The following is a 57,671-nucleotide window of genomic DNA, read 5'->3' as shown; positions in this document are numbered from 1 at the left end:
TCACCAGGCCGATCATCTGCCGCGGCGCGCCGCCGGCCTTCTGCGCTTCCAGCACAGCGCGGCCGATGAAGTCGCGACCCTCGTCGAGGGTCACCGTCCAGGCCAGCGCGGCCTCGTAAGGCGAGACGCTGTCGTCCATGTCCTGGCCATACAGGTTCATGCCCGCCTCCAGGCGCAGCGTGTCGCGCGCGCCCAGGCCGGCCGGCTTGACCCCGGCGCCGATCAACGCCTCCCAGAACGCCGGCGCCTGCTGCTGCGGCAGCACGATCTCGAAGCCGTCTTCGCCGGTGTAGCCGGTGCGCGCGACGAACAGCGGCACGCCCGCGTCCGAGGTCGCCTCGATCGCGGCGAAGCGGCCGAGCTTCTGCGCCGCGGCACGATCCTGCTCGCGCAGCAGGCCGATCGCCTTGGCGCGCGCGTTCGGCCCCTGCACCGCGATCATCGCGAAGTCGTCGCGCTCGCGCACCTGCACGCCGAACGCCTGCGCCTGCTCGCCGATCCAGGCCAGATCCTTGGTGCGGGTGGCGGCGTTGACCACCAGGCGGAAGAACGCATCGGACATGTAATAGACGATCAGATCGTCGATCACCCCGCCCTGCGGGTTGAGCATGCAGGTGTAAAGCGCCTTGCCCGGCACCTTCAGCTTGTCCACCGAATTGGCCAGCAGATGGCGCAGGAACGCGCGGACCTGCTCGCCGTGCAGATCGACCACGGTCATGTGGCTGACGTCGAACATGCCGGCGTCGCGGCGCACCTGGTGGTGCTCGTCGATCTGCGAGCCGTAGTGGATCGGCATGTCCCAGCCGCCGAAGTCGACCATCTTGGCGCCGAGGGCGCGGTGGCTGTCGTTGAGGATGGTCTTCTGGGTCATGGCGCGGGTCCGTGAGAAAAGTGCCCCATTATCGCTGGGGCGGAGCCGGGATTGGGGAATCGGGAATGGGGATTCGTAAGAGCGGCTTTCCTGGATCCGGAGGACTGGCGCTCGATCGCGCAGTGCCGTGGGAGCGGCTTCAGCGAAGGCCGGGATCGGGGAGTTGGGATTCGGGATTAGCAAGAGCGGGCGTCCTGAGCCGAAGGACTCGCGCTTGATCGCCGCTCCTACGCGCAGGAAAATTGGGAAGGCGGAGGTACCGCACACTCGCGGCCCCAATCCCCAATCCCCAATCCCCAATCCCGGCTTTCAAACCGCCTGGACCAGCAGCGTCATCCCGTCCACGCCGACGATGCGCACCGTGCTGCCGGCCGGCAGGTCGGGGCCGCCGACGACCCAGAAGGCGTCGTCGACCTTGGCGCGGCCGCGGCCGCCGTGGATCGGCTGGTCCAGGGTCACCATGCGGCCGATCAGTTGCTCGGCGCGGCGGTTGAGCAGCGGCTGGTCGCTGGTCCGGCCGCGGTTGCGGAACCAGGTGCGGTACACCTGGATCGAGACGAAGCTCAGCACCACGAACGCGCCGACCTGCAGCAGCAGGGGGATGTCCGGGAACACCAGCACGGCGAGGAACACCGCTGCGGCGGCGAAGCCCATCCACAGCATGAAGGCGCCCGGCGCCAGCGATTCGGCCGCGAACAGCAACAAGGTCAGGGCACCCCAGGCCACTACCTCAATGCGCATGGCTCAGACTCCGTTGCGCGGCGGCACGCGCGGCATTGCCGGCGGGGTGGCCTGCTTGTTCAGCGCCTCGCGCGCCAGTTCGGCGATGCCGGCGATCGAGCCGATGATGCCGCTGGACTCCATCGGCATCAGCACGAACTTCTGGTTCGGCGCGGTGGCCAGTTCCTTGAACGCCTCCACGTACTTCTGCGCGACGAAGTAGTTGATCGCCTGCACGTCGCCCTCGGCGATCGCCTTGGACACCATCGCCGTCGCCCGCGCTTCGGCCTCGGCCAGGCGCTCGCGCGCCTCGGCGTCGCGGAACGCGGCCTCCTTGCGGCCTTCGGCCTCCAGCACAGCCGCCTGCTTCTCGCCGTCGGCACGCAGGATCTCCGACTGCCGCGAGCCCTCCGCCTCGAGGATCTGCGCGCGCTTCTCGCGCTCGGCCTTCATCTGCCGGGCCATCGCATCGACCAGGTCGCGCGGCGGCTGGATGTCGCGGATCTCGATGCGGGTGACCTTGATGCCCCACGGATTGGTGGCATGGTCGACCACGTTCAGCAGCTGCGCATTGATGGTTTCGCGCTGGCTCAGCGATTCGTCCAGGTCCATCGAGCCGATCACGGTGCGGATGTTGGTCTGCACCAGCGCGATGGTGGCAATCTCCAGGTTGGAGACTTCATACGCGGCCTTGGCGGCGTCCAGCACCTGGAAGAACACCACGCCGTCCACGCGCACGACCGCGTTGTCCTTGGTGATGACGTCCTGGCTGGGCACGTCCAGCACCTGTTCCATCATGTTGACCTTGCGGCCGACGCCATACATCCACGGAATCAGGAAGTGCAGGCCGGGCGACAGCGTGTGGGTGTAGCGGCCAAAGCGCTCCACCGTCCACTGGAATCCCTGCGGCACCATGCGCACGGTCTTGAACAGCACCACCACGCCGAAGAACAGGATCACCAGCGCAAGGAAGAAGGAAGACGGCATCAGGTCGCTCCATTAACCAGAGAAGAAATCGAATCCGCAGTATAGCCAGCGCACGCGCACGTGCCGGTCACCAGCGGATGCGGCCCAGCAGCATGTCCTTGAACATCACCCAGTCGCCGGCAAGCGAGTACAGCGGGTGCTTGAAGGTGGCGGGACGGTTCTTCTCGAACACGAAATGGCCGATCCAGGCGCAGCCGTAGCCGCAGACCGGTGCGGCCCATAACCAACGTGGCTGACCGGTGCACAGCGCCAGCAGCAGGCTCGCCAGCACGCCGAGGCTGCCGACGAAATGCAGCCGTCGCGACACCCGATGCCGGTGCTCGCTCAGATAGAACGGATAGAACTCGCGAAAACTGGAGAAGCGACGCATGCGATGGCCCTCCCGAGGCGACGCAGGCGTCCAGCATACGCCGGGAGCGCGGGCGTCGCGCGCTGCGCACGGATGCGACGCGCGGGTGTCATGCAGCCACGACGCGCACTTGGCGTGCTTTCCGATGAGCCAATGCGTCGGGACTGAAGTCCCTCCCACCGTGCACCCACCGCATTCGCCGCAAGCGCCTATGGGAGCGGCCTCCGTCGTGCCGCGGTGCGACGAGGACGTGTATCGCGACCACAAGGCACCGCCCATCGCGCCGTGACGTGTCCTGCGGAGGTCAACTGTCATGCGGCCACGACGGGCAACCTGGCGTGCTTTCCGATGATCCAATGCGACGGGACTGAAGTCCCTCCCACCGTGCACCCACCGCATTCACCGCAAGCGCCTATGGGAGCGGCCTCCGTCGTGCCGCGGTGCGACGAGGACGTGTATCGCGACCACAGGGCACCGCCCATCGCGCAGGGACGTGTCCTGGGGCGCAACGGTCATGCGGCCACGACGCGCAACGTGGCGTGCTTTCCGATGAGCCAATGCGTCGGAACTGAAGTCCCTCCCACAGTGCACCCGCCGAGTTCGTCTCAAGCTCCCGGGGGAGCGGCCTCAGCCCTGCCGCGGTGCGAACATGATCACCGCCATGCCGGCCAGGCACAGGCCGGCGCCGAGCAGGTCCCAGCGCGTGGGGCGCATGCCCTGCACCGTCCACAGCCACAGCAAGGCGACGGCGACATAGACGCCGCCGTAGGCCGCATAGACGCGGCGGCTGGCGGCGGGATGCAGGGTCAGCAGCCAGACGAAGGCCGCCAGGCTGCCCGCGGCCGGCAGCAGCAGCCAGGCGCTGCGCTGTTCGCGCAGCCACAGATAAGGCAGGTAGCAGCCGAGGATTTCCGCGACGGCGGTCAGCACGAACAGCAGCAGGGTCTTCATCCGGCCGCGGCGCGCTCTTCGTCCTTGGCGCGCTGCCAGTACGCCTCCTGCTGCACCAGCGACAGACCATCGAGCGCGCCGCCGTCCTGCTGCGCCAGCCGTTCCATCGTGCGGAAGCGACGCTCGAACTTGAGGTTGGCGTGGCGCAGCGCCGCACCGACATCGACCTTGGCATGCCGCGCCAGGTTGGCGCAGACGAACAGCAGGTCGCCGATCTCGTCCTGCAGGCGTGCCGGATCGACTGCGGCGCCATGCGCCAGTTCCGCGCGCACTTCCTCCAGCTCTTCCTGCACCTTGTCCAGCACCGGCGCGGGGCCGGGCCAGTCGAAGCCGACCCGCGCCGCGCGCGACTGCAGCTTCAGCGCGCGCTGCCATTCCGGCAGGCCGCGGGCGATGCCGGCCAGTGCCGAGGCATCGCGCTCGCCGGCGGCGGCGCGCTCGGCGCGTTTGATCTCTTCCCACTTCAGCGTCTGCTGTTCGGCATCGGCCACCTGACTGTCGCCGAACACGTGCGGGTGGCGGCGCACCATCTTGTCGCAGATCGCCGCGACCACGTCGTCGAAGCCGAACGCGCCCTGCTCGCGCGCCATCTGCGCATGGAACACCACCTGCAGCAGCAGATCGCCGAGTTCGTCCTTCAGCCCGGCCAGGTCCTGGCGGTCGATCGCGTCGGCCACTTCGTAGGCCTCTTCGATCGTGTACGCGGCGATGCTGGCGAAATCCTGCTCCAGGTCCCAGGGGCAGCCCTGCGCGGGATCGCGCAGGCGCGCCATGATGTCGAGCAGGGCAGGAAGGTCGTAGCGGGCTGGAGTCACGGGCGGGTTCCGGTGCGACGGCACCGCTGCCGCCTTCCGCCTAGTGTGGCAGAGCGCGCGCCGTGCGGCGCGTGCTCGCTGCGCGGCTCAGCCCAGCCAGTCGCGCCAGGGCAGCGCCGCATCGCCCAGCGCCACGAAGTCGCCGTTGAGCAGCGATTCGCGGCGGTTGTAGCGGAACGGCTTGCCGGTCGCGGCTGCCAGCAGCGCGCCGCCAGCGGCCTGCAGCACGCACTGCCCGGCGGCGGTGTCCCATTCGGAGGTCGGGCCGAAGCGCGGATACACGTCCAGGTCGCCATCGGCGATGCGGCAGAACTTCAGCGACGAACCCTGCGCGACCAGTTCGATCTCGCCCATGCGCTGCAGCAGCGCGTCGGTGCGTGCATCGCGGTGCGAACGGCTCGCCGCCACCCGCAGCGGCGCGGTGGCCGGACGTCGCGTATTCAGCGCGGTGTCGCGGAAGCCCTCGCGGCGGTACGCCTGCTCGCCGCGCACCGCATGCCAGACGCGGCCATCGACCGGCGCCTGGACCACGCCGAACACCGGCGCGCCCTGGTGGATCAGCGCGATGTTGACGCTGAACTCGCCGTTGCGCTTGACGAACTCGCGGGTGCCGTCGAGCGGGTCGACCAGCCAATAGGTGGTCCAGTGCTCGCGCACCTCCCACGGAATCTGCGCCGATTCCTCGGACAGCACCGGCAGGTCCGGGGTCAGCCGCTCCAGGCCTTCGACGATGATCTGATGCGCGGCCAGGTCGGCCTGGGTCAACGGGCTGGTATCGGCCTTGTGCTCCACCTCGAAGCCGGTGGCATAGACGGACATGATGGCCGCGGCGGCATCGATGGCGATGGCGATCACGGTTTCGCGCAAATCACTGGTCAGACGGATCATTCGGCGCGACCCAGCCACTCGCGGGCGATGAACAGCGCCGCCAGCGAACGCCCCTCGGAAAAATCTTCACGCAACATCAGTTGATCCAGTTCAGCCAGTTTCCAGGGCACCACTTCCAATTCCTCCGGCTCGTCGCCGGTCAGTCGTTCGGGATAGAGATCTTGTGCAAGCACCAGCCACGACTGGTGGCTCATGTAGGTCGGCGCCAGGGTCATCGCGCGCAGCACGCGCAACTGCCGCGCGCCGTAGCCGGCCTCTTCCTTGAGTTCGCGGTCGGCTGCCTGCAGCGGGGTCTCGCCGGCGTCGATGCGGCCCTTGACCAGGCCCAGTTCGTAGCGGTGCACGCCGGCGGCGTATTCGCGCACCAACAGAACGGTCTGCGCATCCAGCATCGGCACCACCACCACAGCGCCATGGCCCGGCGCCTTCAGCCGGTGGAACACGCGGCGCTCGCCGTTGCTGAACTCCAGGTCCAGCTCCTCGACCCGGCGCTCGGCGGCCGATTCGCTGCGCTCGCGCACGGCATGGATGACCGGCAATCGACGGGTCACGCCGGCACCCTGCGGCGCCGGACGGCGTCGATCGATAGAATGCGCGGAGCGAAGAACCTGTTCATGAGCGCGAAATGCTATCAGACCTGACCGCAGCACAGATGGCCGAGGCGTGGCGCACGCGTGATCTGGCCGTGCTCTGGCACCCGTGCACGCAGATGCGCGAGCACCCCGACACCCTGCCCCTGGTCCCGATCGCCCGTGGCGAAGGCGCCTGGCTGATCGACCACAGCGGCCGCCGCTACCTGGATGCGGTGAGCAGTTGGTGGACGAATCTGTTCGGCCACGGCGAGCCGCGCATCGCCGCGGCCATCGCCGCCCAGGCCACGCAACTGGAGCAGGTGATGCTGGCCGGCTTCAGCCACGAACCGGCGGTGCTGCTGGCCGAGCAGTTGCTGGCGCTGGCGCCGCGCCAGGAAGGGCGCGCGCCGCTGGCCAAGGTGTTCTATGCCGACAACGGCTCGGCCGGCGTGGAAGTGGCGCTGAAGATGGCCTTCCACTATTTCCAGAACCGCGGCGAACCGGGGCGCACCCGCTTCGTCGCGCTGGAGAACGGCTACCACGGCGAGACCATCGGCGCACTGGCGGTCGGCGACATCCCGCTGTACCGGCGGGTGTACGCGCCCCTGCTGGCCGAGGCGCTGTTCGCGCCTTCGCCCGACGCGTACCAGGCAGCACCGGGACAGAGCGCGCGCGAACGCGCCGATGCCGCCGCCGATGCGCTGGCCGACCTGTTCGACCGCCATCCCGGCGAGATCTGCGCGGTGATCCTGGAACCGCGCCTGCAGTGCGCCGGCGGCATGCGCATGCACGATCCGGCCTATTTGCGGCGGGCGCGCGAACTGTGCGACGCCAACGGCGCGTTCCTGATCGCCGACGAGATCGCCACTGGCTTCGGCCGCACCGGCACCCTGTTCGCCTGCGAGCAGGCCGGGGTGATGCCGGACCTGCTGTGCCTGTCCAAGGGCCTGACCGGCGGCTTCCTGCCGCTGTCGGCGGTGCTGGCCACCCAGCATCTGTACGACGCCTTCCTCGACGACAGCCGCGAGCGCGCCTTCCTGCATTCGCACAGCTACACCGGCAACCCGCTGGCCTGCGCCGCGGCGCTGGCGTCGCTGCGGATCCTGCAGGAGGACGACGTGATCGCGCGCAACCGCAGCACCGCCGAGACCATGCGCGCGCTGTCGGCGCCGTTCGCCGAGCATCCGCACGTGGCCGACGTGCGCCAGGCCGGCATGGTGGTGGCGTTCGAACTCACCCGCAACGGCGACAAGCGCACGCCCTTCCCCGCGTCCGCACGCGTGGGCCTGCACGCCTACCGTGCCGCGCTGCAACGCGGCGTGGTGCTGCGCCCACTGGGCGACGTGCTGTACTGGATGCCGCCGTACTGCGTGGACGCCGAGCAGTTGACGCTGCTGGCGGAGACCACGCTGGCGGCGATCGACGAGGCGGTGGCATGCGCCTGACCCGCTGCCATGTGGAGTTGCCGCTGCACGCCGGCGCCGAGCTGAGCCTGCCGGAAGACGTCGCCAACCACCTGCTGCGCGTGCTGCGGCTGCGCGAGGGCGATCCTTGCGTGCTGTTCAACGGCGACGGCTGCGATTACCCCGCCGACCTGCTGCAGGCCGGCAAGCGCAACGCCAGCGTGCGCATCGGCGCGGCGCAGCCGGTCGACAACGAGTCGCCACTGGCAATCACCCTGCTGCAGGGCGTGGCGCGCGGCGAGAAGATGGACCTGATCCTGCAGAAGGCCACCGAGCTCGGCGTCGCCGCGATCATGCCGGTGTGGGCCGAACGCACCGAAGTGAAGCTGGATGCGGCGCGGGTGGACAAGCGCGTGGCGCACTGGCGCAGCGTGGTGATCTCGGCCTGCGAACAATCCGGCCGCGCACGCGTGCCGCAGCTGAGCGCGCCGCTGGCGCTGGCCGATGCGGCGCGCGCCGCGGCGGACAGCCCGTGCCGGTTGATCCTGGATCCGCAGGGCGACCACCGCCTGCGGTCGCTGACCATCGGCGGCGCTGCGGCGACGATCGCGATCGGCCCGGAAGGCGGCTGGTCGCCGCGCGACCGCGCCACGCTGGAGGCCGCCGGCTTCGTCGGCCTGCGTCTGGGGCCGCGCATCCTGCGCACCGAAACCGCCGGCCTGGCCGCGATCGCGGCGCTGCAGGCACACCACGGCGACCTGTGAGTTCAGGCAAGCGATGACGCTGTAGACAGCGGCGCCGCAACGCAGGCGCCGCTGGCGTGGGACATATATATGTGTCGACGCGCTCCGGTACGCCAGGCGCGCCGCGCCCGCATCGCGGGACGCCGCCGCGCCGGGCCACTCAGTGGCGCTGCTGCAGGAACCAGTTCGCCGCGCCGATCACCCCGAGCTGGCCATGCTCGACCAGCTTCACCGGGATCTGCTCCAGCGCCGGACGCATCGCGCCCTTGTTCAAGTAGCGCTCGACGAAGCTGCTGGCGGACAGGAACGCGCCGATCTGCGGCAGGAAGCCGCCGGCCAGGTAGACGCCGCCCTGCACGCCGTACAGCAGGGCCATGTCGCCGACCACGCTGCCGAGCAGGCCGCAGAACGCGGAGAGCGCCTCGTGCGCGAGCGCATCGTCGCCGGCCAGTGCAGCCGCGGTGATGTCGCTCGGTGCGGCATGCGCAGGCGTGGCGCCACGCAGCTCGCACAGCACGCGATAGAGATTGAGCAGGCCCGGGCCGGACAGGAAATGCTCCATCGGCACATAGGAGCGATCGCGCAACAGCCGCTGCGCCAGCGCCAGTTCCAGATCGTTGCCGATCGGCAGCGCGGCATGGCCGGCCTCGGTGGCCAGCACCATGGCGCCGCCCTGAGTCGGAATCCACACCGCGGCGCCGAGACCGGTGCCCGGACCGATCACCAGCGCAGGCCCGCGCTGCGCCTTGCGCGGCCCGGTCAGATGCAGCACTTCGCTGGCGTCCATCGACGCGGCCGCATACGCCACCGCTTCGAAATCGTTGACCAGATGCAGTGCCTTCATGCCCAGGCGCTCGCGAATTTCCGGCGGCGACAGCGTCCACGGCAGATTGGTGGTGATGACGCGACCATCTTCGAGCGCGTAACCGGCGCTGGCGATCACCCCACGGGTCGGCTTCGGCCCCTGCACCTGGCCCAGGAACTCGCCGATGATCTCGGCCAGACCGGGGTAATCGGCGCAGCGGTATTTGCGATAGTCCAGCACATCGACGGACGGCGCCGGGCCGGCACCGGCAGCGCGTGCGACCAGGCCGATCCGGACATGGGTTCCGCCGACATCGGCAGCAATGAAGGGCTCGGCGCGCGGCACGGCCGCTGCCACTGATGAACTGCTTGCGGACACATCTTCTCCCGTTGCGCCAGAGCAGGCGCACGCCGATTCGGCAGATTGATCGATCGAGTGTCGGACCACCTTGACAACGTTGTCAAGGTGAATTTCACCCGTTTGTCGTTTTGTCTTCACCACTGCGACTTCGTCGGCCGGATCGCCCGGCCGTTCGAGTGGTCGATCGCATGGCGCGTTGCATGGGTGAACATCCGTCGCAAAATTTCGCCGCATTGCACAAATTTCTGCCACACGCCCGGCCAACCGGCAGCGCCTGCCACACCAGGGCCTCGCGGCCAACGCAGGCCCGTTGCACCCATCCGCGGGCATGTTTTCTTTTGTAGACAAGCACCTAGGAGACGCGGCGGAAGGGCCGCGAAAGCCTCCGGAAAGATGCCGCGGCGAGCCTTGCTTGCATTCGTCAAAACCACGTGAAACGGGTGTTGACAACGCTGTCAGCGCTACGACAGACTCGGCTCACACAAGTTTTACAACTTCAAGACATGCCACGTTCAGGGGATTCAGACACAGCGACGCATCGCCGCTCCTCCCGCGCCAAGTGGCAGGACGCGCGCTGACGCTGCGACCGGCATCCCCGAACCGACGAAACCACGCCCCGAGCCGGGCCGGACGCAGCGGCGTCCGGATCAGGCGACAAGGTGCACTGCTGTATTGCTGGACTTGGTTGTTACCTGCAGGAACACAGGAAGGACTGGCGCCCTCGATGCCGCCGGTTGGCTACTTCCGCGTCAGCGACCGGACGACGCGCATCGAGATGCGATCCGCGCAGCGCCACCAGGCGCGGCGCCATCCACAAGGCCGGGCAGCGGCCAGCACGCCGGAACATCGGTTGGCACCTCATGCCCAAGTACTCACCCAGAGGTTTAGCCAATGAATAGCCGCACCACTACCTTAGCCCTCAGCATCATGGCCGCGCTGTACCTGTCCGGTAACGCCGCCGCGCAGGAAGCGCCCGCTTCCGCCAACGCGGATTCCAAGAACGTCCAGCAGCTGGATGCCATCACCGTCACCGGTTACCGCGCCTCGCTGGAGAAGAGCCAGTCGGTGAAGCGCTCGGCCAACTCCATCGTCGATGCTATCAGCGCCGAGGACATCGGCAAGTTCCCGGACACCAATGCCGCCGAGTCGCTGGCGCACCTGCCGGGCATCAGCGTGGACCGCCAGTTCGGCGAAGGCGAGAAGGTCAGCATCAACGGCACCGACCCGGCGCTGAACCGCGTGCTGCTCAATGGCCAGACCATCGCCTCGGGCGACTGGGGCGGCAACCCGACCGACACCAGCGGCCGCACCTTCAACTACACCCTGCTGTCGCCGGAAATCATCGGCCTGATGGAGGTCTACAAGACCCCGGAAGCCCGCATCGACGAAGGCTCGATCGGCGGCACCGTGATCGTGCACACCCGCAAGCCGCTGGACCTGCCGAAGAACACCATCCGCGGCTCGATCGGCTACAACTACAACGACCGTTCGGAAGAAGGCAATCCGCGCGGTTCGGCGCTGTGGAGCTGGAAGAACGACGACGAGACCTTCGGCGCGTTGATCTCCGCCACCCACGACAAGCAGGATCTGTCGCGCGCCGGCATCGAGTTCTTCGGCTACAACACCGGCGCCGGCATCCCGCCGACCGCGCGCATCTCCGGCGACGGCGGTAACGTCGCGACCGCCAAGATCCCGGTGGGCATCAACAGCGCCTTCTTCCAGCAGACCCGCGAGCGCAACGGCCTGCAGGGCGCGCTGCAGTGGAAGCCGAACGATCAGAACGAGTTCAACCTGACCGGCATCTACATCAAGGGCAAGTACAACAACTTCAGCGAATCGCGCTACGTCTGCCCGGGCTGCGGCGACCAGGACAAGATCACCAGCGCGACCGTGCAGAACGGCTACGTCACCCAGGCCACGGTCACCGATGGCGCCGGCAACGGCAAGCAGCCGTATGCGCAGCTGGACACCAACTACCGCGAAAGCACCGTCACCACCAAGAGCCTGAACCTGCGCCACGACTTCTACGGCGACAAGTGGGTGTTCACCTCGCAGGTCGGCACCACCGAGGCCACCGGCGGCAAGAACCCCGAATACCTGATGAAGTTCCTGCTGAAGGACGGTGGCTACAACTTCGGTTACGACGGCAGCCACACCGACGTCAACTACGACAACGCCAGTGCCGCCAACTGGGGTCTGGTCGGTTCGCCGGCCGGCCTGGCGCCCGGTTCCACCGCCGCTTCGGCGATGCAGGCCGGCGGCATCTACTACGCCAAGAGCACGGACAAGGAGAAGTACTTCCAGTTCGACGCCGCCCGCGATCTGGACTGGGGCCCGCTGAACAAGTTGCAGCTCGGCTACAAGTACATCAACCACGACAACGGCGTCGACGCCCGCGGCAACCGCATCAACACCACCAATGCGATTTCGCTGACCGACTTCAGCCCCGGCACCACCCCGAGCGGTCTGTACGACGGCCTGGGCGCCAGCGGCGACCTGACCAACTGGCCGACCGCCAACCTCAACTCGGTGATCAGCTACCTGCGCGGGCAGCCGCAGGGTCCGTACAACCGCGACTACGGCTCCTCGTTCGACGTCAAGGAAATCACCAGCGACCTGTACGCGCAGCTGAACTTCGAGTCCGGCGCGTGGCGCGGCAACCTGGGCGTGCGTTATGTCGACACCAAGGACAAGTCGCTGTACTGGCAGAGCGCCGATGGCGGCGCCACCTACAACCAGACCCAGGTGAGCAAGCAGTACTACAAGCCGCTGCCGAGCTTCAACCTGGCCTACGATCTGGATACCGACAAGGTGCTGCGCTTCTCCGTGGCCAAGGTGATGGCGCGTCCGCGCTACGGCGACCTGGCCGGCTCGTTCACCATCAACAGCAGCAACGGCAACCTGACCGCCAGCGGCGGCAACCCGGACCTGAAGCCCTACGAGTCGACCAACTACGATCTGGCCGCCGAGTGGTACTTCGCCCCGTCCAGCATGCTGTCGGCGGAACTGTTCTATCGCGACATCAGCTCGTACATCGTCACCACCACCTCGCAGCAGCAGCTGACCGATGCGGTGAGCGGCGTGAGCGGCCTGTTCACGGTGACCTCGCCGATCAACGCCTCCGACGCCAAGGTCAAGGGCGCCTCGCTGAACTACCAGCAGGCCTTCGGCTACGGCTTCGGTCTGCAGGCGAACTACACCTACGCCACCGCCGACGCCAGCACCGGCCTGAACCTGCCGTACCTGTCGAAGAACACCTACAACGTGATCCCCTACTGGGAAAACGGTCCGTGGATGGTGCGCCTGAACTACAGCTACCGCTCCAAGTACTTCACCCAGGTCGGCCGCCTGAACTCGCAGGTGTTCACCGACGAGTACAAGCAGCTGGATCTGACCGCCTCGTACGAGATCAACGACTGGATGAGCGTGAGCTTCAGCGCGACCAACCTGCTCGACTCGACGTACTACTGGTACAACGAGGTCAAGTACGCGCCGATCGGCATGTACAAGAACGGCCGCGGCTACCAGGCGCAGCTGAACTTCAAGTTCTGATGTAGCACCAGCGCGCCACCGTCCCTCCACGGTGGCGCGCTTTTTCGTGTTCGGCGCGGCGGCGCCGGCATCGTCTTCTGCAACAAGGAGTGCCGTTCCATGACGACCGAGACCCGCCCCCGTGCGGACCGATCCCGCCACGCCGGAGCCGCACGCCAGACCCTGGCCAGCGCGCTGGCCCTCATGCTCGCGCTGACGGCCCTGCCCGCCGGCGCCGCGGATGCGCCGTCGCCGACCGCGCCCACCGCCACCACCCTCAGTCCGGAACAGATCGACCAGCAGTGGCTGCAGGCCACCGCCAAATACGCGCCCGAACGCGCGCGGCTGGTGCGCGAAGCCAACGATGGCGCGCGCGGCGGACCGTTCCGACCCGACTGGACCTCGCTCAAGCAGTACCGCTCGCCGTCCTGGTACGACAACGCCAAGTTCGGCATCTTCATCCACTGGGGCGTGTTCTCGGTGCCGGCCTTCGGCAACGAGTGGTATTCGCGCAACATGTACCAGCAGGGCAGCAAGGATTACCTGCACCATCGGGAAACCTACGGCCCGCAGTCTCGCTTCGGCTACAAGGACCTGATCCCGCTGTTCACCGCGCCCAAGTTCGATCCGCAGGCCTGGGCCACCCTGTTCCGCGATGCCGGCGCCCGCTACGTGGTGCCGGTGGCCGAACACCACGACGGCTTCGCCATGTACGACTCGCAGCTGTCGGACTGGACCGCGGTCAAGATGGGTCCCAAGCGCGACGTGCTCGGCGAGCTGTCCAAGGCGATCCGCGCACAGGGCCTGCATTTCGGCCTGTCCTCGCACCGCGCCGAGCACGACTGGTTCTTCGACGGCGGCCGCCAGTTCGACTCGGACGTCAACGACCCGCGCTACGCCGGCCTGTACGGCCCGGCGCAGATCCGCCTGCCGGGCAAGGACGACGCCGACGTCACCAACGACTGGACCCCGGTGTCGCAGGCCTGGCTGGACGACTGGCTGGCGCGCACCACCGAACTGATCGACCGCTACGACCCGGACCTGATCTATTTCGACTGGTGGATCGCGCACCCGACCTTCCGCGGCACCCTGCCGACCATGCTGTCGTACTACTACAACCACGGCGCGGCCAAGGGCGGCGTGGTGGTGAACTACAAGCTCGGCGCCTTCCCCGAAGGTGCCGGCACGCTCGATATCGAGCGCGGCCAGCTCACCGGCATCCATCCCACGCACTGGCAGACCGACACCTCGGTCAGCAACGCCTCGTGGGGCTATGTCGAGAACGACACCTACAAGACGCCGACCTTCATCATCCACATGCTGGTGGACGTGGTCAGCAAGAACGGCAACCTGATGCTCAACATCGGCCCGCGCGCCGACGGCTCGATCCCGGACACCGAACGCGCGATCCTGCTGTCGATCGGCAAGTGGCTCAAGACCAACGGCGAGGCGATCTACGACAGCACGCCGTGGCGCAGCTACGGCGAAGGCCCGACCGAAGTGGTCGGCGGCACCTTCCAGGACACCAAGACCAAGCCGTACACGCCCGAGGATTTCCGCTTCACCACCGGCCACGGCGCGCTGTATGCGATCGAGCTGGGCTGGCCGGTCGACGGCCAGGCGCTGATCCGCTCGCTGAAGCCGGCCGATGGCGTGCGTGGCGTCACCCTGCTCGCCAACGGCAAGCCGGTGCCGTTCGAGCAGCGCGCCGACGGCCTGCACCTGCGCCTGCCGGCCAAGCCGGTGGGAGAACACGCCTACGTGTTCCGCATCGACCTGTCCTCCCCCACTCCGCCAACGGATCCCTCCCGATGATGAAGCGTTTCGCAGGGCTGCTGTTCGCCCTCGCCCTCGCCCTGGCCTGCGGGCCGGCCATGGCCAAGAATCCGACTGCGCTGTTCTATCTGATGAACACGCAGAAATCGACCAATTCGTTCCTGGCCCACCTCGACAAGATCGACGTGGTGGTGCCGACCTGGTACGGCGTGGACCAGAGCGGCCTGGTCAACGGCACCCCGAACATGTACCTGTACGAGATCGCCAAGCAGCACAAGCTGCGGGTGATGCCGATCCTGTCGATGACCGCCGGCCGCGAGGGCTTCCACAAGCTGCTGCACGATGAGGACGCCAAGCAGCGCATGATCCAGGCGCTGCTGATCCACGGCCGCAAGCATGGCTACTACGGCTTCCAGTTCGATTTCGAGAGCATCGCCTGGACCGACCGCGACGCCTACTCGCTGATGGTCAAGCAGACCGCCGAGGCGCTGCACAAGGCCGGCTTCAAGCTGTCGGTGGCGGTGGTGCCGAACGCGCCCGGCTATGCCGAAGGCGGCGCGTTCGCCAAGTGGATGTGGGAGTACTGGCGCGGCGCCTACGACCTCAAGGCGCTGAGCGCCTCGGCCGACCTGATCAGCCTGATGACCTACGACCAGCACACCCGCTGGACCGCGCCCGGCCCGGTGGACGGCATGGTGTGGATGAAGAAGCACCTGGACTACGCGCTGACCCAGGTGCCGAAGGACAAGCTGTCGCTGGGCATCGCCACCTATGGCTACCGCTGGTACACCGGCAATCCGGTCAAGGCCGACGGCACCGAGGCCTCGAACATCACCGCCGACTACATCGATGCCGACGAATCGTTCCCGCTGGCGGAAGAGCAGCATGCCACCGTGCAATGGGACCCGGTGGAGCAGGAGTCGTGGTTCTACTTCTACCGCGACGACATGCGCGAATGGGTGTTCCGCCCGGATGCGCGCAGCTTCCGCGCCCGCTACGAGCTGACCAAGCAGTACGGCCTGGAAGGCTTCAGCTGCTGGGTACTGGGCGCCGAAGATCCCAAGGTCTGGGACGAACTGCCGACCGCGGCGCGCTGAGCGGCCACACGACCGGGATGCGACACGGGGGGCACGCGGCGCGCAGCGAACGCGCCGCGCTCACCTCAGGCTACCTCACAGCCTCTACGATACGCATCTCGATCGCTTGAGGTAGACCGATGACTGCAGTGGGTGCACACCCCCGATTGCCGCACCGCCCGATGCCCGCCGCCGCGCGCATCGCGGCGGCCTCCCGCAACGCCTGGCTGGGGTTGTCCCTGCTCGCCTGTGGCAGCCTGCTCGGCGGCTGCGACCGCACTCCGCCGCCAGCGCCGGCGCCCGCGGCCAAGCCTGCCGCAGCGCCGCCGCCGGCCCCGAAACACGATGACGACGACGACAAGACGCCGCTGCCGTTGATCCCGGCGCCGGCCAAGGCCGAGCGCGACGGCGGCACCCTGACCATCGGCACCGGCGCCGTGCTGTCGGTGCCTCTCGACGACGCCGGCGCGCAGCGCGTCGCGCAGCAACTGTCGCAATTGCTGAGCAAGACCCGCGGCCTGTCGCTGGAGGTGCGTGCGGAGACCATCCCCGCCGACGGCAGCATCCGCCTGCAGCTCAATCCCAATACCGAGGTCGCGCAGGCCGAGGGCTACACGCTGGACGTGGACCCGCGCACCATGCTGATCCAGGCGCGCGAGGAGCGCGGCCTGTTCTACGGCGCGATCAGCGCCTGGCAGTTGATGACCCCGGACGCCGGCAAGGGCGAGGTGGACGTGCCGCAGGTGCATATCCGCGACTGGCCGCGCTTCGGCTGGCGCGGCGTGCTGCTCGACGTGGCGCGGCACTTCCACAGCCCCGACACGGTCAAGCGCCTGCTCGACGCGATGGCCCAGCACAAGCTCAACGTGCTGCACCTGCACCTGACCGACGACCAGGGCTGGCGCATCGAGATCAAGCGCTATCCCAAGCTCACCGAGATCGGCGCCTGGCGCACCCCGCCCGGCGCGGGCACCCACGGCCTGCCCGATCGCTACGGCGGCTTCTACACCCAGGACCAGATCCGCGACCTGGTGGCCTACGCCGCCGAACGCCACATCACCATCGTGCCGGAACTGGACATGCCCGGGCACGCACAGGCGGCGGTGGCGGCCTATCCGGAACTGGTCGGGGTGACCCGGCAGCGGCCCAAGGTGTCGGTGGACTGGGGCGTCAATCCGTACCTGTTCAACACCAACGACAAGAGCATGACCTTCATCCGCGGCGTGCTGGATGAAGTGCTGCAGCTGTTCCCCTCGCCGTACATCCACATCGGCGGCGACGAAGCGGTCAAGGACCAGTGGGAACGCTCGCCGACGGTGCGCGCGCAGATGCGCAAGCTCGGCATCAAGGACGCGCACGCGTTGCAGGGCTGGTTCAACCAGCAACTGGCCGACTACCTCACCCAGCACCAGCGGCGCCTGATCGGCTGGGACGAGATCCTGGAAGGCGGGTTGCCGGCGAGCGCCTCGGTGATGTCCTGGCGCGGCGTGGACGGCGCGGTCGCCGCCGCCAAGCAAGGCCACGACGTGGTGCTGGCACCGGCCGGCTGGATGTACCTGGACAATCTGCAGAGCGCGCGCAACGACGAGCCCAACGGCCGCCTGGCCACGCTGCCGCTGCAGAAGGTCTATGGCTTCGACCCGGTGCCGGCGGCGCTCAGCGCCGAGGAGAGCAAGCACGTGCTCGGCGTGCAGACGGCGCTGTGGAGCGAGTACATCCCCTCCACCTGGCATATCGACCATGCGCTGTTCCCGCGACTGAGCGCGGTGGCCGAGGCGGGTTGGTCGCCGATGGCCGCACGCGACTGGAACGGCTTCCTGCAGCGCATGCCGACGCAGCTGGACCGCTACCGCCTGCAGGGCATCGCCTACGGCGACGGCGCCTTCGCCGCGGACATCGCCGTGCAGGGCGGCGACAACGCCGCGCTGGACAGCGGGAAGGCCACCGTGGTGCTGGGCAACCAGGCCAAGTTCGGCAACTTCCGCTACACCACCGACGGCAGCGAGCCCAAGGCCGACTCGCCGCGCTACACCGCGCCGTTCGCGGTGACCCTGCCGGTGACCGTGCGCGCGGCCACCTACGCCGACGACGGCCGCCTGCTGGCCGCGCCGCGCAGCCGCATCCTCGACCGCGCCAACCTGCTCAGCCGCGATACCCAGGGCCTGGCTTCGTGCGAAGGCGGCGAGCTGGGCCTGCGCGTGCCGCTGCTGCCGGACCTGGCCGACCAGGACACGCCGGTGTTCAACATCGACCTGTTCACCAGTTGCTGGCGCTACGCCGACGCGCGGCTGGACGGCATCGACCGCATCCGCATCGACGCCGCCCGCCTGGCGCGCAACTACGGGCTGGCGCACGACCAGGCCAAGGTCAAGCGCTACCCGGCGCACAGCCCGCGCGGCGAGTTCGAAGTGCGGCTGGGCGACTGCAAGGGCAAGCTGCTGGCGCGGCTGCCGCTGCCGGCCGGCAAGACCCTGGGCGACCAGTTCGCGCTGGAAGCGCGGCTGCCCAGGCAGACCGGCGTGCACGACCTGTGCCTGCGCTCCACCGCGCCCATCGCCGGCCCGTACTACGCCATCGGCGCCGTCCATCTGATCGACACCGCGGCGCAGGCGCCCCCCGCCGCCGCGCACTGACCACGGAGACCCTCGCATGACCCTGCCGCCCCGCCGCCCCCGTTCCGCGTCGCGCACGCGCCTTCCTGCCCGCCTCGGGCTGCTGCTGGCGCTGGCCTTGCCGGCGCTGGGCCAGGCGGCGGCGCCGGCGACACTGTCGCTGCAACAAGGCTGGCAGGTGCGGCTGGCGCCGGGCGACGCCAACGCCAAGGCGCACCCGAAGGCGGCGCAGTGGCTGCCGGCGCAGGTGCCGGGCACGGTGCAGACCGACCTGATCGCCGCCGGGGTGGTGCCCGATCCGTTCTATCGCGACAACGAAGCGCAGATCCAGTGGGCCGGGCTCAGCGACTGGCAGTACCAGACCCATTTCCAGGTCGACGCGGCCCTGCTGGCGCGCCCGCACCTGGAACTGGTGTTCGACGGGCTGGACACCTTCGCCGAGGTCTACCTCAACGGCAAGAAGCTGCTCGCCGCCGACAACATGTTCCGGCAGTGGCGGGTCGACGCAAAACCGCTGCTCAAGCGCGGCGACAACGTGCTGGAAGTGCGCATCGCCTCGCCGATCAAGAAGATCCAGCCGTGGCTGTCCAAGCAGCCGTACGCGCTGCCCGGCGCCTACGATTCGGCGTTCGGCGACGAACCGGTGGCGCGGCACAGCTCCACCTACGTGCGCAAGGCGCCTTACAACTTCGGCTGGGACTGGGGCCCGCGCATCGTCACCGCCGGCATCTGGCAGGGCGTGCGCCTGGAAGCCTGGGACGAACTGCGCGTGGACGGCCTGCGCATCGCCCAGCAGCGCGTCGACGCCGACGCGGCGCAACTGCTGGCACAGCTGCAGGTGCAGGCCGGCCGCAGCGGCGAGGTGCAACTGGACCTGGACGTGCTCGGCCCCGACGGCCAGCGTGTCGGCCAGTTCAGCCAGCGCGCGGTCGTCGACCCGGGCGCCAACACCCTGACCGTGCCGGTACGCATCGCCAAGCCGCAGCGCTGGTTCCCGGCCGGCTACGGCCGCCAGGACCTGTACACGTTCAAGGCGCAGCTGCGCGATGCCGCGGGCGAGCGCTTCGAGGCGCAGCGCGTTACCGGCCTGCGCAGCGTCGAGTTGCGCCGCGAGAAGGACCAGTGGGGCAAGAGCTTCGCCCTCGTGGTCAACGGCATCCCGGTGTTCGCCAAGGGCGCCAACCTGATTCCGTTCGACAGCTTCCCCACCCGCGTCGACGCCGCGCGCATGCGCGGCTTCCTGCAGTCCGCGCGCGACGCCAACATGAACATGCTGCGCATGTGGGGCGGCGGCCATTACCAGCCTGACAGCTTCTACGAGGATGCCGACCGCCTGGGCATCATGATCTGGCAGGACTTCATGTTCGGCGGCGCCATCCCGCCCTACGACGTCGCGTTCCGCGAGAACACCCGCGCCGAGGCCGAGGAGCAGGTGCGGCGCCTCGGCGATCACCCCAGCATCGTCATCTGGTGCGGCAACAACGAAGTGCAGACCGGCTGGGAGAACTGGGGCGACCGCATCAAGTTCAAGCAGTCGATCGACCCGGAAGAGCGCGAGCGCATCGTCCGCGGCATGACCACGCTGTTCGGCACGGTGCTGCGCGAGGCGGTACAGAAGTACGACAGCGACACCCCGTACTGGGCGACCTCGCCGGGTACCGATTTCGACGGCGCCGCCGACCAGCCCGACGACGGCGACATGCATTACTGGAAGGTCTGGGGCGGCCCGGCGCTGCCGGTCACCGAGTACCTCAACGTGACCCCGCGCTTCATGTCCGAATACGGCCTGCAGTCGTTCCCCGAGATGCGCACCATCCGCGCCTTCGCCGAACCCGGCGACCTGCAGCCGGAATCGCCGGTGATGCGCGCGCACCAGAAGTTCGACAAGGGCAACGGCAACCAGCGCCTGCTGCTGTACATCCGCCGTGCGTTCGGCGAGCCCAAGGACTTCGCCAGCTTCGTCTACCTGAGCCAGATCATGCAGGCCGAGGGCATCACCCTGGCCGCCGAACACCTGCGCGCCTCGCGGCCGCAATCGATGGGCTCGCTGTACTGGCAGCTCAACGACGTGTGGCCCGGCGCGTCGTGGTCGAGCCTGGACTACTTCGGCCGCTGGAAGGCGCTGCAGTACCATGCGCGCCGCTTCTACGCGCCGGAACTGATCGCCGCACTGCGCGACGACAAGGGCCACACCACCGTGTCGCTGGTCTCCGACCGCACCACGCCGCTGGCCGCGCGCTGGCGCATGCGGGTGATGGACCTGGCCGGCAAGGTGCTGAGCAAGACCGAGAAGCCGGTGACCCTGGCGCCGCTGTCCAGCGTGCGCGTGGGCAGTTTCAGCGATGCGCAGTTGCTGCGCCGCGCCGATCCGCGCCGCAGCGTGGCGGTGTTCGAGCTGCTCGACGGCGAGCGCGTGCTGTCGCGCACCCTGGTGTACTTCGACGCGGCCAAGCGCCTGCAGTGGCCGCAGGCCGACATCCGCAGCGAGCTGCGCGCCGATGGCGACGGCTACGCGCTGACCCTGAGCAGCGCCACGCTTGCGGCGCAGGTGTGGCTGAGCTTCGGCGACCTCGACGTGACCCTGTCCGACAACGCCTTCGACCTGCTGCCGGGCGAGCCGCTGACCGTGCGCGTGCACAGCAGCGCCACCCTGGAGCAGGTGCGCGCGGCGCTGCAGGTGCGCGATCTGGGCGGGACCCTGGCCGGTGCGCCGGCCGAGCCGGCGGAGGCGAAGTGATGGGCAAGCCGATGTCGCGGGCGGGCGTCACCTTGTGGGAGGGACTTCAGTCCCGACGGGGCGTTACCGGTAAAGCGTCGGGACGGAAGTCCCTCCCACAAAAGCGCCTCTACCTGGCGCTGTGTGCGATCGGCCTGCTCGCCGCCCCGCTCGCCCATGCCGACGAGGCCGAGGACCGTGCCGCCGCGCTGGTGGCGAAGATGACCCGCGCCGAGAAGATCGCGCAGGCGATGAACGCTGCGCCGGCGATCCCGCGCCTGGGCGTGCCGGCCTACGAGTGGTGGAGCGAGGGCCTGCACGGGATCGCCCGCAACGGCGAGGCCACGGTGTTCCCGCAGGCGATCGGCCTGGCCGCGACCTGGAACGCCGAACTGCTGCACGACGTCGGCACCGTCACCTCCACCGAGGCGCGGGCCAAGTTCAACCTCGCCGGCGGGCCCGGCAAGGACCATCCGCGCTACGCCGGGCTGACCATCTGGTCGCCCAACATCAACATCTTCCGCGACCCGCGCTGGGGCCGCGGCATGGAGACCTACGGCGAGGATCCCTACCTCACCGGGCGGCTGGCGGTCGGCTTCATCCACGGCCTGCAGGGCGACGATCCGGCGCACCCGCGCACCATCGCCACGCCCAAGCACCTGGCCGTGCACAGCGGGCCGGAACCGGGCCGCCACGGTTTCGACGTGGACGTGTCGCCGCACGATTTCGAGGCGACCTATTCGCCGGCGTTCCGCGCCGCCATCGTCGACGGCCAGGCCGGCTCGGTGATGTGCGCGTATAACTCGCTACACGGCACACCCGCTTGCGCCGCCGACTGGCTGCTCGACGGCCGCGTGCGCGGCGACTGGGGCTTCAAGGGGTTCGTCGTGTCCGATTGCGATGCGATCGACGACATGACCCAGTTCCACTACTACCGCCCCGACAACGCCGGCTCGTCCGCGGCCGCACTCAAGGCCGGGCACGATCTGAACTGCGGCTACGCCTACCGCGAGCTCGGCATCGCCTTCGACCGCGGCGAAGCCGACGAAGCCCTGCTCGACCGCTCGCTGGTGCGCCTGTTCGCCGCGCGCTACCGGCTCGGCGAATTGCAGCCGCAGCGCAACGATCCGTATGCGCGGCTGGGCGCCAGGGACATCGACAGCGCCGCGCACCGCACGCTGGCGCTGCAGGCCGCGCAGCAATCGCTGGTGCTGCTGAAGAACGCCAACGCCACCCTGCCGCTGCGCCCGGGCCTGCGCCTGGCCGTGCTCGGCCCCAACGCCGATGCGCTGGCCGCGCTGGAAGCCAACTACCAGGGCACCTCGGTGCAACCGGTGACGCCGCTGCAGGGCCTGCGCACGCGCTTCGGCGCCGCCCAGGTCGCCTATGCGCAGGGCGCGCCGCTGGCCGCCGGCGTGCCCGGCATGATCCCCGAGACCGCCCTGCGCAGCGACGGCAAGCCCGGGCTGCGCGGCGAGTACTTCGACAACCTGGACCTGGCCGGCACCCCGCGCGTGCAGCGCCAGGACCGCGTGGTCGGCTTCAACTGGGACCACGTGGCCCCGGCCAAGGGCGTGGACAAGGATCGCTACTCGGTGCGCTGGAGCGGCGAACTGCTGCCGCCCGGCGCGGGCGACTACACCCTGGCGGTGCGGGTGGCGCGCTGCTTCGACTGCGCCGGCCACGATCCCGTGCGCCTGTACATCGACGACCAACTGGTGGTGGCCGGCAACGCCGAGGACAAGCACGTGCCAGCCGGCATGCACAACGCCGACGGCCGCAACGTCGAGACCGTGCTGCATTTCGACGACGCGCGGCCGCGGCGCATCCGCCTGGAGCTGGAACACCGTGGCCAGGACCAGGGCCTGCGCCTGGAGTGGCTGGCGCCGCCGGCGCTGCAGTTGGCCGAGGCCGAACGCGCGGTGGCACAGGCCGACGCGGTGGTGGCCTTCGTCGGCCTGTCGCCGGACGTGGAAGGCGAGGAACTGCGCATCGACGTGCCCGGCTTCGACGGCGGCGACCGCAACGACCTGGCCCTGCCGGCCGCGCAGCAGGCGTTGCTGGAACGGGCCAAGGCCAGCGGCAAACCACTCGTCGTGGTGCTGATGAGCGGCAGCGCGGTGGCGTTGAACTGGGCCAAGCAGCATGCCGACGCGATCATCGCCGCCTGGTATCCGGGCCAGTCCGGCGGCACCGCGATCGCCCAGGCGCTGGCCGGCGACATCAACCCCGGCGGGCGCCTGCCGGTGACCTTCTACCGCTCGACCAAGGACCTGCCGCCCTACGTCAGCTACGACATGAAGGGCCGCACGTATCGCTACTTCAAGGGTGAGCCGCTGTTCCCGTTCGGCTACGGGCTGAGCTACACCCAGTTCGCCTACGACGCGCCGCAGCTGTCGACCGCGACGCTGCAGGCCGGCCAGCCGCTGCAGGTGAGCACCACCGTGCGCAACACCGGCGCGCGCGCCGGCGACGAGGTGGTGCAGGTCTACCTGCAATACCCGCAACGCGCGCAGTCGCCGCTGCGCAGCCTGGTCGGCTTCCAGCGCGTGCACCTGCAGCCGGGCGAGGCGCGCACGCTGCGCTTCGCGCTGGACCCGCGCCAGCTCAGCGACGTCGACCGCAGCGGCCAGCGCGCGGTGGAAGCCGGCGACTACCGGCTGTTCGTCGGTGGTGGTCAGCCGGGCACCGGCGCCCCCGGTGAGGACGCGGCGTTCTCGATCAGCGGGCGCATGGCCCTGCCGAAGTGAGCGACGGGGCCGCCCACGGCCCCTGTCTACGAAATGCGCCAGCGCATGCGGCGGTGCAGCGTAACGGCCCGGCGCGCTGCCGCCGCCGGGCGCCATCCCCGCACGTTCCAGCGTCCTGCTAATTTATTTTTCACGACCTATTGACAGTCTTCCGGGACAGAGGTATCGATAACACGTCGGTGCCGCGCATCGACGATGCCAGACGCGCCGAACGCCGCAGCACTTGCGGCGTTTTCCAGGGCAGTTCCAGGGGTGATGTGCCATGTCATGCAGTCGTCGCAGCCAGGATCGATGCCTCGCCGGAGTTCCAGCGCCCTGCCTGTCGTCCGCGTTCCGCGCGGGCACGCATGGGGGCCGCTGCGCATGACCCGTCGCTACAAGCTGAGCGCGCTGCGTTCGCGCTCCAAGTGCATCGCCGGCTACTCGCCGCCACGCCACTGATCGCCATCTAACGGTCCGCCCAGCCGGCAGACGCCTCGCGTCGGTCGCCGTTCGCTCTGTCCTGTTCGCACGCCCTCCGACGTGCGGTCCGAGCGTGCGCGCCTTCCGTCCACCGTGTCTGCCTTCCAGGAACGCAGCGGCGCGTCGCCTTCGGCGCGTGCCCGCACCGATCACGATCAGCGAGGTGTCACGTGGCAACCCATCCCCATTGCAAGCGCAAGGCGCTGTGCGCCGCCATCCTGGCCATCACCGGCCTTGCCGCCACCGCACCGGCGCTGGCCGGCACCGTGCAGGGCGAACTCAAGGAGCGCAGCAGCGGCAAGCCCGCCGCGCACGCCAAGGTGGCCATCGCCGGCACCGCGCTCAGCGCCGTCACCGACGCCCAGGGCCGCTTCGTCATCGCCGACGTGCCGGCCGGGCAGTACGCACTGCAACTGGACTACCCCGGTTTCAGCGCGCCCGAAACCACCGTGCAGGTCGCCGACAGCGGCGCCGCCACGGTGTCGATCGCGCTGGACGAGGCCAAGCAATTGCAGACCATCAGCGTGGCGGCCAACCGCTACGACGCCAGCACGCTGAAGATGAACTCCTCGAACACGGTGGACGTGCTGTCGGCCAACGATCTCGAGCACACCGCCGTGCACAACGTCGCCGAGGCGCTGGGCCTGATCGCCGGCATCAACATCACCTACAGCGGCTCGGGCTACTTCGGCGGCGTCGACGGCGCCGCGCGCGGCGAAGGCATGTTCGCCTCGGTGCGCGGCCTGCCCTCCGAGTACAACGTCAACCTGATCGACGGCGTCACCGTCGCCCAGGGCATGCCGTACAGCCGCAGCGTGCAGTTGAGCCTGTTGCCGCCTTCCGGCCTGCAGACCATCGTCGCCAACAAGACCTCCACCGCCGACATGGACGGCGACGCGATCGGCGGCACCCTGGATTTCCGCACGCCCACCGCCTACGACTACAAGGACGCCACCAGCGGCAGCGTCACCGTCAGCGGCCGCGTCGAGAGCCGGGCGCGCGACTACGGCGGCGACGGCCTCGGTGGCGGCCTGGCCGGCGAGTTCCAGCACAAGTTCGGCGACGAGCAGCAGTTCGGTTTCTACGCCAGCGCCTATTACGACTACCGCACCTCGACCAACAGCGAGGTGGCCGCGGCCACCAGCGCGCTCAACGACGGCTCATGGAAATTCCTGCACGCCAATGCCGACGGTAGCAATGCCGCCGGCTACGCGCCGCAGGACAACCTGACCAGCACCGGCATGAACGTCGGCGTGGTCGCCGGCTGGGAGCGCCGCTACGGCGGCAATGCCGCCTTCGACTGGAACGTGGACGACACCCTGTCGGTGTACGCACGCGCCACCTACGCCTACGCCAAGACCGACCAGGGCACCACCTTCGTGCAGTTGCTGCCGCAGGACGTCAGCTTCGTGCCCACCGCCACGCCCGGCGTGTATTCGCCCAACATCAACCGCATCGCCGCGCGCTTCTGGTACGAGACCAACCCGGAAATCGCCGACCTGGCCACCTTCCAGGTGGGCGCGCGCAAGACCGCCGGCAACTGGACGCTGTCGCCGAACCTGTTCTACAGCTTCGGCGACAACGACCGCCCCGACCACATCGAGATCGACGGGCGCGAGGACAAGTTCAGCCAGGCCAATTTCGCCTACTCCGGCAGCAGCCTGATGCGCTACGGCAGCGGCGCCTTCCCCTACCCGCAGCTGACCCCGGCGCTGCTGGCGCAGGTCAACAACATCCCCTCGCTGTACGCCAGCAGCTACGGCGAATCGACCAAGATCTACTCCGGGCAGAAGAAGGGCGGCGCCAAGTTCGACGCGCGCTACGACTTCGCCGACGGCGCGCTGACCGCGCTGCAGTTCGGCGTGAAGTACAGCAAGAGCAGCCGCCACTACAGCAATCGCGACTGGTGGACCGGCCCGGTGCCCGACACCAGCACGCTGGGCGACCTGGGCATCTTCAACGGCGGCTACGCGGCGATCTTCCCCGGCAAGTACCACTGGGCCACGCCGCGGGTCAGCGAGGGCGCGGTGGCGCAGGTCATCGCCAACCACCTCACCGACGACGACCTGGACACCTGTGGCAGCGCGTTCTACGTCAACAACTGGAACTGCAACACCATGCGCGGCACCGAGGCGGTCAGCGCCGCGTACGCGATGGCGACCTTCTCCTTCGGCAGCCTGGAGGTGGTGCCCGGCGTGCGCTTCGAGCACACCAGCATTCACAACACCTTCTGGACCACGCCCACCGACAGCGACGGCAACCAGCAGGTCGGTTATTTCGCCGCCAACAGCACCCACTACGACCAGCCGCTGCCGAGCGTGTTCCTGACCTGGCGCCCGGACAGCGCCACCACCTACCGCGCCGCGCTGTGGACCAGCTACACGCGGCCGGCGTTCGTGCAATTGGGCGGCGGCAGCCAGATCAACATCTCCAACGGCATCACCACCATCAGCCAGGGCAACCCGGACCTGAAGGCGATCACCTCGACCAACCTGGACCTGTCCGGCGAGTGGGCGACCGAGCATGGCGGGTTCTTCTCGGTGGCCGGTTTCTACAAGCGCCTGCATCACTACATCTACGACGCCGGTTCCGGCCAGGCCAATTCGGGCACCAGCGGCAGCGGCACGGTGTTCTACCAGATGCCGACCAACGGCGGCGACGGCCGCGTCTACGGCGTGGAGGTCAGTGCGCGGCAGCGCTTCCAGGATCTGCCGGCGCCGTTCGACGGGCTGGGCGTCAGCGCCAACGCCACGCGCCAGCATGCGCACGCGGATCTGGGCATGGTCGGCTTCGAGGACGAGCAGATGCAGTCGGCGCCGAATGCGATGGCCAATCTGGAGCTGTTCTACGAGCGCTCGAAGTTCTCGGTGAACCTGAGCTATCACTTCAGCAGTTCGTATCTGCTGAACTACGATTTCCTGCACCAGAACGCGCCGTGGGACGATCTGTGGGCGCGGCCGACGCGGCGGGTGGATCTGCACGCGGGCTATCGGTTCGACAATGGGGTGAATGTGGATCTGTCGATCTCCAATCTCACCAAGGAATACAGTTACTGGGGCCATGTGGGCCGGCACAATCTGGCGGTGTCGGACATCGTGGATGCCGGCATGATGACGTTGTTGACCGTCAAGTACGCGTTCTAGGCCGCGGCGGCGTGCGCACTGGGATGCCATCGCGGAGCGTTGCCACGCTGTCTGTGGGAGGGACTTCAGTCCCGACGGGCGTTACCGACTCCGCGTGGATCAGGCCTTTTGTGGGAGGGACTTCAGTCCCGACGGGCTTTCCCGGTACTGCTTGGGCAGACAAGCAAAAGCAACAGCTTTCGCCTGGCGGCGAGTCACTTTTCTTTGCTTGTGCAAAGAAAAGTAACCAAAAGAAAGCACACCCCGCCTTCGCGCCCGCTGCGCGGGTCCGCTCCGCTGACGGGATTTTCGGACGGGGCATCGTGCCCCGGCCGAAAACGGCGCACATCCTTGTGCGCCGCCCCCCTGCGGGGGGTTTTACCCGCCAGCTCCGCCGCTGCGGAGGGGACCCGGGAAGAGCAAAAGCTGAAAAGCAACAGCAACAACCACTGCAACTGCAACTGCAACTGCAACGATGCTCCTGGAGCGCGCAATGAAACGCCGCGCCTTCTGTCGGTTCGGCTTGCTGGCGCCATTGGGCTTGGCGGCGATGCCGATGCTGCGCGCAGCGGTGCCAACATCAGCGCCGGTGCCGGACGGGAGACCCCACACGTTCGGTTTCGCCCAGGGCCGCTTCACGCTGGACGGGCAGCCATGGCAGATCCGCAGCGGGGAACTGCATCCGCTACGGATCGCGAAGGCGGATTGGTTGCATCGGATTCGCATGGCCAAAGCGATGGGGCTGAATACCATCGCGCTGTACCTGATGTGGAATGCGCTGGAAACGGCGCCGGGGCAGTTCGATCTGGACAGCGGCGAGCGCGATTTCGTCGGCTTCATCCGGCTGTGCCAGCAGGAGGGGCTGTGGGTGTATCTGCGCCCGGGTCCGTATGTGTGCGCGGAGTGGACGCTGGGCGGGTTGCCGCCGTATCTGCTGCGCGAGGCGAACATCCGTCTGCGCGATCGCCACGATGCGCGGTACATGGCGGCGGTGGAGCGCTACATCGGGGCGATCGCGCCGCGCATCGCGCCGTTGATGGCCAGTGCCGGTGGGCCGGTGCTGATGCTGCAGATCGAGAACGAGTATTCGATGCATGGCAGCGACGTCGGCTATCTGCAGGCGCTGGCCGCGCTGTGGCGGGCGCATGGGGTCGACGGGCCTTTCTCGCTGGCCGAAGGGCTCAAGGATCTGCGGCGGCGCCAGGCCATGTTGCCCGGCGCCGCGCTAGGGCTCGATGGTCCCGATCTGCACGATCTGCAGGCGGCCACGGCCTTTGCCGGGCAGGCACCGGTGTGGGTGTCCGAGGGCTACCCCGGCTGGCTCACGCACTGGGGAGAGCCGAAGTTCGCGCGTCGCGACTATGCGCCGCTGCTGCGCCGCATCGCCGCCGCCGGTTATTCGTTCAATCTGTATGTCGTGCACGGCGGCACCAATTTCGGTCTCAGTGCCGGGGCCAATGCCGAGGACGACGGCTCGCAGTTCCAGCCGGCGCTGACCAGCTACGACTATGGCGCGCCCATCGACGAAGCCGGCCGTGCGACGCCGGCCTATTTCACGCTTCGCAGGATCATCGCCGCGCAAGCCGACACGCCACCGCCGCCGCTACCGGCCGCACCGCGGCGCGCGCAGTTCGCTACGGTGCAGGCCAGGCCCGTGGCCGCGCTGTGGGACAACCTCGGCCCTGCGCTGCAGACCGACACCCCCATCGACAACCAGCGCCTGCTGGGCCAGGACCAGGGCCTGGTGCTGTATCGGCGCCGGATCGGCGCGGGCCGGGCGCTGCACTTGGGACAGGTCCACGACTACGCGGTGGTGCATCTGGACGGCCGCGAACTCGACCACGTGTCGCGAGTGCGGCATCCGCGCTTGCACAGCGCGCTGCAGTTGCGCCTGCCCGATGCAGCGCAGGACACGCGCGAGCTGGAGGTGCTGGTCGACAGCTTCGGCCACATCAACTTCGGCCCGGCGCTGGGCGATCGCAAGGGGCTGCTCGGTCCGGTGCGGCTCGATGGCCAGGACCTGCACGGTTGGGAAGTGCGCGGGCTGGCGCTGGACGCAGACCCGACGCCGTCGCTGCGCCCGCTGCAGGCGCCGCCGCAGCGCCCGGGCCTGTTCTTCGCCACCGAATTGACTATCGACCAGCCGGGCGACGTGTACCTGGACATGCACGACTGGCGCAAGGGCTATCTGTGGGTCAACGGGCGCCTGCTCGGCCGCTACTGGGACATCGGCCCGCAGCAATGCCTGTACTGCCCCGGCGCCTGGCTGCGCGCCGGGGCCAACCAGGTGCTGATCCTCGATCTGCATCGCCTGCAACCCGGCCTGGTGCGTTGCGCCGACGGTCTCGTCCCCACGCCTGCCACGCAGCCCGTCGCATCCCTTCCCTCCCCACAGGATCGCGCATGCACATGACATCGCTCGCCGCACCCGTCGCGTCCTCCCCGTCCGCCGCCGACAAGGGCGCGCCGCCGCGCACGCTGGGATTCTGGAGCGCGCTGTCGGCCAACCTGCTCAACATGATCGGGATCGGCCCGTTCATCACCATCCCGCTGGCGCTGTCGGCGCTGGCCGGTCCGGCGGTGCTGCTGGGTTGGGTGGTCGGCGCGCTGCTGTGCCTGTGCGACGGCCTGGTGTGGGCCGAACTGGGTTCGGCGATTCCGCGCTCGGGCGGGCCGTACCACTACCTGCGCGAGGCCTATGGCCGCGACCGCGCCGGGCGCCTGTTCGGCTTCCTTTACCTGTGGCAGACGCTGCTGACCGCGCCGCTGTCGGTAGCGGCGGCGGCAGTCGGCTGCGCGCAATACCTGGCCTACCTGATGCCGGGACTGAGCCACACCGCGCTCACCGGCATCGCCATGGCGCTGTGCCTGTTCAACACCGCGCTGCTGTACCGGCAGGTACGCTCGGTGCAGCTGCTGTCGCTGCTGGTCAGCGCGGTGGTGATCGCCGCCTGCGTGTGGATCGTGCTCAGCGGCGCGCTGCATTTCGACATGGCGCTGGCGCGCGAGTTCCTGCAGGCGCGGCCGGCCTCGCCGCACGGCTTCTGGCTGGGCTTCGGCGCGGTGGCGCTAATCGCGGTGTACGACTACGGCGGCTACAACAACGTGTGCATGCTCGGCGGCGAGATCCGCAAGCCGCGCCGCACGATTCCGCGTGCGGTGCTGTGGTCGATCCCGATCGTGGCGGTGCTGTACCTGGGCTTGAACGTGACCCTGCTCGGCGTGCTGCCGTGGCAGCAGGCGGCGCAGTCCAAGGCGGTGGTGGCCGACTTCATGCAGGCCATCTACGGCCCGGTGGGCAGCACCGTGGCGGTGGCGCTGATCGTGCTCGCCAGTTGGGGCTCGGCGCTGGTGGTGCTGCTGGGCTACTCGCGGGTGCCGTATGCGGCGGCGGCGTGCGGCCAGTTCTTCGGCGTGTTCGCGCGGCTGCATCCGCGCGGGCGCTTCCCCACCGTGTCGCTGCTGTTCGTCGGCATCACCTCGGCGCTGGCCTGCCCGCTGTCGCTGGACGACCTGATCGCCACGCTGATGATCATCCAGATCCTGTTCCAGTTCCTGGCGCAATGCCTGGCGGTGGTGCTGCTGCGGCGGCAGCCGCGGCGCCGCGCGCGTTTCGCCATGCCGCTGTACCCGTGGCCGCTGCTGATCAGCGTCTGCGGCTGGCTGGCGCTGCTGGCCACCAGTCCGCTGCCGCGGTTGCTGGCGGCAGTGCTGGCGCTGTGCGCGGGCACCGCGCTCTATCTCATCCAGGCCAAACGCGAGGCAGCATGGCCCTTCCAGCAATGAAAACCCACGACGTCGCGGTGGTCGGCGAGGTCTATCTCGACCACATCTTCAGCGGCTTCAGCACCTGGCCCGGGCCGGGCGAGGAAGCGATGGCGCGGCACTACCATCGCGACCTCGGTGGCGGCACCGTCAACACCGCCTGCGGGCTGGCGCGGCTCGGACGCAAGGTCACGCTGATCGGCGCGATCGGCGCCGGCGACCGCGACTGGTTCGCGCAGCGCCTGGGCGCGTTCGGCGTCGGCACCGAAGGCCTGGTCGACCACCCCGCCGGCACCGGCGTCACCGCCAGCGTGTCGCTGCACGACGACCGCTCGTTCTTCACCTACCCCGGCGCCAACGCCGCGCTGGAACCGCTGTTGGGCAGCGCGGCCGCGCTGGAGGCGATGTGCGCCGCGCGCCATGTGCACTTCGCCCTGCCGCTGCCGGCGACGCTGGCGCGCACGCTGCTGCCGGCGTTGCGCGCGGCCGGCTGCAGCACCTCGCTGGACGTGGGCTTCAACCCGGCCTGGCTGGCCGATCCGGACAACCACGCCACCTGCCGCGCGGTCGATCACTTCCTGCCCAACCAGAAGGAGGCGGCACTGGCCGGTTGCGCCGGCGACGATGCCGCGTCCTGCGCCGCCTGGGCGCAGGCGCTGGGGCTGGCGCAGGTCACGATCAAGCTCGGCGGCGCCGGCGCCTGCGTGGTGGATGCCGCCGGCGCGCGATTGGTTGCCGCGCCCGTCGTCGCCGTGCAGGACACCACCGGCGCCGGCGACGCCTTCGATGCCGGCTTCATCGACGCGCTGCTGGATCACCTTTCCCTCGATGCCTGCGCGCAGCGCGGCTGCCTGTGCGGCGCCGCCTGCTGCACCGCGCTCGGCGCGCTCGACGGCCTTCCCGATCCCCCACGTCTCAGGAGTCTCCATGAGCAGTTCCTTTCCCAACCGTAAACTCGCCCTGATCGGCGGCGGCGGCGTGCGTGCGCCGCTGGTGGTGTACGGCGTCAACGATGCCGCCGAAGCACTCGGCGCGCGCGAGATCGTGCTCTACGATCCCGACCAGGAGCGGCTGGCGCTGATGGTCGCGCTGGGCCGCGCGGTGGTCGCCGAGTTCGGCGGCGATCTGCAGGTCAACGCGGCCAGTTCGGCGGAAGCGGCGATCGACGGCGCGCACTTCGTGCTCAACAGCATCCGCATCGGCGGCATCCGCCAGCGCGCCACCGACGAGCACACCATCATCCGCCACGGCTACGCCGGGCAGGAGACCACCGGCCCCGGCGGCGTCGCCAAGGCGTTGCGCACGGTGCCGGTGGCGATCGAGCAGGCACGCATGGTGGAGCGGCTCAGCCCCGACGCCTGGCTGGTCAGCTTCACCAACCCGGCCGGGCTGATCACCCAGGCCATCAGCCGCCACACCCGCGCGCGCGTGGTCGGCATCTGCGACACGCCGGTGGAGCTGTTCCACAACATCGCCCGCGCGCTCGGCGAGCCGCCGGCGAACGTGGACTGCGAGTACGTCGGCCTCAACCACCTGGGCTGGATCCGCGCGGTACGCGTGCGCGGCGAGGACGTGCTCGACCGCATCCTGGCCGACGACGCGATCCTGCGCCAGCTGTACCTGGCGCCGCTGTTCGACTTCGACATGCTGCGCACGCTGCGGTTGATTCCCACCGAGTACCTGTACTTCTACTACGAGCGCAGCCGCGCCCTGGAGAACCAGCGCGCCAGCGGCGCCAGCCGCGGCAGCGAGATCGAACGGCTCAACCACACCCTGATCGCCGACCTGCGCAGCCGCCTCAACGCCGGCGACGGCAGCGGCGCGGTGCAGACCTACGCCGCCTACCTGCAGCAGCGCTCCGGCTCGTACATGCGGCTGGAGGCCGAGGCCGGCTCGGCCTTCGCCGACGACCTCGCGCCGCAGCCCGACCCGTTCCGCGCCAGCACCGGCTACCACCGCATCGCCGTGGATGTGATGAGCTCACTGACCGGCGCGCTGCCCGGGCGGCACGTGGTCAACGTGCGCAACCAGGGCTGCATGCCGGAACTGGCCGACGACGACATCGTCGAGATCTCCTCCACCATCGAGCGCGACCGCATCACCCCGCTGCCGGCGCGGCCGATGCCCGAGGCGATCCAGGGCCTGGTGCGCACGGTCAAGGCCTACGAGCACGCCGCCATCGACGCCGCGCTCAGCGGCAGTCACCTGGACGCCTGCAAGGCGATGCTGATCCACCCGGCCATCGGCGAGTGGAGCCCGTCGCGGCGACTGCTGGAGGCCTTGTTCGGCCATGCCGGCAACGGCGACGACGACGGCGAGTGCGTGTGCTCGGGGCCGATGCACTGGCACGGCGCGCACCACCACCACTGAGCCGGCCGGTTGTGCGGTCGCAGGATGCATCGGACGGCCACACGTTGTAAGGTCGTCGTAAATTGGTCCGTCATAGGTACCATCAACCTGCCCTCCCGGCCGCGGCCGGCGCCTCCCCCGGTGCCGGCCCGTGCCGGGAGCGTTCGTCGATTCCACGGAGCGTTCCAGGCCATGCCCACCCGCCGCGACATCCTCCACTTCCTCGGCGCCAGCGCCGGCGCCGCGCTGCTGAGCGGGGCGCTGCCGGCCGCCGCCGCGGCATCGGCCTCCACCGCCCTGCCCAGCAAGCGGCCGCCGCCGGGCAAGCGCCGCTTCGTCAGCGCCGCGGTCGAGCGCCAGTTGCGCACGGTCAAGGCCGGCATCGCCGATCCGCGCCTGGCCTGGCTGTTCGAGAACTGCTACCCCAACACCCTCGACACCACCGTCGAGACCGGCACCCGCAACGGCAAGCCGGACACCTTCGTCATCACCGGCGACATCGAGGCGATGTGGCTGCGCGACTCCTCCGCGCAGGTGCATCCCTACGTGCCGCTGGCCAAGCGCGACCCGGCGCTGCGGCGCATGTTCCATGGGCTGATCCAGCGCCAGGCCGCCTGCATCCGACTGGATCCCTACGCCAACGCGTTCCTGCCCGACGGCACCAGCCAGCGCCTGAAGTGGTCGGTGGCCGACATCACCGAGATGAAGCCCGGCGTCGGCGAGCGCAAATGGGAAGTGGATTCGCTGTGCTACCCAATCCGCCTGGCGCACGAGTACTGGCGCGCCAGCGGCGATACCGCGCCGTTCGACGACGACTGGCGCGACGCCATGCACGTGGTGGTGCGCACCTTCCGCGAGCAGCAGCGCCTGCACGGCCGTGGGCCGTACAGTTTTCAGCGGCCCTCGCCGCTGGCCACCGAAACCCTGGTGCTGGACGGCTACGGGCAGCCGACCCGGCCCAACGGCATGATCCACTCGATGTTCCGCCCGTCCGACGACGCCTGCCTGTACCCGCTGTTCGTCCCCGCCAACCTGTTCGCGGTGACCTCGCTGCGGCAACTGGCGACGATGAGCGAGGCGCTGCATCACGACGCCGCCTTCGCCGGCGAGTGCCGCGCCCTGGCCGACGAGGTCGAGACGGCCACCCGAAAGTTCGGGCAGATGCGCGACGCCGACGGTCAGCCGTTCTGGGCCTACGAGGTGGACGGCTACGGCAACCAGTTGTTCATCGACGACGCCAACGCGCCCGGCCTGCTGAGCCTGGCCTACCTGGGCTGCTGCGATCGCCGCGATCCCGTGTTCCTGCGCACCCGGCAACTGGCCTGGAGCGAGCGCAACCCGTACTTCTATCGCGGCCGCGCCGCCGACGGCGTGGGCAGCCCGCACAGCGGCCTGGGCACGATCTGGCCGATGTCGCTGATGCAGTACGCCCTGGCCAGCGACGACGACGCGCAGATCCGCCAGTGCCTGCAGTGGCTCAAGACCACCGACGCCGGCAGCGGCTTCATGCACGAAGCCTTCGACAAGGACAACCCGAGCACCTTCACCCGCGACTGGTTCGCCTGGGCCAACACCCTGTTCGGCGAACTGATCATCGACCTGCATCAGCGCAAGCCGCAGTTGCTGAAGGCCTGACGCGATCACTGCATGTGTGGGAGGGACTTCAGTCCCGACGGGCCTGACCGACAACGCGTCGGGACGGAAGTCCTTCCCACAACAGCAAACACACCCCCACCGCACCGCCGCACACCCCGAGGACAGCACCATGGCCACACGACGCGGTTTCCTGCAGGGCGCCATCGCCCTGGCCCTGTTCGGCAGCAGCGGCATCGTGCGCCTGGCGCAGGCACGCGCCGGCAGCTACGCGCTGCCGGCCGATGCGCGCGCCAAGGCCGAGCTCACCCGCAACGTCGACGTGTTCATCGGCACCGGCGGCCACGGCCACACCTTCCCCGGCGCCACGCTGCCGTTCGGCATGGTGCAACTGAGTCCGGACACCTACAACGCCGACTGGGACGCCTGCTCCGGCTACCACGCCGACGACGGCTCGATCATGGGCTTCTCGCACACCCACCTGTCCGGCACCGGCATCGGCGACATGCTCGATTTCCTGGTGGTACCGGCCACCGGCCCGGTGAAGCTGCAGCCCGGCACGCGCGAGCATCCCGAGACCGGCTACCGCTCGCGCTTCGACCACGCCGACGAAGCCGCCTCGCCCGGCTACTACCGCGTGCGCCTGAAGGACAGCGGCGTGCATGCCGAACTCACCGCCACCGCGCGCGCCGGCCTGCACCGCTACCACTTCCCCAAGGGCAAGCCGGCGCACCTGCTGCTGGACCTGTGCCACGGCATGCAGGACAAGCCGGAGATCCCCGCCCGCGTCGAAGACGCCAGCCTGCGCCTGGTCGACGCGCAGACCGTCACCGGCGGCCGCCGCGTCTACCAGTGGGCCAAGGGCCGCTACATCTACTTCGCCATGCGCCTGTCGCGGCCGTTCGCCAGCGCGCAGCTGTATGCCGACGACCAGCCGCTGGCCGCGAGCGCGCGCAGCGCCGACGGCAACCGGCTGAAACTGGCCCTGCACTACCCCGATGCCGCCGACGCGCCGCTGCTGGTCAAGGTCGGCATCTCCGCGGTCAGCGCCGACAGCGCCCTGGCCAACCTCGACGCGGAACTGCCCGACTTCGACTTCGCCCGCGTGCATGCCGCCGCCGTGGCCGAATGGGAAAAGGAACTGGGGCGGGTGCGCATCGACAGCGACGACGAGGCGCAGCGCCGCATCTTCTACACCGCGCTGTACCACAGCCTGATCGCGCCGACCCTGTTCAGCGACACCGACGGCCGCTACCGCGGCATGGACCTGCAGGTGCACCAGGCGCCGGCCGGCTACCACAACTACAGCACCTACTCGCTGTGGGACACCTACCGCGCCCTGCACCCCTTGCTGACCCTGGTGCAGCCCGAGCGCGTGCCCGACCTGGTGCAGTGCCTGGTACGCGGCGCCCACGAATGCCCGCAAGGCGTCGCCATCTGGCCGCTGCAGGGCGTGGAGACCGACTGCATGATCGGCTACCACTCCGCCGTGGTGCTGGCCGAGGCGCACGCCAAGGGCTTCACCGGCATCGACTGGAAAGCCGCCTACCCGGCCTGGCGCAAGCGCGCGATGGACGACGACGTGCACGGCCTGGCGCTGTACCGGAAGATGGGCTACATCCCCTGCGACAAGGTCGACGAATCGGTCAGCCGCACCCTGGAATTCGCCTACGACGACTGGGCGGTGGCGCATCTGGCGCAGGCGGTCGGCGCCGACGACGATGCCAAGCACCTGCGCGAACGCTCGCGCCAGTACCGCAACGTGTTCAACCGCGAGAGTCACTTCGTGCAGCCGCGGCTGAGCGACGGCCAGTGGGCCACCCCGTTCGATCCGCGCGCGATGGGCCACAGCGCGCAGTGGCGCGACTTCACCGAGTCCAACGCCTGGCAGGCCACCTTCCTCAACCAGCACGACCTGTACGGCTACATGGACCTGTTCGGCGGCCGCGACCACTTCGTCGCCAAGCTCGACGAACTGTTCACCACCAGCTCCGAACTGCCGGCGGACGCACCGCCGGACATCGACGGCATGGTCGGCCAGTACGCGCACGGCAACGAACCCAGCCACCACGTCGCCTACCTCTACGCCTACGCCGGGCAGCCGTACAAGACCCAGGCGATGGTGCGGCGACTGCTGCGCGAGCAGTACCACGACGCGCGCAACGGTCTGTCCGGCAACGAGGACTGCGGGCAGATGAGCGCCTGGTTCGTGCTCAGCGCACTGGGCCTGTACGCGGTGGACCCGGTCAGCGCCAACTACGTGCTGGGCAGCCCGCTGTTCAAGCGTGCCGAACTCGACGTGGGCAACGGCCGCACCCTGCGCATCGTCGCCCACGGCAACAGCGCGGCCAACGTCTACATCCAGAGCGCCCGCTGGAACGGCAAGCCCTACACCCGCAGCTGGCTGCGCCACGCCGACCTCGCTGCCGGCGGCACGCTGGAGCTGGAGATGGGGCCCAAGCCCAACACCGCGTTCGGCGCGGGCAAGGACGATTTGCCGCCGTCGTTTAGCTGACGGCCGGGAATCGGGATTGGGGAATCGGGATTGGTGGTTCCCCACATCCGCGCCTGTGCGTGACCCGATGCACGACGGCGCGCGCTCCGGTCGTCCTACTGTCGCAATCGCATCGCTTTTTTCGAGAATCCCCCATGCCGCGTAAGACCCTCGCCGCTCTCGCCCTCGCCCTGGCGTTCGCCCTGCCCGCCACACACGTGCGCGCGGCCGACAGCAGCACCGCCTGGCCCGCCTTCGCCACCCAGGGCGATCACTTCGTCCGCGACGGCAAGCCGTACCAGGTCATTTCCGGCGCCATCCACTTCCAGCGCATCCCCCGCGCCTACTGGAAGGACCGCCTGCAGAAAGCGCGCGCGATGGGCCTGAACACGGTGGAGACCTACGTGTTCTGGAACCTGGTGGAACCGCGGCCGGGCCAGTTCGACTTCAGCGGCAACAACGACATCGCCGCCTTCGTCGACGAAGCCGCCGCGCAAGGCCTCAACGTGATCCTGCGCCCCGGCCCGTACGTGTGCGCCGAGTGGGAAGCCGGCGGCTATCCGGCGTGGCTGTTCGCCGAACCCGGCATGCGCGTGCGCAGCCAGGACCCGCGCTTCCTCGCCGCCAGCCAGGCCTACCTGGACGCCCTCGCCGCCCAGGTCAAGCCGCGGCTCAACGGCAACGGCGGCCCGATCGTCGCCGTGCAGGTGGAGAACGAATACGGCTCCTACGGCGACGACCACGCCTACATGCGCCGCAACCGCGCCATGTTCGTCCAGGCCGGCTTCGACAAGGCGCTGCTGTTCACCGCCGACGGCCCCGACGTGCTCGCCAACGGCACCCTGCCCGACACCCTGGCCGTGGTGAACTTCGCCCCCGGCGACGCCAAGAACGCCTTCGAGACCCTGGCCAAGTTCCGCCCCGGGCAACCGCAGATGGTCGGCGAATACTGGGCCGGCTGGTTCGACCAGTGGGGCGAGAAGCACGCGGCCACCGATGCCGCCAAGCAGGCCAGCGAATTCGAATGGATCCTGCGCCAGGGCCACTCCGCGAACCTCTACATGTTCGTCGGCGGCACCAGCTTCGGCTTCATGAATGGCGCCAACTTCCAGAAGAACCCCAGCGACCACTACGCCCCGCAGACCACCAGCTACGACTACGACGCCGTGCTCGACGAAGCCGGCCGCCCCACCCCCAAGTTCACCCTGTTCCGCGACGCCATCCAGCGCGTCACCGGCATCGCCCCGCCGGCGCTGCCCAAGCCGATCCGCTTCGCCGAGTTGCCGGCCACGCCGCTGCGCGAATCCGCCTCGCTCTGGGACAACCTGCCCGCCGCAGCCGCCACCACCGACACCCCGCAGCCGATGGAGCGCTACGGCCAGGCCTACGGCTACATCCTCTACCGCACCACCGTCACCGGCCCGCGCAAGGGCAGCCTGTACCTGGGCGAAGTGCGCGACTACGCCCGCGTCTACGTCGACCGGAAGCTGGCAGGCAGCGCCGAGCGCCGCCTGCAGCAAGTGGCGGTGGACGTGGACATCCCCGCCGGCCCCCACACCCTCGACGTGCTAGTGGAGAACACCGGCCGCATCAACTACGGCGCCCACCTGGCCGACGGCCACGCCGGCCTGGTCGACCCCGTCCTGCTCGACGGCAAGCCCCTCACCGGCTGGCAGACCTTCCCCCTACCGATGGACGATCCGAGCAAACTCACCGGCTGGACCACCGCCAAGGTCGACGGCCCCGCCTTTCACCGCGGAGCGCTGAAGATCGGCACGCCCACCGACACCTTCCTGGACATGCGCGCCTTCGGCAAAGGCTTCGCCTGGGCCAACGGCCATAACTTGGGAAGGCAATGGAAGATTGGGCCGCAGCGTGCGTTGTATTTTCCGGCACCGTGGCAGCGGAAGGGGGGGAATAGCGTGATTGTGTTTGATCTGGATAGCGCGGCGGATGCGAGTGTGCGGGGGGTTAAGGGGCAGGTTTGGAGTACGCCCAGCAACTGACTTATCCGCGGAGCGCGCCGTCAGGTAAATCCGGACGGCGCGGGATCAAACAACTTGTCTACAAATTGAGGCCGCTGCGAGCAGCTTCCCCAAGCCCCGTGATCCTTTGCCTGATCGATGACGTGGACCGTGAAGCGGACGGCGCCGTCGAAAACCGACCGTCACCCCCGCGCAGGCGGGTGCCCGGCGCCTTCCCACAGCAAAGGCGCAAGACACTGCGCTCCCTCCCCCTGGTCATTCCCGCGAAAGCGGGAAGCGCTCCACAGCGGTCCTAAGGACCGATCATCCAAGGACTTTCGAATCGAACGCGGCGGCGCCCGTTCCCGCCTTCGAGAGCACCAATCGGATGTTCCGAAGAAAACTTTGGCCTTGAGCAGGAACATTACGACGAAGAAGCCCCCTGAAACCCGCTGCGAATCAGCGCCGACCATGCAAGGCCAGTCAATCCAAGGCGAGACCTCCCTGCCCCACCCCACCTGCCTCATGGATCAGTGCAAGCGCTCGCCGCCCACGGCCTGCGACACCTGCCCCACCGCATAGACCGCCCGCTCCTCGCGCACATCGCTTTTCGGCAATGGATGGCGCAGCGGCTGGCTTTCAATCTGCGTCAGCAGCGTACGCACTTCGGCCACCGCATCGAAGATCACGTCGCCCATTTCGGGCGGCGTCTTGCCGGCGCGCTTGGTCGCATCGCCGACCGCCACCACCCGCGCGTGGGCCGAGACAGTCTCGACCAGCAGGTTGAGCCGGTCGATCTGTTCCAGCGTGACCCGGAATCCGCTGCCCACTGCTTGCGTCACCTCGGCGATGGCATCGGGCCGGGTAACACCCGTCTTGCCGGTACGTTGCGCTGGGTAGGACACCTCGTCCAGCACCAGGTCCACCTGATCGGCGAGCAGCTCCAGGCAGAACGCCAGTTCGCCCATGCGCACCTTCGGCTCGGCGGCACGCTCTTCGGCTTGCGTGCGCGGCTGCGCCATGCGGGCCAGGAACCTGACGTGGTCGCTCAGCCTCGCCAGCCGGAACTGGCTTTCCTCCGGCAGGAAATAGCCTGGCATGTCTTCGTCATCCAAACGGTCGTACGACATCGCTGCCTCCTCGTTCCATCGAAGTGACCCGTCCGCCGCGAACGGCGGACGGGAAGTCGGGAGGCTCGAAACCGCTAACAGCCGGCGGGCTTATTCCCCTTGCGGGTGTTGTATTCACCGCCCTCCCGACGCAGGCATCGCGTCGGTTGCGCCTGCAAACCATGCAGGCACAAAAAACCCACCGGTTTATCGGAGGTGGGTACCGCTGTTAGCGGAGTTTCGAGGCTCCGTGGGTCGAGAATGCTACTGGCAACCAGCCACGTCAAGACTTCCTTACGCCGACGAACGGTTGATTGCCTGGAACTGCTCAAATGGATAAATAACGACAAAAACCATTCCTTCGCCTGCCGATGGATGTAGCCAGATCGCGCGGCACGATCATCACCCTGCATCCAGGCCCGATACCCACAACACCCGGCGTGGCCTACTATTCGCATCACAAGATGCCATTGGCCGCCCTGCCCCTCAGTACGGATACGCGAGTGACTGTCGACAGCAACTTTTCCTTCCTGCAGGAACACGATCCGGTCTTCTTCAAACTGGCCTCGATGGCCGAGCAGGTCTTTGCCAGTGATCCCAACACCACGCTGATCAAGCTCCGGCAGTTCGCCGAAGCACTTGCCCAGGATCTCGCGGGACGTGCCGGCATCATCCACGACCAACGGACAACCCAGGCAGATCTGATCTACCAGCTCGCGCGCGAGCTACGCCTGGACCGGCGGATCCAGGAGCTGTTCCACGTGCTGCGGGTCGAGGGCAACAAGGCGACCCACGGCTTCACCACGCAACACCGCGAAGCGATGGATGGCCTGAAGGTCGCCCGCGACCTGGCGGTCTGGTATCACCGAGCCTTCGGCAGGAACGCCGCCGACTTCAAGGCCGGTGCTTTCGTGCCCCCGAAGGATCCAGCCGCGCCGTTGCGCGAAGTGCAGGCCGAAGTCAATCGCCTCAGAGCGGAGCTGGATACCGCCCGCCAGCAACATGACCAGAGCCAGGCGCTCGCCGAACTCAAGGACCGCGAAGCCAAGCTCAACGCCGAGCTCGCCGAAGCGATGGATGTCGAAGCGCGTGAGCAGTCGGCGCTGGCAGCTCAACGTGAACAGGAACTGCAACGGCTTCGCCAGGACTTCGAACAACGCATCGCCAACCTGCAACAGCCCGACACCGCCCGCCAGGCCGCCACCCAGCAGGTCGCCGGCGCCACCCAGCAGGCCAGCAACAACTTCGACCTCAGCGAAGACCTCACCCGCATCCTGATCGACCAACAGCTGCGCGAGGCCGGCTGGGAAGCAGACTCGCTCGACCTCACCCACGCCAAGGGCATCCGCCCGGAAAAAGGTCGCAATCTCGCCATCGCAGAGTGGCCCACCAGGGTGCCGCGCGCCAACGCCGACTATGTGCTGTTCGCCGGCCTCACCCCGGTCGCCATCGTCGAGGCCAAGCGCAAGCAGATCAACATCGCCGACCGGATTCCCCAGGCCGAGCGCTACGCGCGCGATTTCGTGATGCGTGGCGAGCTAGCCCCCGCCTACCCGGCTACCAGCTCGATCGCAGGCTGGACCGACGGCCAGGGCGGCCATTTCCAGGTGCCGCTCGCATTCGCCTGCAACGGCCGCCCTTATATCAAGCAGCTGGCCGAGCAATCTGGCATCTGGTTCCGCGACCTGCGCTCACCGGCCAACCTGCGGCGCCCGCTGCAGAAGTTCCACACGCCCGAGGACATCGCCGATCTGCTCACCCGCGATCGCGACCAGGCCGAGCGCAATCTCGCCAACGAAGGCATGGCCTACCTCAACCTGCGCGACTACCAGCAGCGCGCGATCGAGGCAGTGGAAGGCGCGCTGGCATCGGGCTCACGCAACTGCCTGCTGGCGATGGCGACCGGCACCGGCAAGACACGCACGATGATTGGCCTGATCTACCGTTTGCTCAAGGCCGAGCGCTTCCACCGGATTCTGTTCCTGGTCGACCGCTCCGCGCTCGGCACCCAGGCCACCGAGACGATGCAGGACATGCAGCTGGAGCAGAACCAGACGCTGGCGCAGATCTACAACCTCGATGGCCTGGACGATACCCGCACCGCCGATGAGACCCGCGTGCAGGTCGCCACGGTGCAGGCGATGGTCCGGCGCATTTTCCAGTCCGATGACCCGCCACCGATCGGCACCTTCGACTGTATCGTCGTCGACGAGGCCCACCGCGGTTACACGCTCGACCAGGAAATGACCGAAGGCGAGCTGGCCGTGCGCGACCACGCGCAATACCTGTCGCAATACCGCCGCGTGCTCGATTACTTCGATGCCTGCCGTATCGGCCTGACCGCCACGCCGGCCAAGCACACCACCGAAATCTTCGGCAAGCCGATCTACACCTACAGCTACCGCGAAGCAGTGGCAGATGACTGGCTGATCGACCACGAGCCGCCCATCCGCTACATCACCGCGCTCGGCAAGAACGGCATCCACTTCGATCGCGGCGAGCGCGTCAGCGTCATCAACACGCAGACCGGCGAAGTCGATACCGCAGACCTGGAAGACGAGCTCGACTTCAATATCGAGTCGTTCAACCGGCGTGTGATCACCGCGGACTTCGACCGGGTCGTCTGCGAGCAGCTCGCCATCGAACTGGACCCGGACGGCGAAGAAAAGACCCTGATCTTCTGCGTCAGCCAGCCCCACGCCGAACGCGTCAAGAACCAGCTGGACGAGGCATTCAAACAGGTCCATGGCGATTACTACAACCAGGCCAGCGTCGCGGTGATCACCGGCAAAAGCGACAAGGTCGACCAGCTGATTCGCAACTACAAGAACGAGCGTTACCCCAATATCGCCATCACCGTGGACCTGCTGACCACCGGCATCGATGTGCCGCGGATCGCCAACCTGGTGTTCATGCGCCGGGTCCGCTCGCGCATCCTCTACGAACAGATGAAGGGCCGCGCCACCCGCCGCTGCGACGACATCGGCAAGACCGTGTTCCGCATCTTCGATCCGGTCGATCTGTACGCCGCGCTCGAAGACGTCGACACCATGCGCCCGCTGGTCAAGGACCCCAACATCAGCATCGAGCAGCTGGTCCACGAGCTCGGCCAGCAGCGCAGCTTCGATGCCCCCGGCAGCAACGGCGGCAGCCATGCCGACGACGCACTCGACCAGTTGAGCCAGCGCATCATGCGCGTGCTGCGCAAGGCCCAGCATCGCGCCGAGCAGCGCCCGGACCTGCGCGACAAGCTCAGCGAGCTGGAAACCTCCTGGGGCGTGGCGCCGGCCGTGCTGCACACCCACCTGCACAAGCTCGGCGCACGCAATGCCGCCAGCTTCCTCCGCGAACACCCGCGCCTGGTGGAGCAACTGGCCGAAGTGGGTATACTGCTGGGCACGGACCGCTATCCGGTCATTTCCGAACACACTGACACCCTGCTCGAACGCGCGCAGAACTACGGGGTCAACGAAGCCCCGGCCGATTACCTGGACAGCTTCAACGCCTTCATCCGCGAGCAGATCAATCAGTCCGCCGCGCTCAGCGTCATCGTCAACCGCCCCCGCGACCTCACCCGCGCCCAGCTGCGCGAGGTGCGCCTGCTGCTCGACCAGCACGGCTACAGCGAGGCCCACCTGCGCGGCGCGTGGCGCGACAGCACTCAGCAGGAGGTCGCCGCCAGCATCATCGGCTACATCCGTCGCGCCGCGCTGGGCGAGGCATTGGTGCCGTTCGAGCAGCGCGTCGACAAGGCCATGCAGGGCATCTATGCCCAGCGCAGCTGGACGCCGGTGCAGCGGCGCTGGCTCAAGCGGCTGGCCCAGCAGCTGATACACGAGGTCGTGATGGACCGCGACACCGTACAACGCAACTTCAGCGGTGACGGCGGCGCCCTGCAGTTGGACCGCCTGCTCGATGGCCGGCTGGACCAGATCTTGGGCGATCTGGGCGAGCATCTGTGGGATCAGACCGGCTGAGTCGGTGGTTCACACTGGCATATGAGCCGATTAGCCGGGATAATCGGCTCATCCAAAGAGCCAATTAATCCAGCCAATCGGCTCACCAATGTCCAACCAAGTAACCGAACCACGGCCCCGCTGGATCTGGCAGCAGCCCGACTGGCCCCGCTTCCACTGGCAGGCCGATGCCCTGGCGGCACTGCTGCGCGACTGCCAGCACGCCCACGGCCAGCTGCTCGGCATGGCCGGCGCGGTCGCCGGCGACCAGCAGGCCGCCGAAGCACTGGACACCCTGCTCTCCAACATCGTCACCTCCTCGGCCATCGAGGGCGAGCGGCTGGATGTCGGCTCGGTACGCTCCTCGCTGGCCCGCCATCTGGGGCTGGCCGAAGACAGCCCGCGCCGCACCACTGGCCGCAGCGAGGGGCTGGCCGAGCTGATGCTGGACGCCACCGGCCGCGCCGACGCCCCGCTGGACCTGCCCCGCCTGCTGCAATGGCACCGCTGGCTGTTTGCCGAACAGGACAGCCTGCTGCCCAGTCGCATCCGCATCGGCGCGCTGCGTGGCGATGCGCCGATGCAGGTCGTCTCCGGCCGGCTCGACCGCCCCATCGTCCACTTCGAAGCCCCGCCGCGCGACGGTCTGGACGCCCAGCTCGCCGCCTTCCTCGGCTGGTTCGCCAGCTCGCGCACCGACGCCACGCTGGACCCGCTGCTGCGCGCCGGCATCGCCCATCTGTGGTTCGTCACCCTGCACCCGTTCGACGACGGCAATGGCCGCCTCACTCGCTCACTCACCGATCTCGCCCTGGCCCAGGCGCAACCGCAGGCGATCCGCCTCCATGCACTGTCGGCCAGCATCCTCGCCGACCGCAGCGGCTACTACCGCAGCCTGGAAACCACCCAGAAAGGCTCGCTGGACATCACCGGCTGGCTGCGCTGGTTCCTCACCACCCTGCACGACAGCCTGGTGCAGGCACTGCACCGCATCGATCGGGTATTGGCCAAAGCACGCTTCTGGCAGCAGCATCACGCACAGCCGCTGTCGGCCGAACAGCTCAAGGTGCTCAACCGCCTGCTCGATGGCGGCGAGCGCGGCTTCGAACACGGCATCAGCGCCTCGCAATACCAGGCCGTGGCCAAGGTCTCCAAGGCCACCGCCACCCGCCACCTGGCCGACCTGCTGGAAAAAGGCTGCCTGCGCCGCCTGCCCGGCAGCGGCCGCAGCACCCGTTACGCCATCAACACGCCGGCCTCCAGCATCGCGCTGCCGGCCCGCACCACTTCAGAACAAGGCAGCACCCCATGACCCATAACGACATCGTCCAGAAACTCTGGAACCTCTGCGACGTCCTGCGCGACGACGGCATCAACTACAGCGACTACGTCACCGAGCTGGTGCTGCTGCTGTTCGTCAAGATGGAATACGAGCAGGTGCAGAACAATCCCAACTTCGAGCACAAGCTGCCCGCCGGCAGCCGCTGGCCCGATCTCAGCGGCAAGTCCGGCCTCAACCTGCTCAACCACTACCGGCAGATGCTGCTGGACCTGGGCCAGAGCAGCGATCCGATGATCGCCGCCATCTACGCCGACGCGCAGACCCGGCTCAAGGAACCGCGCCATCTGGAAACCCTGGTCACCGCGCTCGACGGGCTGGACTGGTTCAGCGCGCGCGAGGACGGCCTGGGCGACCTTTACGAAGGCCTGCTGCAGAAGAACGCCAACGAGACCAAGTCCGGCGCCGGCCAGTACTTCACCCCGCGCCCGCTGATCGATTCCATCATCCGCTGCCTGCAGCCGCAGCCCGGCGAAACCCTGCAGGATCCGGCCGCCGGTACCGCCGGCTTCCTGATCGCCGCCGATGCCTACATCAAGGTCAACACCGACGATCTGTACACGCTCGACGACAAGGCCCGCCGCTTCCAGCAGCACAAGGCCTATACCGGCATGGAGCTGGTGCCCGGCACCCGCCGCCTGGCGCTGATGAACTGCCTGCTGCACGGCATGTCCGGCGAAGGCGCCGGCGTGGTCCAGCTCGGCAACAGCCTCGGCAATGCCGGCGCCGCCTTGCCCAAGGTGGACATCATCCTGTCCAACCCGCCGTTCGGCACCGCCAAGGGCGGCGGCGGACCCACCCGTGACGACCTCACCTACAAGACCAGCAACAAGCAGCTCGCCTTTTTGCAGCACATCTACCGTGGCCTGAAGCCCGGTGGCCGCGCCGCCGTGGTGCTGCCGGACAACGTGCTGTTCGAGGCCGGCGTCGGTACCGACATCCGCCGCGACCTGATGGACAAGTGCACCCTGCACACCCTGCTGCGCCTGCCCACCGGCATCTTCTACGCGCAGGGCGTCAAGACCAATGTGCTGTTCTTCCAGAAAGGCACCGCCGCTAACCCGCGCCAGGACACCGGCTGCACCCAGGCCACGTGGGTCTACGACCTGCGCAGCAACATGCCCAGCTTCGGCAAGCGCACCCCGTTCGGGCCGACGCATCTGAAACCGTTCGAGGAGGCCTACGGCACCGACCCCAACGGCGCCAGCCCGCGCACCGATGAAGGCGAGCAAGGCCGCTTCCGTTGCTTCACCCGCGCCCAGATCGCCGAGCGCGGCGACTCGCTGGATATCAGCTGGCTCAAGGATGCCGACAGCGTCGATGCCAATAGCCTGCCCGCGCCCGAAGTGCTGGCCGCAGAAGCCATGGCCGAACTCAGCGAAGCGCTGCGCGAACTCGACGCGCTGATGCAGGCGCTGGGCGCCGGTGATGAGGCGCTGGAACAGAAGCGGCTGCTGGCCGAGGTGATGGGGCTGGAAGTGAGCAGCGGCGAGGTGGACGGTGAGTGAGTTGCCGGTTGGGTGGGGTCCCTGCCAACTTGGGGAAATTCTGGAGTTGAAGTACGGCAAGGCACTTCTAGCGACATCACGTGATGGTGGCGCTTACCCCGTCTATGGCTCCAATGGAATTGTTGGGAATCACTCAACCTATTTGGCAGAAGGCCCGACGGTTATCGTTGGCAGAAAGGGGAGTGTCGGTGAGGTTTGCTACTCAGCTGTTCCATGCTCTCCCATCGACACCACCTACTATGTTGATGAATTTGAAGTCACCCACTCCAAATTCATATATTACCTGCTGAGAAATCTAGATCTAGCTTCGCTAAATAAATCGACTGCGATTCCCGGTCTAAACCGACAGGATGCTTACGACCTGGAGATACCACTTGCACCGCTTGCAGAGCAAAAGCGCATCGCGCAGAAGCTGGATGCGCTGCTGGCCCAGGTCGACACCCTCAAGGCCCGCATCGACGCCATCCCCGCCCTGCTAAAGCGCTTCCGGAAATCGGTGGTTCACTCCGCTGTAATTGGGCGTCTTTCAGCTGACCTACGAGTTCCCATTGGGAAATCAGAAGAACAGGAGCAGCTTGGTCCGCTTGAGTCATGGCGCGAAGTTACGCTCGCCAGCCTGGGAGAGTTGTCACGAGGCAAATCCAAGCATCGACCACGGAACGACAGTCGCCTCTACGGCTCCGCATATCCCTTCATCCAAACGGGTGATGTAGCAAACTCAGGCGGAGCACTTACATCATCAAAAGTCTTTTACAGCGAATTTGGGCTAAAGCAAAGCAGGCTTTTCCCATCCGGCACGCTATGCATCACCATCGCGGCGAACATAGCCGACACTGCCATGCTCGCGATAGACGCCTGCTTCCCTGATAGCGTTGTCGGCTTCATCCCAAACAAGGATGATTGCATAGCACAGTTCATCAAGTACGTCATCGACGACAACAAGGAGTCGCTTGAGGCACTCGCACCTGCGACCGCGCAAAAGAACATTAATTTGAAGGTCTTGAACCAAGTCAAATTGCGCATTCCACCGATCAAAGAACAAATCGAAATCGTTCGCCGCGTCGAACAGCTCTTCGCCTACGCCGACCAACTGGAAGCCAAGGTCACCGCCGCCCAGCAGCGCATCGACGCGCTGACCCAGAGCCTGCTCGCCAAGGCCTTCCGCGGCGAACTGGTACCGCAGGACCCCAGCGACGAACCGGCCAGCGCGCTGCTGGAACGCATCCGCGCCCAGCGCGCCGCCGCGCCCAAACCAAAGCGCGGCCGCAAGGCGGCGACAAGCTGACCTGATCCATCCCATCCATCACAAGGAAGCGACCCCATGACCACATTCGACAGCACCAAACTGCCATTGAAGGACCTGCTCAAGGACGTCGTCCAAGGCAAGATCCAGCTACCGGATTTCCAGCGCGGCTGGGTCTGGGATGACGAACACGTGCGCAGCCTGCTGGTCAGCCTGGGGCGCTCGTTCCCGGTGGGCGCGGTGATGCTGCTGGAAACCGGCGGCGAGGTGCGCTTCCAGGTCCGCCCGGTGGAGAACGTGCCGCTGCAAGGACTGGCCGCTCCAGAAAAGCTGATCCTCGACGGTCAGCAGCGTCTGACGACGCTGACCCAGGTGCTCAAGCTGTCCGGCCCGGTCAAGACCACCACCGACAAAGGCAAGCCGGTCGACCGCCACTACTACATCCACATCCCCACCGCCCTGGCCGGCCCGGACCGGCTGGACGAGGCCATCATCGCCACCGACGGCAGCCGCCAGCAGCGCAGCGATTTCGGCCGTAGGCTGGATCTGGACCTGTCCACCCGCGAGCTGGAATGCAAACAGCTGTACTTCCCATGCTCGGAGATCCTGGAGGCGATGGGCTGGCTGCAGGACCTGTTCAAGTTCAACGCCGCTGCGCAGGCGCAATTCTTTGAGTTCAAAGAAAAGGTGCTCGATGCATACAACGAGTACCAGATCCCGCTGATCGTGCTGAAGAAGGAGACCAGCAAGGAAGCAGTGTGCCTGGTGTTCGAGAAGGTCAACACCGGCGGCGTACCGCTATCGGTGTTCGAGCTGGTGACCGCCAGCTACGCGGCCGATGGCTACAACCTGCGCGACGACTGGTACGGCAGCGAGCTGCGTAAGGTGTCCTCGCGCTACAAGCGGCTGGCCAAGGAACCCATCCTACGCGGGGTGGAGAACACCGACTTTCTGCAGGCGGTGACCATGCTGCACACGCTGGAAAAGCGCCGTGCCGATATCGAGGCCGGCAAGACCGGCAAGCAAGTGGCCCCGGTCAGCGCCAAGCGCGCATCGGTGCTGGAACTACCGCTGGATGCCTACAGGCGCTGGGCTGACCCGGTTGAACAAGGGTTCCTGCGTGCGGCCAAGTTCCTGCGCCAGGAATGTTTCACCGCGCCACGCGACCTGCCTTACCGCACCCAGCTGGCGCCGTTGGCGGCGGTGTTGGCACTGATCGGCGCCGACGAGCACTGGCGCGAGCCGCGCATCCACCAGAAGCTGGCGCAGTGGTTCTGGTGCGGCGTGTTGGGCGAACTCTACGGCGGCGCGGTGGAGACCCGCATCGCAAATGACGTCGACGAGCTGCTGAGCTGGATCGAGCATGATGACCAACCGCCGCGCACAATTGCCGACGCCACCTTCCAGATCGACCGCCTCGCCTCGCTGACCTCGCGCCTGAGCGCCGCCTACAAGGGCATTAACGTGCTGGTACTGCGCGAAGGTGCGCAGGACCTGTTCTGGAAGTCGCGTATTCGCGACCTGGAGGCCGACGAGGTGGCATTGGACATCCACCACATCTTCCCGCGCGACTGGTGCGAGAAGCAGAACATCCCGCGCCGGCGCTACGACTCGATCATCAACAAGACGCCGATCTCCTACAAGGCAAACCGCATGATCGGCGGCTCCGCTCCCTCCAGCTATCTGGCCGCCCTGCAGGCCCACAAGCAAGTCCAGTTGGATAACAGCGGCATGGACGCGCTACTGGCCAGTCATCGCATTCCGGTGGACGCCCTACGCGCCGACGATTTCGACAGCTTCTGCGCTCAACGCCAGCAGAACCTGCTCGCGCTGATTGAAGCGGCAATGGGAAAGCGTGCGGCGCCCGCGGATATGGTGACCAACTGATAAGTCGGAACACTGACACCGAAGGCAGTTATCGAATGCCACCAGGTTATCGACTGTCACTCTGCAAAGAGCAGCGGGGCGACCAGCGCCTCGCTTTCATTTCGTCAGCCTGATGGCTCCAACACGACGCGTCACGCAAACGGATCCTGCAGCACCATCGTGTGATCCCGGTCCGGGCCGGTGGAGACGATGGAGATCGGGCAGCCGGCCAGTTCCTCCAGCGCACGCAGGTAGGCGCGGGCGGCGGGCGGCAGTTCGTCCCACACGGTGATGCCGTGGGTGTTCTCGCTCCAGCCCGGGAACTCCAGGTACACCGGGGTGCACTCTTCCCAGCCCTGCGCGTCCAGCGGCGCGTATTCGGTGCGCTTGCCGCGGTATTCGTAGGCGATGCACACCTTCAGCTTCTCCATGCCGTCGAGCACGTCGAGCTTGGTGATGCACAGGCCGGAGATGCCATTGATGGCCACCGCCCGCTTCAGCGCGACGATGTCCCTCCAGCCGCAGCGGCGCGGGCGGCCGGTGGAGGCGCCGTACTCGGCACCGCGGTCGCGGATGCCCTGGCCGATGGCGTCGTCCAGCTCGGTCGGGAACGGGCCACCGCCCACGCGCGTGGCGTAGGTCTTGGCGATGCCCAGCACGTAGTCGATGTCCTGCGCGCCCACGCCGGTGCCGGCCAGTGCGCCGCCGACGGTGGTGTTGGAACTGGTGACGTAGGGATAGGTGCCGTGGTCGATATCCAGCAGCGCACCCTGCGCGCCTTCGAACAGCACGCGCTTGCCCTGCTTGCGCAGGTCGTGAAGGATGCCGGCGACGTCGGACTTCATCGGCTGCACGTACTCGCCGAAGGCCAGGGCCTCGTCATAACGGGAAACATGGGTCGGGAAACAGGGGTCAGAGTGCACTTCCATCTTCTTCTACTACCGACCTGACCTTTGGCGGCCGCCCGATTCTTGCAGGGCCGGCTCGACGGCCAAGCTGACGTTCAATCGCCTCTCGGAAACGGTCGTTGCCCAGCGCGCATTGCCGCTGCAAGTTGACGCGGATGGCCGCTGTCTCGTCTGGGCCGATCGCATCCGGCACGAAGCGGCGATAGTGGTCTGCGCGCTGGCCGGCTGGGGCAATGGCTAGATAGCTCGCATGGGGTTGTACCAGCGCGTTAGCCTGCCCGAGGCCATTGCAGGATGGCTCGACCGCAGATGGTCCGCCGGCGCGGTGGCCACTTCGGAGGATCCCTGCGACCTACGTAGGAAAGTGCACTTCTGCGCTGGGTTGATCGGGTACCATCGGAGAACCGTGAATGGGTATGCATCCTGACTTCCTGACTCTCCTGGACTGCTTCGCGCACCGGCTTCACCGGGCAACAGAGCATTCAGATAATTCAGGAAATTGCGAAATTACATGAAAATTAAATATTCGAACCACTTTTTCGATATCGCGCTTTTCCAAATCCTCCACCAATTCTTATCGCCGATCGCACAAGTACTTTTTGCAACACTTTCGGCCGCCATATTCTATTCACGCATCCACGCAGGATTTGGCGTCGCACTTTTTTCGACACTCTTCATCTACGTGGCATTCTGGGTAGCCCAAGCACTCTTTAGCATAGTGCACCAATTCTCGACACGCAGCAAAACCGTTTTGACCGAGCACGTCATCGAGCTGGAAAACGAGCACCTGCTTGAGCAGACAAAGTTCAACAAATCTTTGTTTTACTGGCCAGGCATTGAGAAGGCCGTTTCGCGCCCCGGATTTGTTGCGATCTATGTGACGCCGCAGATGGCGCACGTTATTCCAAACCGCTTTTTCTCATCCAAGGAAGAGAGGATGCGCTTTTTGACCATAGCTCGCGATAAAATTCGTTCGGCCAGAATCTAACAAGAAGTTGGAAAACAGGGGTCAGAGTGCACTTCCATCTTCTTCTACTACCGATCTGACCTTCGGCGGCCGCCCGATTCTTGCAGGGCCGGCTCGACGGCCAAGCTGGCGCTCAATCGCACCACGGAAACGGTCGTTGCCCAGTGCGTGTTGCCGCTGAGAAGAAACGGGGTCAGGTAGGCTTCCCAATTGAAACACGTGGCAAAAGCCAAGATCGGTGCTTTGCTGGCATAGGCCCGGATGGCCACCCGCGCAAAGGATCCAACTCATTCGATTAAGTGAATCTGACCTCGTTAGTCCGATGGCATGTGCAGCAAGCAGCGTCAGATGTTAGGCTACAAGTATGGGAATAGACATTCACCTTGAAGCCGATGAGCGCCTTTCAATTATCGCCATCTCTACAACATTACGCGAATTGGGCGCACTGGGCATAGCTAGCGACGACACTACAGCCGAAGGATTCTTCGACTCCGGACTGTCCGTTTACGCCATATGTGAGTTCCACGATCGGACGCTATACACAGAGGATACCAAGGGCATGGATTTTCCTGTAGCCATTCGTTGTTACTTGCGAATCAAAGGTCCCGAGCCGGCGGGATTATCTGCAACTGGCGACCTCGAGAAGTTCATTAAGCGAATTGCAACCAGAACTGAAGCTCGATTTTTAGTTTCACTCCAGCATGAGTCGGCCTTATATTGGAAAAATGACGATAGCCTGCATGCTGCCCAGCCGGCGACACGTTCAGAGACGGGGTCAGGTTGACTTCCTAAGTGAAACTACCCCGTTACACGGTCCAGACCAAGAACCGATGCTTCGCAGACATAGGCCCGCATGCCCGCGCAAGGGTTCAACTCAATCGATAAGTGAACCTGAACCCCGTCAGCCGCTCATGCCGATACCACTTTTTCAGACGAGCCCAATTAGCTATTCACACCACAATGAGCTCCACCATATTTCTTCATTACTTCCATCAAGGCCGCGAAAGGGCTGTCCCGTTCAAGCAAGTGCTTACCTTCCTCATGAAGTACGGCACACCTGGCGTTGGGCCCTACAGCAACGAGATAGTGTTCCCCGCCGAGCAGATCGCAGATATAGCGAATATTGTGCGTGACGGAGATGAAGGTGCCCTTTGTATAGCATTCAACAGACCCGTAATAAACGACCAATTTCGACAGTTTGTTTTTGAAGCAATGCAAAAATTCGGCTTCTCAGCATATGAAGATGCTTTTGATTGGGCGTACGTTCTTCCAGGGTCAGGCGGCGATGTTCCTCAAGCGCTGCTGGAAGAGTTATCGGATGGAGTTCAAGAGGTCCAAATCGCAGCGCAGTTGTGGCCCGACCATTAACTGGGTGACCTCTGATGGCGTTATGCTCACTTAAAAGCTCATCTTCGCTGTACAGCATCGGCAGTTGACATCCCCAAAAACCAGCAGCACCATCACCTCCAAGGAGCGTAGAAACTCCTCTCATAGCGGCACCCACCTCCGTCAAACCGGTGGTTTTTTTTGCCTGTTCGCAGGCACACTCCGACGCGCTGTCTGCGTCGGGAGGGCGTCGAATACAACACCCTTCGGGGAAATAAGCCCGCCGTCTATGAGCGGTTTCTAACCTCCCGACATCCCGTCGCCCTTCGGCGCGGGTTCCTGTCTGCCAAGGAGGCTGTGCCATGCGTCAACCGTCGCCCCGCCCCGCCGCTCCCTGCAAGCGCAAGTCGCACAAGCATCGCCACTGCCCGCAGTGGACGATCGTCGAATCGTCGCCCATCCCCATGCTGACGCCCGAACAGGTCGCCGCCGCCAACGCCGCCGATCTTGCCCGCGCCTCGCGACCGCCCCGCCGCCCACGCCCGCCACAGCAGTGCACCGTCGGCTGCGGCCGCTCCGCCAACGGCAAACGCAAGCCCGCGCTGCGCCTGGGCGGCCGCTGGATGGAAGAACTGGGCTTCACCATCGGTAGTACGCTGCGCGTGCAGGTGCGCGACGGCGAACTGGTGGTTAGCGTGGCCAGCAAGGGCTGACACGGCAGTCGCACACCACGCGTATCAAAAGATTGCTGAGATGGCGAACAACCACTTTGTTTCAAGACAGAGAAAATTGCACTTACCCCGTCAGCTTCCCTAGATCGACAACCACAGCTTCCCCGGGAACGAGGCCAGGTTGACTTCATAGCAATAGTCTCGCCTGGTCGATGGCAGTCTGCACGCTGGCTGGCCGGGGCAATGGCCAGATAGCGGCAGTCATCATGTATTCTGGATGACTATGGACGACGCCAAAAACCTGACCGCCTGCCCCAAGTGCTTGAGCACTTCTCACATTCGCGAGAAGACGCTTCTCATTGGATCCGCAAGTCCGAGAAAAATTTTTGGGAACGGTGAGGAGCGAGCCGGGTATCGACGAAAAGATCAACTTGCCGTGGATGAATGCAAGAGCGAAAAGTTGCAACCAGAACCACTACAGCAGTTCGTGGCTGGACATTACTGTGGAGTCTGCGGAATTGGCTTCCTGCCCGACGATATTGTCGAAAGCTCAATCTGGCCTGCTCCCGTTTTGTTTCGAGAATAAGCACGGAAATCGGCCACTCACCGACCGACCCGAGGCCGCCTCCTTAACGCGCCACCCACATCGCATCCCAGCCACCGCATGATCGCGCTCCTGCTTCCCCTGCTGGTGCTCGCCGCCCTCGGCTTCGTCCTCAGCCTCATCGTCCACGTGATGGCGCTTGCCGGGTACGTGCCGCCAGGCGGCGAGGCCGTCTTCGCCATGCACTTCGGCGTCTTCATCGTCTGGTTGCCGACCGCGCTGCTTTCCCAGTAAACAGTAAACAGGGGTCAGAGTGCACTTCCATCTCCTTCTACTACCGACCTGACCTTTGGCGGCCGCCCGATTCTTGCAGGGCCGGCTCGACGGCCAAGCTGACGTTCAATCGCCTCTCGGAAACGGTCGTTGCCCAGCGCGTGTTGCCGCTGCAAGTTGAGACGGATGGCTGCAGTCTCGTCCGGGTCGATCGCATCCAGCACGGAGCGGCGATAGTGGTCTGCGCGCTGGCCGGCCGGGCAATGGCTAGATAGCTCGCATGGGGTTGTAACAGCGCGAGCCTGCCCGACGCCATTGCAGGAATGGCTCGACCTACGGTAGTCCGCTGGATCGACAACCATGCCAGCCCGCACCGGATTGAGTTCGACGTAGCGATAACAGCGAAGCAGATAGATTTCGTCTTGAACTGGTCACAACTTGTAGCGACCTTCCCACAATGTACCGGTGCGATGGTATTGCGTGTTGATGTAGCGCACGTAGCGGCGACCAAGCGACTGCATCAGCGTCGGTGCCGTACCGGGCTGTTGGCTGGTGAGCAGCAAATGCACATGATTGGTCATCAACACGTAAGCATGCACCGCAATGCCGAGCTTGAGTGCCAGTTCGTGCAGATCCTGCAAGTAGCGTATACGATCAATGTCTGCGAAGAAGCATGGTTGCCGATCATTGCCCCGCTGCACGATATGCTGAGCGACGCATGGAAGATCCAAACGGGGACGACGTGGCATGTGCGATCCTTCCCGCTGAGGTGAGATCAGCTTCGTGCGTTCGAACGCCCCTTCCCATCGGGCAGCGTCCAGACTCTGTATAGGGAAAGTGCACTCTGACCCTGGTTTTCCCTGACGGCCCTTTGACGGCCCTTCGACATTCTCCGCTCTGAACCAGAGCCAGCGTGGCGCCGCCCAATGAGGCTCTAGTCGACTACACCTTTGTGCTGGAACAGGATAAGTGCACTCGATAGGTGCACTTTACCCCTGATTTTACGTTGTCACGCCCGGCAGCAAAGCGGCCTATCCGTCGCTACATTCCTTCGCGTCTTTGATTTCGACCGGAGTCAGCGCGACGCCGTCGCTGGTTTCGCTGATCCTGGAGATGGTGAGATGGCAGGTTTGGCGCGAGAGATCCAGGGAAACTTCGTAGTCCTGGCCTTTTTCGGGAACGAAGGACACGCCGAAATCCTTGCAGCGGCTCGAAATGCCGATCGGGCCCGTGGTTTCGTAATACGAGGCGTGAATGGCGATGGGCTCGCCGGCGGCAATGGCGTATTCACGATAGAACGCCTTGGCCAGGATGCCGCTACGTTGCTTGAGGTTGGTGACATTGGGAGTGACCGCCATTCCCAGGGAAATGTTCTTCTTGCTGCCGAAGGCACCGCTGAAGCCTCTACTGGAGGGCGTTTCGGTTTCAGCATCACCGCCATAGCACATGGCGTTGCGATAGAACTCCAGGCCAATCGCGGCCTGCCCGAAGAAACGGATCCGCGCCTGGTTGTCCGGGTTGACCCGTGCCTGCTCGCCCTCGTCGTCGAAGGGGATGGCTGCGGCAGGACAAGCTGCCGCGAAAAGCGCCGTCAGCATAAAAAGTTTGGGGAGGAGTTCCATTCTGACCTCATCGTGGCTTCAGATGGCAATAGCGGCGGCTGGCGGAGTTTCTGAAGCTGTTTGATCGTTCCGGAACAAGAGTCCGAAGCAGAGCGCGGGGGCGCACCCACCGCTTCCACTTCTGCTGCCGATCCGACCTTCGGCGGCCTCCCGACTCGTGCAGGGCCCGAAGTCCCCCCGCTTTCAGTAGCGGGGCTATTTAGAGTCCGGGTTTCATCGTAGCGGCTTTGGCCGCTAGCTGTTGGGCATAGACGGCCGGGGTCAGGCCGCCCAAGATCTTCTTCGGTCGCTCCTCGTTGTATTCCCGTCGCCAGGTCTCGATCTCGGTGCGGGCGTGCAGCAGCGTCGGGAACCAGTGTTCGTTGAGGCACTCGTCGCGCAGGCGGCCGTTGAAGCTCTCGATGTAGGCGTTCTGGTTCGGCTTGCCTGGCTGGATCAAGCGCAGCTGCACACAGCGCGCGTGGGCCCACGTCACCATCGTCTTGCCGCAGAACTCCTTGCCGTTGTCGGTGCGGATCACCTGCGGCAGACCCCGTGTCAGCGCCAGCCGATCCAGCACCCGCGCCACGCCGTGGCCGGAGATGGCCCGCTCCACCTCGATCGCCACCGCCTCGTGCGTGGCATCGTCGACGATGGTCAGGGCCTTGAGCATCACGCCCCCGGCG

At 66.9% G+C, this 57,671-nt stretch carries 40 protein-coding genes and 1 pseudogene (1 of these 41 running past the window's edge); 26 read left to right on the top strand and 15 right to left on the bottom strand.

The features are described 5' to 3' along the window. The 8 genes from gcvT to nudE form a co-directional block, all read right to left on the bottom strand. Positions 1–871, bottom strand: the 5' portion of a protein-coding gene (gene gcvT / locus CEK68_RS00205) for a glycine cleavage system aminomethyltransferase GcvT (protein ID WP_152238164.1). Its footprint begins 236 nt before the window's first position; only the first 871 of its 1,107 coding nucleotides appear in the window; its start codon is at positions 869–871; its stop codon lies off the left edge, out of view. A gap of 309 nt (positions 872–1,180) precedes the next feature. Beyond that, positions 1,181–1,612: an NfeD family protein gene (locus CEK68_RS00200; RefSeq protein WP_150409340.1), complete on the bottom strand. Its 432-nt coding sequence runs from the start codon at positions 1,610–1,612 to the stop codon at positions 1,181–1,183. Between the two features lie 3 nt (positions 1,613–1,615). Then, positions 1,616–2,581 carry an SPFH domain-containing protein gene (locus CEK68_RS00195; protein WP_026143744.1) on the bottom strand — a complete coding sequence of 322 codons (966 nt, stop codon included), beginning with the start codon at positions 2,579–2,581 and terminating at the stop codon, positions 1,616–1,618. Between the two features lie 64 nt (positions 2,582–2,645). Beyond that, on the bottom strand, positions 2,646–2,948 hold the full coding sequence (locus tag CEK68_RS00190) for a DUF962 domain-containing protein (RefSeq protein WP_017910461.1): 303 nt from the start codon (positions 2,946–2,948) through the stop codon (positions 2,646–2,648). 606 nt (positions 2,949–3,554) lie between these two features. Then, entirely contained in the window at positions 3,555–3,878 is a 324-nt protein-coding gene (locus CEK68_RS00185; protein ID WP_152238163.1) for a YnfA family protein, read from the bottom strand. Then, positions 3,875–4,651, bottom strand: coding sequence for a nucleoside triphosphate pyrophosphohydrolase (gene mazG, locus CEK68_RS00180; protein ID WP_152238204.1), 777 nt, complete (start codon positions 4,649–4,651; stop codon positions 3,875–3,877). The genes CEK68_RS00185 and mazG overlap by 4 nt, the downstream gene beginning before the upstream one ends. 129 nt (positions 4,652–4,780) lie before the next feature. Then, complete coding sequence (gene cysQ / locus CEK68_RS00175) at positions 4,781–5,581, bottom strand: 3'(2'),5'-bisphosphate nucleotidase CysQ (RefSeq protein WP_017912917.1); 801 nt, start codon at positions 5,579–5,581, stop codon at positions 4,781–4,783. Next, positions 5,578–6,132: an ADP compounds hydrolase NudE gene (nudE, locus tag CEK68_RS00170; protein WP_026143746.1), complete on the bottom strand. Its 555-nt coding sequence runs from the start codon at positions 6,130–6,132 to the stop codon at positions 5,578–5,580. The genes cysQ and nudE overlap by 4 nt, the downstream gene beginning before the upstream one ends. A 74-nt stretch (positions 6,133–6,206) precedes the next feature. Between nudE and bioA the strand changes: the two genes are divergently transcribed. Together bioA and CEK68_RS00160 are read left to right on the top strand one after the other, a co-directional pair. Next, positions 6,207–7,598, top strand: a complete 1,392-nt coding sequence (bioA, locus tag CEK68_RS00165; RefSeq protein ID WP_152238162.1) for an adenosylmethionine--8-amino-7-oxononanoate transaminase — start codon at positions 6,207–6,209, stop codon at positions 7,596–7,598. Then, positions 7,589–8,320 carry a 16S rRNA (uracil(1498)-N(3))-methyltransferase gene (locus CEK68_RS00160; protein ID WP_152238161.1) on the top strand — a complete coding sequence of 244 codons (732 nt, stop codon included), beginning with the start codon at positions 7,589–7,591 and terminating at the stop codon, positions 8,318–8,320. The genes bioA and CEK68_RS00160 overlap by 10 nt, the downstream gene beginning before the upstream one ends. Positions 8,321–8,459: 139 nt before the next feature. Here the strand turns inward: CEK68_RS00160 and CEK68_RS00155 are convergent, their stop codons facing one another. Continuing rightward, complete coding sequence (locus CEK68_RS00155; RefSeq protein WP_152238160.1) at positions 8,460–9,482, bottom strand: glucokinase family protein; 1,023 nt, start codon at positions 9,480–9,482, stop codon at positions 8,460–8,462. 873 nt (positions 9,483–10,355) lie between these two features. Here CEK68_RS00155 and CEK68_RS00150 point away from each other — a divergent pair. The 7 genes from CEK68_RS00150 to CEK68_RS00120 all read left to right on the top strand — a co-directional run bounded on the left by CEK68_RS00150 (position 10,356) and on the right by CEK68_RS00120 (position 27,530). Further along, positions 10,356–13,016 carry a TonB-dependent receptor gene (locus tag CEK68_RS00150; RefSeq protein ID WP_152238159.1) on the top strand — a complete coding sequence of 887 codons (2,661 nt, stop codon included), beginning with the start codon at positions 10,356–10,358 and terminating at the stop codon, positions 13,014–13,016. 99 nt (positions 13,017–13,115) lie between these two features. Beyond that, positions 13,116–14,810, top strand: coding sequence for an alpha-L-fucosidase (locus CEK68_RS00145; protein ID WP_152238158.1), 1,695 nt, complete (start codon positions 13,116–13,118; stop codon positions 14,808–14,810). Then, positions 14,810–15,868, top strand: a complete 1,059-nt coding sequence (locus CEK68_RS00140) for a glycosyl hydrolase family 18 protein (RefSeq protein WP_152238157.1) — start codon at positions 14,810–14,812, stop codon at positions 15,866–15,868. Before CEK68_RS00145 ends, CEK68_RS00140 begins: the two co-directional genes overlap by 1 nt. A 119-nt stretch (positions 15,869–15,987) precedes the next feature. Then, complete coding sequence (locus CEK68_RS00135; protein WP_152238156.1) at positions 15,988–18,480, top strand: family 20 glycosylhydrolase; 2,493 nt, start codon at positions 15,988–15,990, stop codon at positions 18,478–18,480. Between the two features lie 16 nt (positions 18,481–18,496). Then, the gene (locus tag CEK68_RS00130) at positions 18,497–21,196 is read left to right on the top strand and encodes a glycoside hydrolase family 2 protein (RefSeq protein WP_152238155.1); all 2,700 of its coding nucleotides are present in this window, start codon (positions 18,497–18,499) and stop codon (positions 21,194–21,196) included. A 200-nt stretch (positions 21,197–21,396) separates the two neighbouring features. Then, entirely contained in the window at positions 21,397–23,925 is a 2,529-nt protein-coding gene (locus CEK68_RS00125; protein ID WP_226977702.1) for a glycoside hydrolase family 3 C-terminal domain-containing protein, read from the top strand. Between the two features lie 632 nt (positions 23,926–24,557). Then, positions 24,558–27,530 carry a TonB-dependent receptor gene (locus CEK68_RS00120; RefSeq protein WP_152238153.1) on the top strand — a complete coding sequence of 991 codons (2,973 nt, stop codon included), beginning with the start codon at positions 24,558–24,560 and terminating at the stop codon, positions 27,528–27,530. A 194-nt stretch (positions 27,531–27,724) separates the two neighbouring features. On the opposite strand, the gene CEK68_RS00115 is transcribed toward CEK68_RS00120, so the two are convergent. Next, on the bottom strand, positions 27,725–27,982 hold the full coding sequence (locus tag CEK68_RS00115) for a hypothetical protein (protein ID WP_152238152.1): 258 nt from the start codon (positions 27,980–27,982) through the stop codon (positions 27,725–27,727). Between the two features lie 20 nt (positions 27,983–28,002). On the opposite strand from CEK68_RS00115, the gene CEK68_RS00110 reads away from it, so the two are divergent. From CEK68_RS00110 to CEK68_RS00080, 7 genes are all read left to right on the top strand, one after another. Continuing rightward, positions 28,003–29,922, top strand: coding sequence for a beta-galactosidase (locus tag CEK68_RS00110; protein WP_152238151.1), 1,920 nt, complete (start codon positions 28,003–28,005; stop codon positions 29,920–29,922). Further along, entirely contained in the window at positions 29,919–31,295 is a 1,377-nt protein-coding gene (locus CEK68_RS00105; RefSeq protein ID WP_152238203.1) for an APC family permease, read from the top strand. The genes CEK68_RS00110 and CEK68_RS00105 overlap by 4 nt, the downstream gene beginning before the upstream one ends. Continuing rightward, positions 31,292–32,227, top strand: a complete 936-nt coding sequence (locus CEK68_RS00100; protein ID WP_152238150.1) for a carbohydrate kinase family protein — start codon at positions 31,292–31,294, stop codon at positions 32,225–32,227. Before CEK68_RS00105 ends, CEK68_RS00100 begins: the two co-directional genes overlap by 4 nt. Continuing rightward, positions 32,202–33,644: a 6-phospho-beta-glucosidase gene (locus tag CEK68_RS00095; RefSeq protein ID WP_152238149.1), complete on the top strand. Its 1,443-nt coding sequence runs from the start codon at positions 32,202–32,204 to the stop codon at positions 33,642–33,644. Before CEK68_RS00100 ends, CEK68_RS00095 begins: the two co-directional genes overlap by 26 nt. A 171-nt stretch (positions 33,645–33,815) precedes the next feature. Further along, entirely contained in the window at positions 33,816–35,258 is a 1,443-nt protein-coding gene (locus CEK68_RS00090; protein ID WP_043091843.1) for a glycoside hydrolase family 125 protein, read from the top strand. 130 nt (positions 35,259–35,388) lie between these two features. After that, positions 35,389–37,731, top strand: coding sequence for a GH92 family glycosyl hydrolase (locus CEK68_RS00085; RefSeq protein WP_152238148.1), 2,343 nt, complete (start codon positions 35,389–35,391; stop codon positions 37,729–37,731). 134 nt (positions 37,732–37,865) lie between these two features. Then, entirely contained in the window at positions 37,866–39,716 is a 1,851-nt protein-coding gene (locus CEK68_RS00080) for a beta-galactosidase family protein (protein WP_152238147.1), read from the top strand. Between the two features lie 488 nt (positions 39,717–40,204). On the opposite strand, the gene CEK68_RS00075 is transcribed toward CEK68_RS00080, so the two are convergent. After that, positions 40,205–40,804, bottom strand: coding sequence for a hypothetical protein (locus CEK68_RS00075; RefSeq protein WP_152238202.1), 600 nt, complete (start codon positions 40,802–40,804; stop codon positions 40,205–40,207). Between the two features lie 482 nt (positions 40,805–41,286). Between CEK68_RS00075 and hsdR the strand changes: the two genes are divergently transcribed. The 5 genes from hsdR to CEK68_RS00050 all read left to right on the top strand — a co-directional run bounded on the left by hsdR (position 41,287) and on the right by CEK68_RS00050 (position 50,716). Continuing rightward, a complete protein-coding gene (gene hsdR, locus CEK68_RS00070) occupies positions 41,287–44,760 on the top strand; it encodes a type I restriction-modification system endonuclease (protein WP_152238146.1) in 3,474 nt (1,157 codons plus the stop codon). 88 nt (positions 44,761–44,848) lie between these two features. Beyond that, positions 44,849–46,051, top strand: coding sequence for a Fic family protein (locus tag CEK68_RS00065; RefSeq protein ID WP_152238145.1), 1,203 nt, complete (start codon positions 44,849–44,851; stop codon positions 46,049–46,051). Next, on the top strand, positions 46,048–47,586 hold the full coding sequence (locus tag CEK68_RS00060) for an N-6 DNA methylase (protein ID WP_152238144.1): 1,539 nt from the start codon (positions 46,048–46,050) through the stop codon (positions 47,584–47,586). The genes CEK68_RS00065 and CEK68_RS00060 overlap by 4 nt, the downstream gene beginning before the upstream one ends. Beyond that, the gene (locus CEK68_RS00055; protein WP_152238143.1) at positions 47,579–48,871 is read left to right on the top strand and encodes a restriction endonuclease subunit S; all 1,293 of its coding nucleotides are present in this window, start codon (positions 47,579–47,581) and stop codon (positions 48,869–48,871) included. The genes CEK68_RS00060 and CEK68_RS00055 overlap by 8 nt, the downstream gene beginning before the upstream one ends. Positions 48,872–48,907: 36 nt before the next feature. Beyond that, entirely contained in the window at positions 48,908–50,716 is a 1,809-nt protein-coding gene (locus CEK68_RS00050; protein ID WP_152238142.1) for a DUF262 domain-containing protein, read from the top strand. 131 nt (positions 50,717–50,847) lie between these two features. On the opposite strand, the pseudogene CEK68_RS00045 reads toward CEK68_RS00050, so the two are convergent. Then, positions 50,848–51,579: pseudogene (locus CEK68_RS00045) on the bottom strand (adenylosuccinate synthetase); the annotation flags it as partial. A gap of 535 nt (positions 51,580–52,114) precedes the next feature. Between CEK68_RS00045 and CEK68_RS00040 the strand changes: the two are divergent. The 5 genes from CEK68_RS00040 to CEK68_RS20910 all read left to right on the top strand — a co-directional run bounded on the left by CEK68_RS00040 (position 52,115) and on the right by CEK68_RS20910 (position 55,405). Then, complete coding sequence (locus CEK68_RS00040) at positions 52,115–52,591, top strand: YcxB family protein (RefSeq protein ID WP_152238141.1); 477 nt, start codon at positions 52,115–52,117, stop codon at positions 52,589–52,591. Between the two features lie 343 nt (positions 52,592–52,934). Further along, positions 52,935–53,354 carry a hypothetical protein gene (locus CEK68_RS00030; RefSeq protein ID WP_152238140.1) on the top strand — a complete coding sequence of 140 codons (420 nt, stop codon included), beginning with the start codon at positions 52,935–52,937 and terminating at the stop codon, positions 53,352–53,354. A gap of 101 nt (positions 53,355–53,455) precedes the next feature. Then, positions 53,456–53,938, top strand: coding sequence for a hypothetical protein (locus CEK68_RS20915; RefSeq protein ID WP_193314059.1), 483 nt, complete (start codon positions 53,456–53,458; stop codon positions 53,936–53,938). A 422-nt stretch (positions 53,939–54,360) separates the two neighbouring features. Continuing rightward, positions 54,361–54,609, top strand: coding sequence for a SymE family type I addiction module toxin (locus CEK68_RS00020; protein ID WP_152238139.1), 249 nt, complete (start codon positions 54,361–54,363; stop codon positions 54,607–54,609). Between the two features lie 622 nt (positions 54,610–55,231). Further along, positions 55,232–55,405 carry a hypothetical protein gene (locus CEK68_RS20910; protein ID WP_017916501.1) on the top strand — a complete coding sequence of 58 codons (174 nt, stop codon included), beginning with the start codon at positions 55,232–55,234 and terminating at the stop codon, positions 55,403–55,405. Between the two features lie 410 nt (positions 55,406–55,815). On the opposite strand, the gene CEK68_RS21140 is transcribed toward CEK68_RS20910, so the two are convergent. The 3 genes from CEK68_RS21140 to CEK68_RS00005 all read right to left on the bottom strand — a co-directional run. Continuing rightward, positions 55,816–56,133 carry a transposase gene (locus tag CEK68_RS21140; RefSeq protein WP_081613560.1) on the bottom strand — a complete coding sequence of 106 codons (318 nt, stop codon included), beginning with the start codon at positions 56,131–56,133 and terminating at the stop codon, positions 55,816–55,818. 282 nt (positions 56,134–56,415) lie between these two features. Beyond that, entirely contained in the window at positions 56,416–57,006 is a 591-nt protein-coding gene (locus tag CEK68_RS00010) for a hypothetical protein (protein WP_152238138.1), read from the bottom strand. A 199-nt stretch (positions 57,007–57,205) separates the two neighbouring features. Next, the coding region (locus CEK68_RS00005; protein WP_152238137.1) for an integrase core domain-containing protein at positions 57,206–57,671 on the bottom strand (466 nt) is incomplete at its 5' end.

Source organism: Xanthomonas sp. LMG 12461, from assembly GCF_009192935.1.
GTDB lineage: Bacteria > Pseudomonadota > Gammaproteobacteria > Xanthomonadales > Xanthomonadaceae > Xanthomonas_A > Xanthomonas_A sontii.
This window is presented reverse-complemented; position numbering and strand designations above follow the sequence as displayed.

What these genes read in the sequence shown, in the direction of transcription:
- CEK68_RS00200 (WP_150409340.1), bottom strand. Translation starts at nt 1,612, where the DNA reads ATGCGCATTGAGGTAGTGGCCTGGGGTGCCCTGACCTTGTTGCTGTTC.
- CEK68_RS00190 (WP_017910461.1), bottom strand. Translation starts at nt 2,948, where the DNA reads ATGCGTCGCTTCTCCAGTTTTCGCGAGTTCTATCCGTTCTATCTGAGC.
- CEK68_RS00185 (WP_152238163.1), bottom strand. Translation starts at nt 3,878, where the DNA reads ATGAAGACCCTGCTGCTGTTCGTGCTGACCGCCGTCGCGGAAATCCTC.
- mazG (WP_152238204.1), bottom strand. Translation starts at nt 4,651, where the DNA reads ATGGCGCGCCTGCGCGATCCCGCGCAGGGCTGCCCCTGGGACCTGGAG.
- cysQ (WP_017912917.1), bottom strand. Translation starts at nt 5,581, where the DNA reads ATGATCCGTCTGACCAGTGATTTGCGCGAAACCGTGATCGCCATCGCC.
- bioA (WP_152238162.1), top strand. Translation starts at nt 6,207, where the DNA reads ATGCTATCAGACCTGACCGCAGCACAGATGGCCGAGGCGTGGCGCACG.
- CEK68_RS00160 (WP_152238161.1), top strand. Translation starts at nt 7,589, where the DNA reads ATGCGCCTGACCCGCTGCCATGTGGAGTTGCCGCTGCACGCCGGCGCC.
- CEK68_RS00150 (WP_152238159.1), top strand. Translation starts at nt 10,356, where the DNA reads ATGAATAGCCGCACCACTACCTTAGCCCTCAGCATCATGGCCGCGCTG.
- CEK68_RS00145 (WP_152238158.1), top strand. Translation starts at nt 13,116, where the DNA reads ATGACGACCGAGACCCGCCCCCGTGCGGACCGATCCCGCCACGCCGGA.
- CEK68_RS00140 (WP_152238157.1), top strand. Translation starts at nt 14,810, where the DNA reads ATGAAGCGTTTCGCAGGGCTGCTGTTCGCCCTCGCCCTCGCCCTGGCC.
- CEK68_RS00135 (WP_152238156.1), top strand. Translation starts at nt 15,988, where the DNA reads ATGACTGCAGTGGGTGCACACCCCCGATTGCCGCACCGCCCGATGCCC.
- CEK68_RS00130 (WP_152238155.1), top strand. Translation starts at nt 18,497, where the DNA reads ATGACCCTGCCGCCCCGCCGCCCCCGTTCCGCGTCGCGCACGCGCCTT.
- CEK68_RS00125 (WP_226977702.1), top strand. Translation starts at nt 21,397, where the DNA reads ATGACCCGCGCCGAGAAGATCGCGCAGGCGATGAACGCTGCGCCGGCG.
- CEK68_RS00110 (WP_152238151.1), top strand. Translation starts at nt 28,003, where the DNA reads ATGAAACGCCGCGCCTTCTGTCGGTTCGGCTTGCTGGCGCCATTGGGC.
- CEK68_RS00105 (WP_152238203.1), top strand. Translation starts at nt 29,919, where the DNA reads ATGACATCGCTCGCCGCACCCGTCGCGTCCTCCCCGTCCGCCGCCGAC.
- CEK68_RS00100 (WP_152238150.1), top strand. Translation starts at nt 31,292, where the DNA reads ATGAAAACCCACGACGTCGCGGTGGTCGGCGAGGTCTATCTCGACCAC.
- CEK68_RS00095 (WP_152238149.1), top strand. Translation starts at nt 32,202, where the DNA reads ATGAGCAGTTCCTTTCCCAACCGTAAACTCGCCCTGATCGGCGGCGGC.
- CEK68_RS00090 (WP_043091843.1), top strand. Translation starts at nt 33,816, where the DNA reads ATGCCCACCCGCCGCGACATCCTCCACTTCCTCGGCGCCAGCGCCGGC.
- CEK68_RS00085 (WP_152238148.1), top strand. Translation starts at nt 35,389, where the DNA reads ATGGCCACACGACGCGGTTTCCTGCAGGGCGCCATCGCCCTGGCCCTG.
- CEK68_RS00080 (WP_152238147.1), top strand. Translation starts at nt 37,866, where the DNA reads ATGCCGCGTAAGACCCTCGCCGCTCTCGCCCTCGCCCTGGCGTTCGCC.
- CEK68_RS00075 (WP_152238202.1), bottom strand. Translation starts at nt 40,804, where the DNA reads ATGTCGTACGACCGTTTGGATGACGAAGACATGCCAGGCTATTTCCTG.
- CEK68_RS00065 (WP_152238145.1), top strand. Translation starts at nt 44,849, where the DNA reads ATGTCCAACCAAGTAACCGAACCACGGCCCCGCTGGATCTGGCAGCAG.
- CEK68_RS00060 (WP_152238144.1), top strand. Translation starts at nt 46,048, where the DNA reads ATGACCCATAACGACATCGTCCAGAAACTCTGGAACCTCTGCGACGTC.
- CEK68_RS00050 (WP_152238142.1), top strand. Translation starts at nt 48,908, where the DNA reads ATGACCACATTCGACAGCACCAAACTGCCATTGAAGGACCTGCTCAAG.
- CEK68_RS00040 (WP_152238141.1), top strand. Translation starts at nt 52,115, where the DNA reads ATGAAAATTAAATATTCGAACCACTTTTTCGATATCGCGCTTTTCCAA.
- CEK68_RS00030 (WP_152238140.1), top strand. Translation starts at nt 52,935, where the DNA reads ATGGGAATAGACATTCACCTTGAAGCCGATGAGCGCCTTTCAATTATC.
- CEK68_RS00020 (WP_152238139.1), top strand. Translation starts at nt 54,361, where the DNA reads ATGCTGACGCCCGAACAGGTCGCCGCCGCCAACGCCGCCGATCTTGCC.
- CEK68_RS20910 (WP_017916501.1), top strand. Translation starts at nt 55,232, where the DNA reads ATGATCGCGCTCCTGCTTCCCCTGCTGGTGCTCGCCGCCCTCGGCTTC.
- CEK68_RS21140 (WP_081613560.1), bottom strand. Translation starts at nt 56,133, where the DNA reads ATGCCACGTCGTCCCCGTTTGGATCTTCCATGCGTCGCTCAGCATATC.
- CEK68_RS00010 (WP_152238138.1), bottom strand. Translation starts at nt 57,006, where the DNA reads ATGGAACTCCTCCCCAAACTTTTTATGCTGACGGCGCTTTTCGCGGCA.